Here is a 57391-nt window from a genome sequence, read left to right on the forward strand (position 1 = left end):
ACCAGCAAGGACCTGGCGCTGCGCGTGTTCGAGGCGCAGATCATGCTGGAGCAGGCCGCGTCGTTCCTGTGGTGGCTCGACCAGGATCAGCCGTGGCCCGACGGTCTGCGCGACGCGGTCGCGGCGCTGCAGATCTGTCTGACCAACAATCCCACCGACGAACAACTCCGGCAGGCCCGACGGATGGGTGCGGCGGCAGCGGACAAGGCAGACTTGTCGACCTCTGCCGGCGTCGCGACGGTGACCGCTTACCGGGCGATGCAGGCACACTTGGCAATTCACCACATCACCACCAACGCCCGAGGTCTCAGTGACGCCGATATCGCCGCTGCCCGAGCCGACCACGAAGACGGGGACGACGGTGAGGAAGCGCCGACTGGACTGAACCCCAGCACCAAAGCCGCCATTCAAGTCGCCGTGGCGACAAGTGCGGCAACCGTTCTGGGCGAGGTCATCTCACCTGACCGGTGGTACTGGGCGGTGCTGACGGCATTCCTGGTGTTCACCGGCGTCACCACGCGCGGTGAGATTCTCACCCGCGCGGGTCACCGCATCGTCGGCACGGTGGTCGGGGTCGTGGCGGGCGTGGTGCTGGCCGCCGTCATCGGGCGGAACCCACCCGTGCAGATCATCGTCCTTCTGGTGTGCGTGTTTTTCGCGTTCTATCTGGTGACTGTCGCCTACTTCTGGTTGACGTTCTTCGTGACCGTGCTGGTGGCGATGCTGTACGGACTACTGGGCAACTTCAGCCTGCAGGTGCTGGAAGTGCGGATCGCAGAAACAGCCGCAGGAGGTCTGGTAGGCATCGCCTCGGCGTACTTCATCTTCTCGACCAAGACACGTGCCACTTTCGTCGACAAGGTCGACGACTATCTGGGCCAGATGGAGAAGGTCATCAACACCGCGGTGGCAGAGGTGCTGACGCCCGACGATGCCAGCGATCTCGTGGCGGATACCCGTCGGATGGACAATGCCTTGAAGGCTGCAATTGCTGCCGGTAAACCGCTTCAGATGGGCCCACTTTCGGAACAGCGGCATGGAGTTCGGCGGCTGATGCGCGGATTGCAGGTTGCCAACCGCTCCGCTCACGCGTTGGCTCGTGCGGGAGTTACCGCGTCACATGGCGGCGCGGTTCCCGAGGGTGCTGCCGACGCACTGGACCAAGCCGCGGCGCGGGCCTGTGCTGCGGTGACCCTGGTGCGGAAACTGGTCGCCGGTGACGATCTTGATCATGTGGAAAAGCGAAGTGAGATAGCCGCTTTCGATATCGGGATGCCGGAGATGCGGCCAGGCCCGGTGCGCGCGGCGGTTCGGGCGCTGAACATGCTGGACCGGGCGCTCACCGAAGTCACCACCCGGGTATGACGCTGACAGTCCGAAGAGAGCGGGCCAGAAGGTTGAATCCCTGACCCGCGCTGCGAAACCGCGAATCAGCTCGCCAGCTCCGACGCCGCCTGGTTCACCCGGTACAGCCGCCAGTTCGGCTGATTGTCACCGTTGTTCGGTATCTCCAATTCGAGGGTTGCCACGTTCGCGCCGGTGTCGTACAGCGTCGGGTAACGCAAATTGAGAGCATCGACTGTCCCGCGTCCGACCCGGGGCACGGCCAACAGATACTTGATTCCGTTCTTGACCGGTTCGTCGAGATCTGTGACGAAATCCAAATCTGACGGTACGACAAAGGTTTTTGGGTGATGCGATGCGGCGACGATGGCAAAGCCGTACTCGGTGTCGACGATCACCGACCCCTCGGGCAGGGCCAAACCATCGAGGTAATGTGCGATCTCGCGCTCTGTCGAGAAGCTGGCGGCGATGCTGCGCTCGGTGGCCGCGCGATCGCTGACGCTGTCCGGTTGTGGTGACAGCACGGCGCCGAGTGCGTATTCCTGAGGCGCGTACCTCGGTTGGCGCATTCCCCAAAGGGTGACCGGTACCGATATCGCCAACACGGCGACAACGCCGACTGGAACCGCGCGCGGGTGCCGACTGGTGGACGGTCTTGGATGCGGAAGCGCCGGCGCGTACTTGCCCCGGCGCTTCACGGCGGCTCCGGTCTTGTCGGGCACGGCGAGCATCGACAAACAGGCGGTGAACGGAATTGCGACGATATAGAACCGCAGGAAGGGGAACGTCGAACCCATTGCGTAGCTGAGGGATTGGAATCCCAGTGCGGCGCCGTAGAGGGCGACCGGTGGCAAGATCGCGGTCCAGCTGGGGCACCGCCATCGCCGTGACACGGCGCAGGCTCCGACTGGGATGAGCGCGGGGGCCAGCAGCATGGTGCAGGTCGCCGCGAACTCGAGCCCATGACCGAACGTCGGCTTGCTCTGACCGGACTGCGCGAGGATCGCGGTATTGCCGTACTGCGAGGTGAACTGGGCGAAGGCCTCGCCGGTGATCAGCCAGCTGATCGCCGCCCACCCCATGAACGCGACGACGCCCGGCCCGCTGACCATCAGAAAATCCAACATCGCTCGTCGCATGCGCGGAGCTGGGCGCGCTCGCAGATAGGTGGTTGTTCCGACCAACACGCCGGCCGCGGCGATGCACGCCAATGCGTCGTAGCGGGTCAGGTACGCCAGACCCATCGCGATACCCCCAGCAGTCACCAAGTGGTGGACGTCATCGTCGCGCATCCACAGGATGAGTCGCCTGACCGCCCATGAGATGAAGAAGATGAACGGCGCCTCGCTCATGCCGTTGCTGCCGTAGAACAGGATCATCGGATTGAACGCGAACAGCAGGGTGATGGCCAGTACATACGGACGCGCCAGTCCGCGGTCGATGCCCATGCCGAGGATTTGGACGGCCGCGCCGGCCATGAATACTGCCGATATCAGGGAACCGGAGAATGCCCGTTCGGTGAGTTCGGGCCAGAGTCGGCCAAGCCCGATTGCCGGAATTTGTAGCAAGGCCGAAAGCGGAGTGAAGATGAAGCCGATCGCTGCCAGGTGTGGATCGCGACTGAAGAGCACGGCCTGCGCGGCGGAAACCCGTGACAACGCGTCCCCGAGGATGAAGCCGTGCCGGACCTGCAGCCAATATCCGGCTGCTGAATAAGTGGCGAATGTGGTGCAGAAGAGGAACACCTTGAGGCTGCGATCGGACAGTCGCCGAGTCATGACGTTTCCGCCGACGCTGCTGCGTGCCCAGGCGGGGATGAGAGTCCGTGAAATGTCTTCTCCCAGTACGACGGACTACGGACCAGCTGATACAGCCCCTTGGCGGCGGCGACACTCATCATCGCCCAGAACACCGGGACCGTCAGTGCGGCCCACAGCAGATCGGCGCGGTCATCCTCGCGCAGCGCGATCAAGTTCATGTACAGGGTGGCCCCATTACCGAGGATCAATGCGACGAGGGCGGGAAAGTAGACGTACCAAGGGAAGATGTCCTCGACCAGGGCGGGCTGGCCGAGGAACCACAGGACGGTGATGAGCCAGAAGACGAGGTTCAGGACAGCCACAATCGGGGTGCCGCCCAACACGAGGTTGAACCGCAAGAAGCTGCGCGGCCCGATGGTTCGTAATAACCGAATAGGTCGTCGCACCTGCACCAGCCACGTCTGCAGATAGCCCTTGTACCAACGGGAACGCTGGCGAATCCAGTTGATGGCGTCGCTATTGGCTTCCTCGAGGGTGCTCGAATCGATCACCGCAGTGTGGTATCCGCTTGCGGCGATACGCAATCCGAGGTCAGCGTCTTCGGTGACGTTGTGCGGATCCCATGCGCCGATCTCGTCGAGTACGGCACGGCGTAGATGATTTGACGTGCCGCCCAAAGGAATTGGCGATGTAGACACCATCATCCCGGGCAGCAGGTAGCCGAACCACAGTGCGTACTCGGCAGTGAACCATGCGGTGAGCATGTTCTGGTGGCCGTTGTGATAGGCCAATTTGGCCTGCACACAGGCGACGTTGTCCGGCAGCTGCTGAAAGGCTGCTGCCACGCGTCGCAGCTGAAGCGGTTCCGGCATGTCTTCGGCGTCGTAGATGGTGATGATGTCGCCACTGGAGAAGTGCAGGCCGTAGTTGCAGGCTTTGGGTTTGGTACGTGGTTCGGCCGGTGGGACCAGGACAATGGTGATCGCGCTGGAATCAGCACAGCCCTGGGCTGCCGCAATGGTCGCCTCATCGTCGGCCTCCAGGAGTAGTAGCACTTGGAGTTTGTGGTGCGGGTACTCCAGTGCCGCCATCGCCCCGATGAGATCACCCACCACCTCCGGTTCGTGGTAGGCGGGGACGAGGATGGTGTACTGCGGCAATTCCTCGTCTGGCAGCGCCCGGGCTTCTGCGTCACTGATCACGATTGCGCGGGATGCCAAGCCTTCTCGGAAGATCAGGACTCGGTCCGCCATCGTCAGCAGGTAGGTGACCGTGCAGATGGCGACCAACGCCACGGTCGTCGGCAGCGGCTGCCAGAGTGCGCAGCCGAGAACGATCGTCAGACAGGTCCAGATCAGCAGCCGCTGCCACGGCACCAAAGAAACCGATGCCGAACGAATCGGATCATCTTCGCGCAAGCCGTTGATCGCGCGTCTCAGTGCGTACGCACGCTCGGTCGGGTCGTTGACGTCTGGAACTTGTCTGTTCGTGCCCGGCCTCATGGGATTTTTGCCGCCGTTCCAAACTGGGCGGCGACGAGTTTGCGGCCGAACTCGGTGAGCAGCGTGGCGTCTTTGAAGTTCGAATTGCGTTCGTCGAGTACGGCGTTCCCCCTGATCAGCATGGTGAACAGGGTTCCCATCGCAGCCAGCAATGTGGTGGATGGCTCCGGGAAACGTGCGTCAGGATCGTGGTTGTCGACGGCGAAGATCGAGATGCGTTGCCCGACACGTGAATCGCCCCACGCGAAGCGCATCGAAGTCCACGTGATGAGCCGCTTTTCATCGACGATGCTCTGCAGCTGACCGGTCACGCCATACCCGAGGTCGACCATCCGCGGCTGGCTCATGCGTGCCTGCGAGAGCCCGTAGAGCACACGGGCCGGATAGACGTCGAAGGCAAATGGCCGCCGGCTGACCAGGCTGTAGACGACGAGCGTACGTGGGCGCCCCAACTTGTCGAAGCGAGTGTCACCGGTCGCTGCGGTCATCTGCTGGCGGACGAGTACAGAGTTGTCGCCGTAGAACCGGTGTACCCACGGAAAGGTGCGGACATCTGTTGTGCGCCAGTCCGGCGGCGTGGTGAGCGGTCGACCGATCACGAGTTGCGTTGCAGCACTGCGAGATATGATCGTGGAGTTGGCCTGCGGAGGCAACGGGATGAACGCCAGTAACAACGCCGCGGCCACCACCAGGATCGCTGCGCCCCACACTTGATTCGATGCCACGGGCGCGACCGCGCGGTCGAAGATTTGCTTGGGCATGCCACGACGTCCGCTGAAGAACATGAAGATGCTTGCGCCCGCTATTGCGGTGAGCGCTGGGATCAGTTGATAGGCAAGTAATGGGGCGTGAGGTAGTTGCGCAGCCATTGCGCTCAAGACGGCCAGGCCGATCAGCCATGACACCAGCGATCCGATGAATCCCCGGCGAAACGTCCGTCCGACCGCGATGCCGGTCCCGACGCCGGAAACAACCAGTGTCGCGGCGCCGGACGCAAAGCGCCCGCCGCCCAGAATGACAACCAGTAGGTAGTAGGGCAGCGGGAACACCATGAACAGCATCGCCCACACCCATCCGAACCGAGATACCGGCCGAAGACCGAAGAGGAGCACAGCCGAACTGAGGACGAACAGCCACATCGCCACCAAGTCGAGACGCAGTAGATAGAAGAAGAGGTTGAAACGGGGGAGCAGCACCCACTCGACGAGAACCGCCAGCACCAGTCCCATTGTTCCGACGATGATGTCCGTTTGGCGATCGTGGATGGGTAGTTCACCGCGGCGACGACGGGATACGCCGGTTGCCACCAGAATTGCGACGAGAGGTACGGTCCAGACAAAGCCGACCAGGCCTTGCCTGCGGGTGCTGCTGACCAGCACGGCAACGCTGTCGTAGTACGCAACACCGGTGCAGATCGCGATGATCGCCCAGCGCAAGATCAATCGGAAAGTGGGAGGCCGTGAACGCCACCACAGCACCAGCTTAGGGCTCGTCGGGGCGACGCGTACCTCGGTGCCGTCCGTGTTTGTGGCAGTGGAAGTCATGGCGCACGGCGCCTTCTCCGACGGCGCCGGACGACGACAGTGCCGCCGACCAGGATCAGGGTGACCACCACGGCATCGAGAACCCACCATGGGTGGAGTCGACTCTGGGCGACCAGTGCGTCGGTGATTCGCACATCCTTGGTGCCCACCACGACAGGGTCCCGGTCAGCCATCCCGATGAGGACGCCGCCGGACACCCGTGACCACCGCGACACGTCGGCGTTGATCCACCCCAGCAGGTCGTCCAGCTGGTCGGGCGCGTTATTCGACGTAGCGATGAGCAGCATGCGATCACCGTCGTACTTGGTCTGGAGCGTCGCGAATTTCTGTGCCGGATCCAGTGTCAGCGTGCCGTCGGCCGGCGTCCCGTCGACGTGCTGGACGGTGATGTGATCGGCTGAGCCGACTGAGACGGGCAAGGTTATGCGTCCGTCTGACCACCCGTTGGCGCTGATCAGGATCGCCGGTGCGGGTGAGGAGATTGCCTCGGCCACCGAAGTCGCCGTGATGTCGAACGGCAGCGCGCTCAATCGCTGCAGGGCCACCACGATCGCCGCTGCCCGTCGTGTGTCATCAAATCCACCGTCGAAGCCGATCTCCATCCGTGGCATCAGGGTCTGGGGTACTGCCTGAAAGCCGCCCGGCACTGGAGGTTTCGCCGCACTGCTCTCGATTTGGCTATCGCCGTTGACTGTCAACGTGATCGGCTGGAATTCGCCACAGCGCCCGGTGTTCCCGGAGATATCCACCGTGACAACAAGATCGGTGTAGCGCACGAGCAAATCGTCGGGGACGTCGACCCAGCGATCGAATGATCCCGACTTGTCCGCCGGCCATCGATCGACCACCTGACCTCCGACAGACACCATCATCTGGCCGGCGACAGATGGCGGCAGAGGGGTATGTGATCCGCGCAGTTGCACTCGCACGCCGTGGACCGCTCGACCAAAGCGCGTCTGGTCCAACCCGATCGACACCTGCGGCGCCAGCGCGGTGGCGCGCAGGCCTGCCTGGCCCAGATCGCGCAAGGTGGTCACCTTCGGCGGTAGCAACGGGCTCGGCCGGAGCGGGCCCACAACGGCTTTGGAGCTCACGGCGAGCCGACCCAATTCACTCGACAGGAGTCGTGCCTGGTCCAACAATCGGTCCGCTGGGCCCGACACGACCAGGAAGGGCACCCCGGCCTCGCCTTCCAGCATCACGCCCGCGTTCGGAGACTCCCGGACGACGATCTGGCGCTGTAATGGGCCGGACGGCTCGGGTGGCGTATCGCGGCCGTCCGGCAGCGCCGTCACAGTGACCTTCGGATACTGCTTCCCATAGTGGGCGACGACAGCTTGCGCCATCCGCATCGTCGTCTCCGACTCCGCTCTGGTCGGATTGCGCGGCAGGAAAAGGATCAATTCCGTGAGCACCGGCGGCAGGAAGTCCGCAACCGCTCGAGGCGGTAACTCCTGACCGAGGTAGCGGATATGCGCCGCGACGAGCCGCAGCGGATTCGACGGGTCGAGGCAGTAACCCTGGTTGGCGGTGAGGTAACTGTGCAACGTCACCGTCAGCGCATTGTCAGCTATTTTCGCGTCTCTCAGCGGAATCGAGATGGGTCCGCCGCTCCCCGGTATATCCACCCGGGACAGGACTCGTTCATCCTGCACTGCGGTGACAGTTGCGGCGGACACGTTCACCGGCATCTCGACAACCGCGTCCAACCCGTCGACGGCCATGCCCTTCGGCACCGGAATCGTCAGAGAGATGACACCCTGGTCGCCATAGAAGAGCAGCGTAGGTTCGGACCCGAGCGCGGCCAGACTCAAATTGGGAGCTGCAGCAACCTGTCCGCCATCGCCGGGCGCCGACTGCGCGACCGGCAGCCAGCAAACAATTGCCAGCACCAGCAACATCGCCGCGACTATGCGCGATATGCGGCGTTGCGCTGCCCTCATGCCCAACGAGTATGCGCCGGACGGGCGGATAAATTGCCGGATCCGACAATTTTGGCGACTTTCCACAAGGGGCTCAAACGGTGCCCGGGGTCAGGCATGCGAAGCCGGCGCGCCCAAGTCTTCGCAAGTGACTTTCGGCCCTGCACGCGGTGACTGCCGACCGCAGTCGCGGGGTCGGCGAGCCGCATAGCTTCGCTTTACCCGCACACTGAGGAGGAGCGCCATGAGCCACGAAATGACAATGCGTCTGATTGTCTTCGGAATTGTGGGGGTGCTTTTCCTGGTCGGCTTCGCAATGGGCGTAGACAGCGGTGGTGATCGGTCGGAGTGAATGCGCCGGCCGCGTTTGCTGCGCTGAAGGTCAGTGCAACCCGTTCTTGATCGCCGTGGCCTGTTTCTGGGCGACGTCGAGAATGAAGTCGGGTGGCGGGTCGGCGCCGGGGGGGCCGTCGAACTGCAGGGTGACGAACGCCTTCCCTTCGGTGAACAGCACGACGGTCACCGATTTCGTTTTATCGGGTGAACTACCCGACGTCGAGATACCGCCGGTGCCAACCTCGATCGGCGCGGGCGTCCCACCCACCACGTTGGTACCGAGCGTCGCCTTCGCGGCCTCGAGCGCGGCGGTGGCGGCGGCGGGATCCGGCAGAACCAGGATCGTGTCGCCGACGACATGAGTGCTGTCGGCGTTCTTGAATGACGTTGCGATGCCGGGCTTCCCGTTCGGGTCCGGTATCGGCGGAGTCGCAACGAACTCCTCGGGTGCGACCAGGTCGGTGCCCTTGATCAGCAGCGCCGAGTAGTCGACGGGCTGGGCCGGCGCGGAGCTGGTCGCCGACATGCTCGTGCTCGACGATGCCGAAGCCGATGCCGATGTCGCAGACGATTTCGACGCGGCGGGCGGTGCGGAATCCTTGCTGCAGCCGGTGATCGACATGATCACCGCCGCGCTGACCGCGACCGCACCGCTGGCCACCCTCATGTGAGTGCTCATTGGCACCGACTCCTTTCCGGCCGCAGCCATCAGTTCAACGGACCTTCCGGCATCGGTGCGTCGCAGCGTGCGCGGAAGTCGGCCGCCGGCTGACGCACACCCTGGATATCAGCCTTCACCTGAGGGTTCGCATCCATGTAGGCGGTGATCTCGGTGCGCATCTGGTCCCGCGTCTTGCCCTTGAGGCCGGTGAAGAACGCGTTCACGTCGGGGTGGCTGAACAGGTAGGCCGAGGTGGCCGCGTTCACCCCGGACATCACATTGGCGAGATCGCCGGCAGTGCAGTCCGGCGCATCGGCGATGGCAGTCGTGGCCGTGCCGATGAACGCCGTACCGGCGATCAGACCGGCACCGATGATGTTGCGGATTCTCATGTGGGGTAGCTCCTCAAGGTTGATGAAATTACAAGGGGATCAGCGACGCGGGCCGACGCCACCGCCACCGCCACCGCCACCGCCACCGCCCGGCGGGCGGATCGGGCGGATCGGGACATTGATATCGATGCCCCAACTGTCGTCGCAGTACCAGGGGTCGGCGCAGTAGGACGGGTACGCCGGTCCGGCGGAGGGAGGTGTGGGTCCGCCGCCGCGAACATCGCCCTGAGCGCACACGGTGGCGTATCCGGCGCTGGTGCAATCGGCGGATGCCGGCGCGGCCGCATTGAGGCCGAAGGGCACGAAAGTGAGCGCCAGACCCAAACTCAGGGAGCCCTGCTTCAGTCGCATGGTCTTCTTCCTTCGGACGGCTGCTCCGCGGTGACCGGCACTCCGTCGGTGCGCGGAACCGGTGTTGGCTGAGCATAATTCGGCGTTGCCGCCAAGGGAGCTGTTGGGCGAATATTGTGGTGTTCAGTCTCGGTTAACAGTTCGTACGATTCGCTGGACGACCGTGCACAATCGCCGCCCGAGGCATGGCTGCGGTGGTACCGTCCGTCTCTGTCGAGTATGCGTGACGAAGAGGTCAATATGAGCGAGAACGGCCAGGATTGGACCAAGCCGGCTGCCATGGCGATCCCCAGGGAGGGCTACTTCACGGAAGAGCGGGGCCGCTACGGTCCGGTGTTCCCGAAGACCCCTGCCTGCTATGGCTTCTCGATCATCGCGAAGGTGAAAGAAGGCCGCGAGGAAGCGGTCAGGGCCTACGGCAAAACCATCGAGGAGACCATCAAGGCCAGTCCGGAGGCGCTCGCACCGCTGCGGTTGCACTACCTGCGCTGGAACCTGTTCGATGTCGGATCAGGCCTGCACTTTCAGTACATGGGCATCTTCGATACCGACTTCGACAAGTACACCGAGGACGCGGTGGCGCTGTTCAGCGCCACCGGCATCACCACGGTGTTCACCAACCTCGAAGGGTTCCCGGAGGATTGGCAGACCAACGCAGAGGCCTTCGTCAAGTTCGTCCGCGACCACCAGCAACCGAGTTTCCTGGAGTACGGCGAGTACCCCTACGTGACGGCGGATGAGATCAAGAAGGCCTTGCGCCTCAAGGCAGCGTTCTCGACGATGCTCGATCAAATGCAGTAATGCTCGAGTTCGACGATATCCAGCACATCCTGCTGACACGAACCCCAGCTCTCACCGGGCGCTATGAGTACCTGACATTCGACACGCCGGAAAGCGGCCGCGCCTGGTTGTCGGTACTGCAGGACAAGGTGCAGTCGGCGACCGCCGCCACAGCCACGATGGACGAGTCCGATCGCTGGGTCACGCTGGCGTTCACCTGGAATGGCTTGCGCGCGTTGGGTGTGCCGGAGGAGTCGTTGGCGACCTTCCCCGACGCGTTCCGGGAAGGGATGGCTGCGCGCTCCGACATTCTGGGGGACGTCGGGCCTGCCGCCCCGGAACATTGGGTGGGCGGATTGGCCGGCGACGACCTGCACGCCATCGCAATCCTGTTCTCCCGCAACGACGAACAGAACACCAGATCCATCGCGGCGCACGATGACCTGCTCGCGCGGACCGAGGGTGTGCGGAGTCTGTCGCACCTCGATCTCAACGCCACGCCGCCGTTCAACTATGCCCACGACCACTTCGGCTTCCGGGACCGTCTTTCGCAGCCGGTGATGAAGGGGTCAGGCGAGGAGCCGACGCCGGGTTCGGGCGACCCGTTGGAGCCCGGGGAGTTCATCCTGGGGTATGACGACGAGAACGGTCCGGTGGTAAATCTGCCTCAGCCCGAGGTACTTTCGCGCAACGGCAGCTACCTGGCGTATCGCAGGCTGCAAGAGCACGTCGGCGTGTTCCGGGACTACCTGCGGGAGAACTCGGACAGCACCGAAGGCGAAGAATTGCTGGCCGCGAAGTTCATGGGCCGATGGCGCAGTGGTGCGCCACTGGTGTTGGCGCCGGACAGCGACGACCCGGAGTTGGGTGCGGATCCGATGCGCAACAACGACTTCAACTACAAGGAGGAAGATCCGTTCGGATACGCGTGTCCGCTCGGTGCGCACGCACGGCGGCTGAATCCCCGCGACACCGCGCACTACATGAACCGTCGCCGGATGATTCGGCGCGGCGCGACGTACGGTCCGGCATTGCCGGAGGGCGCACCGGACGACGGCGCCGACCGCGGCATCGCGGCCTTCATCATCTGTGCGGATCTGGTGCGCCAGTTCGAGTTTGCGCAGAACGTCTGGATCAACGACAAGGCCTTCCATGAGCTCGGCAACGAACACGATCCGATCTGCGGCACGCAGGACGGCACCTTGGACTTCACTGTCCCGAAACGGCCGATTCGCAAGGTGCGCAAGGGACTTCCGGCGTTCACGACAATGAAGGGCGGAGCCTATTTCTTCCTGCCGGGCATCGGCGGTATCCGCTACCTGGCGTCGCTGGGGAACTGACTGCGCGTCAGCGGGCGCATAGTTGAGGTGGTGAGTGCCTACCGGGAGGTTGGGTTCACCGACATCGCACTCGTGCAGATCGGCGGAGACTCCCAGGACGCCTTCTTCGACGCGGCGGCCCCGGCGTTATTGGCGGTACCACGCGCCGACGCCGCCTGAGCGGGCGTCGGACCGTCGGAGCGCGGCACGGTCGCACGGTGACGCGGAGGACACGCGCGCGGCGCGCCATAGTGTGCGACATGTGATGCAGACGTGGCCGAAATGTGACGCGTGTAGACCAGTGTGATGAGAGTGACTTGAGGGCAGTCAGGTCACTCGGTTCGTGGTTGGGAGCGTCCAATGTCTACAGCTCACAAGGTGGAGCGCGTCGTCGCGCAGATCACCGCCGCCGTCACTCGCCGTTCGTCTGACGACCAGGCCTATCGCGCTGAGATGGAGCGCCTGGTAACTCAGCAGGAACTCGCCCTGCTGAGCAAGTAGTGCTCGCGCTCGTCAGCGGAACACGCTGAGCAGCGTCCGGCACAAGAATGGCAGGTTCGACAGCGGAATGAACTGCACCAGGGTGCGGCACACGTTGGGTGCCTGAGCCTGCCCTACCGCGCTTCCGCATACCGGCCAGGCGCCAATGCCCTGCGTACGCATGACGTTTCGCGCTACCCGGATCTGTTCTCCGCGACTGGCTGCGGACGGTGAGCCGATGCCGCCGTTGGCGGCCCAGGTGCCCGGACTGAACTGGAGTCCGCCGTAGTAGCCGTTACCGGTGTTGGCCGACCAGTTGCCGCCCGACTCGCATTGGGCGATGGCATCCCAGTTGGGTTCGGCGTTGGCCTCGGAGATCGTCAGGGACAGTTGGGAGATCACGAGCACGCCGGATATGGCGACCGCACGAACAAATAGGTGCCCGCTCATACCGACCTCGATCCTGTCGCGCGAACAGGCGTAATGCCGGTCCGCAAATGGTTCGCAATTGACGCATGGTGCTGTCTATACAGACGTTAAACCTGATAATCACCTGTGCTAATGGGGTAATTGTTATTCTTCGAGTAATTTTAGTGTTTCTGCATATTTCTGATGCAGAAGAAACCACATTGACTGTTGTTGTCTAGCGTGTCGCCGCAGGTCAGTGAGCTGTTACATAGCTAGTGTTTACCGTGTGGTTATAGGCACGGAAGTGGCCTGTGATTCTTTTGTTATTATTGATTCAGTCGGGCTTAGTGATGCAATTGTTATTAAAGTGATCAAAGTTGTAAAAGAACATTAGAGTTCCCTATGTGGCACCTGTGACTGGTGTGACTAGAGTGAATTAGATCGGCCGCCTCCGGCATCGGCGGCTCTGGCATCGCCATTGATCAGCGCGCAGACTTGTCATAGGCCGAAATTCGGTGTGGCCGACGAATGCAGGGCAAGCGATGACGAACGTAGCGATGAGGGCGACGCAACGGCGAATGGTCGGCGGGCTACTGGCGACATGTGCCGGTCTCGGAGGTGGCTTCCTGCTGGCGCCGGCCGCGGCCGCCGATCCGCCGGCCACCTGCCAGAGCCGGCACGTCGACGGTGTCGAGGAGGACGTCTGCGTGGGCATTCCGGGTCAGGCCGGCGGCGCCAACCCGCGTGACTTGTATCCGGGCGTTGTGCCCGAGCTGTATTTCGGCATCGGGCTGGGGCTTTAGAAGCTAACGAGCCTCATGCGGTCAGCACAGCCGGCGCACAGCTAACGCGGCCATCATCGAATTCTGTGACGATGACGCTGCTGGCCGACGCCCCGCCCAATCCGGCGCTCCCGCCGTTACCGCCTGTCGTCGCTCCCAACCACCACGGCATATCTCTGCTCGAGGGCTGGGTGCCGGTCACCATCCAGGTGGTCGCCGCGGTCGTGTTGGTGTTCGCCATCGGATGGCGGGTCCGTCGGTGGCGGTTGGTGTGGCTGCCGGTGTGTGTCGCGATCGGCGTCGCAACCGCTCTGGGCGCGAACTGGTACATCAATTCCGAAGGTCTGGCGGGCAACCCCGCGCCGGATTCGCTGTGGGTCTGGATCGGTCTGTCCGCGCTCGCGCTCGGCGCACTGGTGCTGGGTTGGCGTGGCGCGCAATGGTGGCGCCGCGCGGTCTCGGTGCTCGCCGTGCCGTTGTGCGTGCTGAGCGCGGGTGTGGCACTCAACGACTGGGTCGGCTACTTCATGACGGTGCAGGCCGCGTGGAATGAGCTGACCGCCGGCCCGCTGACCGACGAGACCGAGATGTCCAGCGTCACCTCGATGAAGGCGGCCGGTGTGGTCCCGTCGCATGGCGCGGTGGTCCACGTAGACATCCCGGACACCGCCTCGGGCTTCAAGCACCGCAGTGAAGTCGTTTACCTGCCGCCGGCATGGTTCGCGCACGATGCCCCTGCGCTGCCCACCGTCATGATGATTGCCGGCGAGTTCAACACCCCTGCGGACTGGCTGCGCATCGGCAACGTCGCGAGCATGTTCGACAACGTCGCCGCCACCCACGGCGGGTATACCCCGGTGTTCGTCTTCGTCGACGCGGGTGGTTCGTTCAACAACGACACCGAGTGCGTCAACGGTCCGCGCGGCAACGTCGCCGACCACCTCACCAAAGACGTTCCCCCGTACCTGGAGTCGACCTTCGGTGTCAGCGCCAAACCGGCAAACTGGGGTGTCGTCGGCTGGTCCATGGGCGGCACCTGCGCCGTTGACCTCACGGTCATGCACCCCGAGCAGTTCGGCACCTTCATCGACATCGCCGGCGACATGGGCCCCAACGCGGGGACCAAGGAGCAGACCATCGCTCGGCTCTATGGCGGCAGTGAAGCGCAGTGGGCCACCTTCGACCCCCGCACGGTGATGACCAAACACGGTCCTTATCAAGGTGTTTCAGGCTGGTTCGCCGTGTCGTCGGATGCTCCGACCCAGTGGAAGGGGAAATCCCGCCCCGACGCCGTCGGCCTGGGCGGCCGCGATGGTGCCGGCAACCCCGGGGACCAGACGGAGGCCGCGAAGACGCTGTGTGCGCTGGGCAAACAGCTGGGCATCGACTGCGCCATCGGTACCCAACCCGGTAAACACGACTGGCCGTTCGCGGTTACGGCGTTCCAGAAGAGCCTGCCGTGGCTGGCCGGCCAACTGGGTACGCCGGGGATTCCGAAGAGCGGGTTCCCGGCGGGATCGGCGGCCCCCGCGGCACCAAGTGGCGCGGCCACATCGCTCGCAGCTGGGCCGCCCCCGGGGAAGTAGCGCGCTGCTGTAACGCTGAGCCGGTCTAAGTAGATGGACTCGGTGAGATCGTTGCGACACAGCAGGGAGTCGAAGCGCGATGGGTACGCAAACCGATAAATCCGATTACCAGCAGACACGCCGTCAGGGACGGTTCGTCGGAATGGTCGCCGCCGGTGTGGCGACGACATTGACGGCGCTCACCGTGGGCACGGCGCCGGTGTCCGCCAAACCGGGCAGTGATTCAGACAGTCCGAGCACCACCACTGTGGTGCCCAAGCCGCCCAGGCAGGATTCTCCCTCGGCGCAGGACGGCTCGGGCTCCGGAAGCGGCTACGGGCAGGACGGCGGCCAGCGCGGACGCAAGCAGCGGGATCAGACGGACGCCGAGGCGCCGAGCCGCTCCGCTCCTGCAGACGTTCCGGCGGTCCAGCCCAAGCCCCCGGCCGACCCGCCTGCGGCATCGGTCGCTCCGGTGGTGACCGCGCCGGAGAAGACACCTCAGGCGCCGACTGCTACGCCGACCGCCGAGACGCCCGTCGTTGCGGCGCCGCCGTCGCACACCGCTGATGCCACCGCGCCGACCACCAAGGTCACCAAGGCGCAGGACGACCCTGCGGATCCCGCCACGCCGGCGCGTCCGACGACCGCTGTCGCCGAGCCGGTGCCCTCGGGCACCGCGGCTCCGTCGGCCACTTCGGTGACGGCGAGCCCGACCACGGCGCTCGCGGAGCGTCCGTCGGCGGCCGGTGCCGAGAAGCCGGACAAGTCGACGGCCCCCACCGACGAGGCTGTGGCAGAGGGCAAGCCGCTCGCGGGCCTGGAAGGCCAACTCGGCGAGCACACGACCGTCGAGGCCGGTCCCGGTCGGGCCGATAGTTCCGCGACGGCGTCGGCCACGGTGACGGCCGGCTCGTCGAAGTCGGCCTCGCCGTCGACCTCGGCAGTCCGTGAGGCGCGGCAGATCGAGCTGCTCAAGCCCGAGACGCTGACTGCGCCGGTCGAGGACGTCGCCGCGGCAAAGGCGGCCGCGGCGGTCGACGTGAAGCTGCCGGAGCCGGCGCCGGTGCACGACGTGGCGGATCTCGCCAAGGTCGTCAACGTCGCCAACTTCCAGCACGACACCCGGGCCGACTGGGACCGTCGTGACAACCGGCCGGACTGGGACCGTCGCGACGACCGGCCGATGGGCCGGGACTGGGACAACCGAGTGCGGCAGTGGCGGCCCGACTGGGTGCAGTACGACGACTACTACCGTCCGGTGCTGTTCAACCCGTACCGCGACCCGGTCCGGGTGGTGTACGTCTACCGGAATGCGCCGCGCATCCTGTACATCCCGCCGCTGCAGCGCATCGTCATGGAGGTCGCTGACCTCGCGGCGTACAGCTTCACCGCGGTCGTGGTGAACGCCGTCAACACGGCCGTCAACGTGGCGGTGGGTAGCTTCTTCGGCGGCGGCTACTACCCGGGCGTCGGCGTGCCGCTGCCGCCGCCGCCTCCGCCGGTGCTGAGCTACGCGAATGTGCCTGTGCAGGTTCGCTACTCGGATGCGGTCTACCAGCCGTTCCGGGTGCAGCGCATTGTCGATGCGGGTGATGACGCCCAGTACGGCGAGCGCCGGGTGCTGCTCGACGGCGTCACTCCGGCCTGGGGTCAGTGGACCCAAAGCCCCAGTGGTGAACGCCAATTCGAGGTGCACCGGACGCAGCAGTTCCCGGGTCTCGACGAGCCGCGTGAGGCACCGCTGCCCGGTGACTACAACATGCAACTCGTCAACGATCAGAAGGGGCTGGCGAACCCGAACAAGGCGCTGACCATCGCCGCGGTGACCTGCGGCCTGCTGAGCCTGGGTGCCGTCGGTCTGAGCGTCTACATCGGGCGCCGGCGCCGCGAGGTGGTCTGACGTTCGTCGAGGGTTCTCGACACCGCGGGATCCGGACTCCGTAAGGTGAGCCTGTAACACCGTTACGGAACACCGGATCAGCAGAGGTGCACAGTTGCGAACCGTATTGATCGACGCCCCCGGCAACGTCTACGTCGACATCGTGCCCGACCCTGCGCTGCCCGGGCCGGACGGGGCCGTCGTCCAGATCACCACGGCGGCCATCTGTGGATCGGACCTGCACTTCTACGAAGGTGACTACCCGCTCGCGGCGCCGGTGGCGCTCGGCCACGAGGCCATCGGCACCGTGGTCGAGGTTGGCCCTGAGGTGCGTACCGTCAAAGTCGGTGACGCGGTGTTGATTTCGTCGGTGGCGGGTTGCGGCCACTGCGTCGGCTGCGACAGCAAGGATCCGATCACCTGCGTGTCCGGCCCGCAGATCTTCGGTTCCGGCGTGCTCGGCGGCGCGCAGGCCGAACTGCTCGCCGTACCGTCCGCGGATTTCCAGTTGCACCGGTTGCCAAGCGATCTCAGCGTCGAGGCGGCGCTGCTACTCACCGACAACCTCGCCACGGGCTGGGCCGCGGCGAGGCGCGCCGACATTCCACCGGGCGGCACCGTCGTCGTCGTCGGTCTGGGTGCGGTCGGCCTGTGTGCGGTGCGCTGCGCCATCGCACACGGCGCGGGCCAGGTATTCGCCGTCGACCCGGTCGAGGGTCGCCGTGAGATGGCTGCCCGCAGTGGCGCCACCGCGATCACCCCGGAACAGATCGGCGCCGTCCATGAGGCGACGGGCGGCAGGGGAGCGGCCTCGGTGATCGACGCGGTCGGCAACGACACCACCATGAACGCGGCGCTGACCACCGTGCGCGCGGGCGGCACGGTGTCCGTGGTCGGCGTACACGACCTCAATCCGTTCCCGTTCCCGGCGACGTTGTCGCTCATCCGTAGCATCACCCTGCGCATGACCACGGCGCCGGTGCAACAAACCTGGCCGGCGTTGATCCCCCTACTGCAGTCGGGCCGGCTCGATGTCGACGGCATCTTCACTCATGCCATGTCGCTCGACGATGCGCCGAAGGCCTACGCCGCCGTCGCGGCGCGGACCGCGGACTGCATCAAGGTCACGCTGACCCCGTAGCGATGATGGCCAATCAGGAGACCCTGGACCTCGCGTTGCCGCGCCTGCGGATGCAAGCGCTGGCATGGGGGCCACCCGATGGACGATTGATGTTGTGTCTGCACGGTTTTCCGGACAGCGCACACAGCTGGCGGCGGGTTGCCCCGCTGTTGGCGGAGGCGGGCTACCGCGTGGTGGCGCCCTTCATGCGCGGCTATGCACCGAGCGGGGTGCCGGCCGACGGCAACTATCACGTGGGCGCGCTGGTGTCCGACGTGCTGGATCTCTACGACGCATTGGGTGGTGGACCCGACGCGGTGCTGGTTGGTCACGACTGGGGCGCCTTCGCCGCCAATGCCGTTGCCGCGTATCCGAATTCGCCGTTCGGTTCGGTGGTGTCGATGTCCGTGCCGCCGCTGGCGGCGATGAGCGAGGCCCGGTTCGGTGTGGCCCGCACCGTCCGGATGGGCCTGATCCAGCTCCGGATGAGTTGGTACATCATGTATTTTCAGCTCCCCGGCCTGCCGGAACGTACCCTGCACCGGGTCATTCCGCGGCTCTGGCAGGACTGGTCGCCGGCCGGTACCGACGTCGCCGAGGACGTCGCCAACACCCTCGCCGCACTCCCGACCCCCGAACGTCGGGCAGCCGCGGTCGGCTACTACCGGGCGCTGGTTCGCCCGGGTGACGTCAACGGACCGTACGCCGAGTTCGAACGCTACCTGTGGGAGCTGCCGTGCGTCCCGATTCTCTACCTGCACGGTACCGATGACGGCGCCATGCAGATGGGGTACACCGAACAGCTGTCGCAGGCCTTGCCGGCCGGATCGGTGGTCCAAACCATCGGTGGCGCAGGACATTTCCTTCAGGTCGACCGCCCGGCCGAGGTGATCGCGGCAATTCTGGATTACGTCGGACCACGGTAGCGAGGAACCTCTGGATGTCTGAATACGGAAGTCGGTAACCATGCGCGTCCAACTCCAGATCGACGGAGCGCCCCATCGGGCGGCCGACCATGCCCGCGAACTGGCCGGGCTCGGCGCCGACGGGGTGTTCACCTTCGAAGGCCCGCACGACGTGTTCCTGCCGCTGGTTGCCGCGGCCGGCGTCGCCGACCTGGACCTGATGACCAACGTCGCGATCGCGGGCCCGCGCAGCCCGCTGCATCTCGCGCACGCCGCCTACGACCTGCAGGTCTACAGCGGGGGAAGGTTCCGGCTGGGTCTGGGCTCGCAGATCAAGGTGCACATCGAAAAGCGTTACGGCGCGCAATGGGCCAAGCCCGCCGAACGCATGGCCGAGACCGTCACCGCGATCAAGGCCATCTTCGACTGCTGGGAGGGCAAGGCGCCGTTGAATTTTCGCGGCAAGCACTTCACCCACACCCTGATGCCGCCGAACTTCAACCCCGGCCCGAACCCGTTCGGGCCGCCCGCTGTGCTCATGGGCGCGTTGGGTCCGATCATGACCCGCACGGCCGCGCAGGTCGCCGACGGGCTGTTGGTGATGCCGTTCCACAGTGCCCGACATTTCGCGGACCGGACGCTGGCGGCAGTAGGGGAGGGGTTGCAGCGGGCCGGGCGTGTGCCGGGCGATCTGCAGATCATTGCTCAGGCCATGGTGGCGGTGGGACGGACCGAGGAGGACCTGACCGCCGCGATCAATGGCGTCGCCACGCTGATCGCGTTCTACGGCTCCACGCCCGCTTATCTGCCGGTGCTGGAAACCGAGGGCTGGGCCGATCTCCAGCCCGCGCTCAATGCCATGTCCAAGGTCGGTGACTTCGCCAGCATGCGGGCGCTGATCAGCGACGACATGGTCCGGACCATCGGCATTGTCGGCACCCCGGAGGAGTGTGCCGCCGAGATCGGCCGGCGGTTCGGCGGACACGTCGACGAAATCTGTTGCTACTTCCCGGGTTACGAACAGCGCCCCGAGGACGTGCAGGACATGGTCACCGCACTGCACGCGCAGTGATTTGTGCACGATTTTCCGCGGGAGGCGCGGGAAACCGTGCACAAATCGCTAGGGAGACTGCGCCCAATCCCAGACGGACAGGTCGCCCTTGGGGTAGTTCATGCAGACGTCGGTGGCCTTGGCGACGACGCCCTTGTTGTTGAAGAAGATTTTGGCCCAGTTGCCCCAGTGGGTGGCCACCTGCTCGTAGTAGACGTTGGTGGCGGTGTCTTCGGAGTACTGGCGACGGCCGACGGGATCGAGCGAGAAGAACCAGTGGATGCGGTCCTGGGCCATCTGCTGGATGTCGGCCGGACGGTTGTGCATGTCGATCATGTAGCGCGAGTAGTAGACCGGGCTGGTGTCGCGGGCGGCGGCCAGGTACTGCTCGGCGTCACAGGTGGTGACGATGATGCGGTGGGGGATCGGGTAATCGTCGCTGGCATCGGCCGCGGCCGGTCCGGCGAGGGTCGTCGCGACCGCGCCCAGGGCTGCGACCGCCATGCCGGCACGCTTCAGACCACGCATGATCTCGACCATAGTCCTTACTCCTGTTTCCTAGATACCAGTGCTGCTGGAGGCTGTTTGCAGTTCGCCGGTCTGCTTGGGCTGCGGCCACGGCTCGGGCACCGGACGCTGACGCACGCGTTGCGGCCACCAGAACCACTTGCCCATGAGGGCGGCGATGGCCGGCGTCATCAGAGATCGGATGATCAACGTGTCGAACAACAGACCCAGACCGATGGTTGTTCCCACCTGACCGACCACGTGCAGCTCGCTGACCGCCATGGACATCATGGTGAAGGCGAACACCAGGCCGGCCGAGGTGACGACGGAGCCGGTGCCGCCCATGGACCGGATGATGCCGGTGTTGAGCCCGGCATGGATCTCTTCTTTGAACCGGGCGACGAGCAGCAGGTTGTAGTCCGCGCCCACGGCCAGCAGGATGATGACCGCCATCGCGATGACCATCCAGTGCAGGTTGAGCCCGATCAGGTGCTGCCACAACAGAACCGACAGGCCGAACGATGCGCCGAGGGACAACACCACGGTGCCCACGATGACCGCAGCGGCCACCACGGATCGCGTGATGATCAGCATGATCGCGAAAATCAGTGCGAGGGCGGAGATTCCGGCGATCAGGAGGTCGTAGTCAGCGCCTTCCTGCAGGTCCTTGAAGGTGGCTGCGGTGCCGCCGAGGTAGATCTTGGAGCCCTCCAAGGGAGTGCCCTTGATGGCCTCCTTGGCGGCGTTCTTGATGGCGTCGATGTGCGAGATGCCTTCGGCGCTCATCGGTTCGCCCTCGTGCGAGATGATGATCCGCACCGCCTTGCCGTCGGGCGAGATGAAGTTCTTCATGCCGCGCTTGAATTCGGCGTTGTCGAAGACTTCGGGCGGCAGGTAGAACGAGTCGTCGTTGCGGGAGTTGTCGAACGCCTCGCCCATTGCGCTGGCGTTGTCCTGCTGCGCCTGCATCTGATCCTGCAGACCCTTCTGGGTCTGGTACATGGTCAGCATGTACTGCTTCATGCGCGACATCGTCGAGATCATCTCGGGCATGAGCGCGACCATCTGAGGCATCAGCTTGTCGAGCTTCAGCATGTCCGGCATCAGGTTCTGGATGTCGTCGGTCATGGTGTCGATGCCGTCGAGGGTGTCGAAGATCGAGCGCATGGACCAGCAGACCGGGATGTCGTAGCAGTGCGGTTCCCAGTACAGGTAGTTGCGGATCGGCCGGAAGAAGTCGTCGAAGTCCGAGATGTGGTTACGCAGGTCGGCCACGTCCAGCGTCATGTTGACCATCTTGCCGACCATGCTGTGCGTGACGGCCGCCATCTGGGTGGTGATGCCCTGCATCTTCTTCATCGTGTCGATGTTGGTCTGCATGTCGTTGGCCTGCTTGAGCATGTTGGCCATCGAGTCCTGCGCGTACTTCTCGTTCATCTTCTGCGAGGTGCCGCTCATGCTCATCAGGAACGGGATCGAGGTGTGCTCGATCGGCTTTCCTTCAGGGCGCGTGATGGTCTGCGACCGGGAAATCCCGGGGACCTTGAAGATGGCCTTGGCAATCTTGTCGATCACCAGGAAGTCGGCGGAGTTGCGCAGGTCGTGGTCGCTCTCGATGAGCATCAACTCGGGGTTCATCCGCGCCGCGGAGAAGTGCCGGTCCGCCGCCGCATAGCCCTCGTTGGCGGGGATGTCGGCGGGCAGGTAGAGCCGGTCGTTATAGGCGGGCTGGTAGCCCGGCAGCGTGAGCAGGCCGACCAGTGACAGGGCGATGGTGCCGACCAGGATGGGGGCCGGCCAACGGACCACGACGGCACCGATCTTGCGCCAGCCGCGAACCCGCATTGCGCGCTTGGGCTCGAGCGTCTTGCGGAACCGGCTGGCCACCGAAATCACCGCGGGGCCGAGCGTCAGGGCGGCGAACACCACGGTCACCATGCCGATGGCGAGCGGCACGCCCAGCGACACGAAGTACGGCATGCGGGTGAAGTGCAGGCAGAACGTGGCGCCCGCGACGGTCAGGCCGGAACCCAGCACGACGTGGGCGGTGCCCTCGAACATGGTGTAGTACGCGTCTTCACGGGATTCGCCCGCGCCGCGCGCTTCCTGGTACCGGCCGATCAGGAAGATCGCATAGTCGGTGGCTGCCGCGATGGCCAGGGTGACCAGCAGGTTGGTGGCGAAGGTCGACAGGCCGATGATGTCGTAGAAGCCCAGCGCCGCGACGACGCCCTGCGCTGCCGACAGCTCGAGCACCACCATCATCAGGGTCAGCAGCACCGTGATGAATGACCGGTACACCAGCAGCAGGGTGACGATGATGACCAGGAACGTGACGCCCTCGATCATCTTGACGCTGCGGTCGCCGGCGATGTGCTGATCGGCGGCCAGCGCTGCCGGACCGGTCACGTAGACCTTCAAGTCGGGCGGCGTCTTGATGCCCTTGATGATGTCCTGCGCGGCCTGAACGGATTCGTTGGCCAGCGCCTCACCTTGGTTACCGCGCAGGTAGACCTGCACGTAGGCGGCCTTACCGTCGTTGCTCTGGGAGCCGGCCGCGGTCAGCGGGTCGCTCCAGAAGTCCTGGATGTGCTCGACGTGCCCGGTGTCGGCCTCGAGCTTCTTGATCATCTCGTCGTAGTAGGCGTGTGCCTCGGCGCCGAGGTGTTGATCGCTCTCCAGCACGATCATCACCGAGCTGTTCGACTTGAACTCCTGGAAAACCTCACCGACGTGCTTCGTCGCGATCACCGACGCCGCCTGATCGGGCGACATCGAGACCGAGCGCATCTTGCCGACCTCGTCCAGCGACGGGACGGCGCTGCCGAGGAAGATGATGACGCCGATCCAGAACAGGATCACCGGGATCGCGAACTTGCGGATCAGGCGGGCGATGCGCGACCGGTGGGGTGGCTGCCCGGCTTTGGGGATGACCGCTGTCGGTTCATCGGCAGTGTTGTTCACGGGGTGGCTCATGCAGATTTCACCAGGCAGAAGGTCTGGGCGTGCACGCCCGTGGAGGTGCGGGTGTCTTTCAGTTCGTCGTCGACGTGGACGGTGCAGGTGATGGAGTCACCGTCGCCCTGGGCGACGATGTTCGGCGACGCTGCCGGTGCGGTTGTGGACAGGACGAGTTTCCAGGGGAGCATGGCGTGGTCGACGCGCTGCGGCTTGGCGTCCAGGTCGAGGTAGTTGATGTCGGCGTAGGCGCCGGGTTCGCCGGTGATTTCGTAGGTGACGACCTTGGGCTTGAACGGTTTGGCGTCGTCGGCGAAGTTGCGTGGGGTGACGATGACGGGGTTCTGGCCGAAGTAGCCGCGCACGCGATGCACAGTGAAGCCGGCGACGAGGGCGACGGCGACGATGAGCAGCGGGATCCACGCCTTCTTGAGCGCATTGCCGATCATGCTGCGTACACCATGGTCGACCGCACTATCTACTCCCCGCTTCCCGGACCCTGACCGCGACAGGTTAGGTCATTTAAGTGTTAGATTAGACCAGTTAAGTTAATCATGGGAAACCTCCGCTGTGGGTGGCCCGTACCACCGTAGCCGGTTACCCGCAGCAGATCGAACCAAATGCACAGCAGGTCAATGGGATTGAACAGGCGGCGACGACTGTTCGAGGGAGCAGGGGCAGATGGCAACCAGCACGAATAGACTCCGTCACATGAAGGCACGCACTCTGGCCGGGGTAGCCGGTTCAATCGCCGCAGCCGCCCTTGCTGTCGGGATGGCCGTCCCCGCGCAGGCCGACCCGGACACCGATTTCGCCAACCAGCTGCACACCTACGGGATCTACGGTCCCAAGGACTACAACGCCTGGATCGGCAAGATCACCTGCCAGCGGCTCGACAACAACGTCGACCACAGCGCCACCGACTCGGCGGCGTTCCTGAAGAAGAACCTGCCCCGCAACAGCAGCTCGGAGCAGCAGGTCTACCAGTTCCTGAACGCGTCGTTCGACACGTACTGCCCGGACAAGCACGGCCTGCTGGTCGCGCTCGCCCAGTAGTTCCGGGCGTCGGCCCTGACGGTGCGCTAGTGCACCGTCAGCGCCGAGACATCCCAGATGTCGTCGCAGTACTCGGTGATCGCACGGTCCGACGAGAACTTCCCGCTGCGTGCGGTGTTCAGGATCGACATCCGCGTCCACCCCGCGGTGTTGTGCCACGCGGCGTCGACCCGGTCCTGGCAGGCGACGTACGACGCGTAGTCGGCGAGCACCAGGAACGGGTCGTCGAATCGCAGTGAATCGACCAACGGCCGGAAGACGTCCGTGTCACCGGCGGAGAAGGTGCCGTCGGCAATCAGGTCCAACGCGGCCCGCAGTTCCGCGCCCCCGTCGATGTCGCGCTCGATGTAGTCGCCCGGGCGGTAGCCGGCGGCCTTCACCTTTTCGACCTCACCTTCGGTCAAGCCGAACAGGAAGAAATTCTCCGCGCCCACCTCGTCGCGCATCTCGACGTTCGCGCCGTCCAGCGTGCCGATGGTCAGTGCGCCGTTGAGCATGAACTTCATGTTCCCGGTGCCCGAAGCTTCCTTGCCGGCCGTGGAGATCTGCTCGGACAGGTCGGCGGCCGGATAGATCAGGTGCGCGTTCTGCACGTTGAAGTTCGGCACGAACGCGACCTTCATGAACCGGCTCACCACCGGGTCGGCGTTCACCGTCTCGGCCACCGCGTTGATGAGCTTGATGATGCGCTTGGCCATGAAGTAGCCGGGCGCGGCCTTACCGCCGAACACGAACGCGCGCGGGGCGATCTGCAGGTCGGGGTTCTGCTTGAGCCGGTGGTAGAGCGTGGCGATGTGCAGCACGTTGAGGTGCTGCCGCTTGTATTCGTGGATTCGCTTGACCTGAATGTCGAAGAGCCAGTCCGGGTTGAGCTCGACACCGGTGTTGGTCTGGATATAGTCCGCCAGCCGGGCCTTGTTGGCCCGCTTGACCGCGCGCCACTTCGCGCCGAAGGCGGCGTCGTCGGCGAACGGCTCCAGTTCGCGGAGCTTGCTCAGATCCGTCAGCCAGCCCGGGCCGACGGTCGTGTCGAGCAGGGCCCGCAACCCCGGATTGGCGAGGGCCAGGAACCGGCGCGGCGTGACACCGTTGGTCTTGTTGCTGAATCGTTCCGGCCACAGCTCGTAGAAGTCCTTCAGCACGCTGGACTTCAGCAATTCGCTGTGCAGCGCGGCGACACCGTTCACGGCGTGGCTGCCGACCGTCGCCAAATGCGCCATCCGCACGCTCTTGCCGTTGTCCTCGCCGATGAGTGACATGCGGCGCAACCGCTCGGTGTCCCCTGGGAACTTCGCGGCGACCTCGTCGAGGAACCGGCGGTTGATCTCGTAGATGATCTCCAGATGGCGGGGCAGCGACTCTTGGAACATGGCCAGCGGCCAGGTTTCGAGCGCCTCGGGTAGCAGTGTGTGGTTGGTGTAGCCGAGGGTCGCGACGGTGATGCGCCAGGCCTCGTCCCACGCCAGTCCGCGAGTGTCGACCAGGAGCCGCATGAGTTCGGCGACGGCGATCGACGGGTGGGTGTCGTTGAGCTGCAGGGCGAACTGCTCGGGCAGCGCGGCAACGGGCAAGCCCGCCAGATCCTCCAAGATGTGCAGGATGTCCTGCAGCGAGCACGACACGAAGAAGTACTGCTGCAGCAAGCGCAGTCGCTTGCCGGCCTCCGGCTCGTCATTGGGGTAGAGCACCTTGGTGACGGTTTCGGAGCTCACCTCGTTCTCGACTGCGCGGTAGTAGTCGCCACTGTTGAATGCGTCCAGGGCGAAGGATTCGATCGCCCGTGCGCTCCACAACGTGAGGGTGTTGCAGGTGTTGACGCCGTAGCCCTGGATCGGGGTGTCGAACGAGATGCCCTTGAGCACCTGCCGGGGAATCCAGCGCACCCGGTAGTCGCCGCCGTCGTCCAGGTAGGCCTCGGTGTACCCGCCCCACTGCACCGGGTAATTCACGTCCGGCTTGGCGATCTCCCACGGATTTCCGTTGACCAGCCAGTTGTCGGTCTTCTCGACCTGCCAGCCGTTCTGGATTTCCTGCTTGAAGATGCCGAACTCGTACCGGATGCCGTAACCGATGGCCGGACGCTCCAGCGTGGCGAGCGAATCCAGGTAGCACGCCGCCAGGCGGCCGAGCCCGCCGTTGCCCAGACCGGGCTCCTGCTCGCACGCCAGCACCTCGTCGAGGTCATGACCGAGGGCGGCCAGGGCCTCGCGGGCCTGCCGCTCGATGCCGAGGTTCAGCAGATTGTTGCCCAACTGCGGACCCATCAGAAACTCGGCCGACAGATAGCAGGTCACCTTGCGGGACAGGTCCAGGAACGCCTGGGTGCTCGCCATCCACCGTTCCTGCATGCGGTCGCGCACCGCCAGAGACAGTGCCCGGTAGTAGTGCTCGGGCGTCAGCACCGACGCCGGCCGGCCGATGGAGTAGAGCAGGTGGTCCTCGACCGCCTGGCGCAGTTCGTCGGTGTGCAGCCCGGCCCGGATGTCCCGGTCGTCAGCGGCGTCGAAGTGGGTCATTCACGGATTGAACCGCCCCGGTACGTCTGCCACGTGAACACCGGTTGACGGTTCGCCGTAGACCGTCAGGCCGGGCCCTTGCCGTTGTCGACGCGGTACACCGAGCCGTGGATCGCGGCGGCGTCGTCGCTGGCCAGGAAGGCGATGACGTTGGCCACATCGCGCGGTTCCATGAAGCCGCGCGGCGCGGCGATGCGCATGATCAGGTCCCAGTCGGCGTTCTCCGGCGCGGCGAACTCGGTGACCTGCGCGGTGAGCATGCCGCCCGGACACACCGCGTTGACGCGCAGTTTTTCCTTGGTGTACTCGACGGCCAGCGCGCGCGTCAGACCGATCAGCCCGTGCTTGGCGGCGCAGTAGCCGGCCGAGTAGATCTCGCCTTCGACACCGGCGATCGAGGAGACGTTGACGATGTTGCCGCCGTTTTCCAGCAGTTGCGGTAGCGCTGCGCGCGTGAGGTAGAACGGGCCGTTCAGATTCACCGCGAGGTCGCGGTCCCAGTCGTCGTCGGTCATTGTCGCCGTGTGCCGCATCACGTGGAAACCGGCGACATTGACCAGGATGTCCAGTCGGCCGAACTTGGCGATGCAGTCGTCGACCGCCTGCCGGCAGGCGTCGGCTGTGCTGATGTCCACCGCGGAGAACGCGCCGTCCGACTTCTGGCCGTAGGCATCGGCGAACACCTCCGTCATCCGTTCGGCGTCGCGCGCGATGCCGAAGACCGATGCGCCGCGTTCGGCGAAAACCTTGACCGTGGCCGCGCCCAGGCCGGCCGAGGCGCCGGTGATCAACGCAACTTTCCCGCTGAATGAACTCATACGGTGACTTTCTCACGCTGCGGGCGAGTCGCCTGCGATACTCGGGCGGTGAAAATGAAACGTGTTCTCGCTATGGTTTCGAGTTTCGGTTTCGCCACAGCGGGCGCACTCTTCTCGGCAGCTGCGCCGGCACATGCTGACATCCGGCTGCCCGAGGGCATCTACACGTTCATCCAGGAGGGCACGCCGGTCGGCGTGTGGACCATCTGGCCCGTCTGCACCCCGACTGTGGGCGATCTGCGCAACAACATGGAACTGCCCGTGGCGTGCCTGCTGCACATCGCACCTGACCAGTACGGCGCCATTTATGGCGGTGACGCCCGCCAGACCGGCGGCGAGGGGCACTGGGCGTTCACCCAGACGGACCTCGCGGGATTCACCTGCCCGGACGGCAGCAAGTCCAAGGTCGTCGAGACCTATGAGTTCGACGACGTGAACTGGACCGGTACCCGGACCACGTTGAACTCCGACCAGTGCGGTGTGCAGGCGGCGATGAACAAGAAATCCTTCCGTCTGGAATACCAGAAGCCACTGCCGATTCCGGTACAGCAGTACCCGCTGTACTGCGACCCGAACGACGGCCTCAAGCGCTGCCGCTGACGGTCGGTGAGACCGGACCCGGCTCCCCGGCGACCGCTGCCGCGGCCTCGTCGATGATGGCGCGCATCGCGCGTTCGGCACCGGCTGAATCGCGCAGCCGCACGGCGCGGGCCACCTCGTCGTGCAGCGCGATGGCCGCCGGATTGGGGGAGTCGGGCATCATGCCGTGGTGGGTGCGTCCGGCCAGGACCTCGGACACCACCGCGTTCAGCGCGCGGAACATCTCGTTGCCGCTGGCCTCCAGGAGGGTCTGATGAAAGACCTTGTCCGCCTGTAGATATGCGGTGAGGTCGCCGTCGCGCCCGTGCACCGCCATGTCCGACACGGCGGCGGCCATGATGCGGCACTGGTGCGGGTTCGCGCGCTCGGCGGCGAGTGCGGCCGCTACGGGTTCGAAGCCGCGGCGCAACTCCGACAACGACATCAGCTGCGCGGCGCGATCGCCGGAGTCGAGGCGCCAGCGAATCAATCTGGGGTCGAACACATTCCAATTGGCGGCGGGCTGAATGGTGATGCCGACCCGGCGGCGCGAGGCGACCATGCCCATCGATTCCAGGACCCGGATGACTTCCCGCACCACACTGCGGGAGACGCCATGTTCTGCGCTCACTCCTTCGAGGGTGATCACCGTGCCGGGGGCGTACGTTCCGGACACCACCGCGGTCCCCAGCGCGCTCAGCACGTTGTCATGCAGCGCGCTGACGTTTGAGGACGTAGACACAGATAACATCCTGTCATAACTCATCTGAATTGGTTTAGAAATGATTTTTAGCGCACAACTATTGCAATAGTCAGACTTTTAGGTCACGCTGTGTGAGTCAAACCACAGCAAGGGGCGGGTGCAGAAGATGCCATCACCCATCGTCGTCATGGGCGTTTCAGGATCCGGCAAATCCACTGTCGGCGCGGCTCTCGCGCAGCGGCTCCGCGTGCCGTTCGCTGATGCCGACGACTTCCATCCCGCCGCCAACATCGCGAAAATGGCGGCGGGTCATCCACTTAACGACGACGATCGCCGACCCTGGCTCGAGACCATCGGCCAGTGGCTCGCGGAGCACTGCGGCGACGGCGGCGTGATGAGCTGTTCGGCCCTGAAATACCAGTACCGCGTCCAGCTGCGGAGCCACTGCCCGGGCACGAGGTTCCTGCACCTGTTCGGCACTCCCGAGGTCATCGGTGCCCGGCAGGCCAGCCGGCCCGGCCACTTCATGCCGGCGTCGCTGTTGGCCTCACAGTTCGACACCCTGGAACCGCTGCGAGCCGATGAAGGCGGCGTCGTCATCGACGTTGCGCAGAGCATCGATTCGATCGTCGACGAATACATTTCGCGCACCGGAGGCGACCACCGGGGCGAGCGGAGCGACGGGGAGAACATCTGATGGGCGCCGCCGCCACATTGCTGGCCGATGCACCCAAGCTCGTCGAGCCCGTCGCGTCGGGCCCCCAGCTGATCCTGGCGTTCGTGGCCGGCATCAGCGTCATCGTCGTCCTCATCACGCTGGTCAAACTGCACCCGTTCCTGTCTCTGATCTTCGGCGGCCTGACGGTGGGTCTGACGGCCGGAGAGAACCTCACCGCCGTCCTCACGTCGTTCTCCGACGGATTCGGCGCCACGGCGGCCGGCGTCGGCATCCTGATCGCGCTCGGTGCGATGTTCGCCAAACTGCTCGCCGACTCGGGTGGGGCCGACGAGATCGTCGACACCATCGTCGGGGCCGCGTCGCCCCGCGCGCTGCCCTGGGCCATGGCGTTGGTGGGCGCGATCATCGGGCTGCCGATGTTCTTCGAGATCGGCCTTGTCCTGCTGATGCCGGTCATCTACCTGGTGGCCCGACGTTCGCAACAGTCGCTGATCACCATCGGCATCCCGGCGCTGGCGGGCCTGTCGGCCATGCACGGTTTCGTGCCACCGCATCCCGGGCCGTTGACCGCTGTCGGGCTGCTCAACGCGGACCTCGGCGTCACGCTCGGCCTCGGCGTTCTCGTCGCGGTCCCGACCGTCGTGGTCGCGGGCCCGCTGTTCGGCCGGCTGGCCGGTAAGTGGGTCGTCGTCGCGGCTCCGGACACCTTCGCCACCGATCCGGAAACCCTTCGGGCACATGGCAAACGGCCCCGCTTCAGCGTCACGCTGGGCTCGGTGCTCCTGCCGGTCGCGCTGATGCTGGGCAAGGCCCTGGTCGACATCTTCATCGACGACAAGACCCAGTGGTTCCGCCGGACCTTCGACGCCGTCGGCACGCCGCTGGTGGCGCTGCTCATCGCCGTCGTCGTCGGCACGGTCACCCTCGGCCGGGGTGCGGGGATGGATCGCAGCGCTATCACCACGTGCATCGAGTCGAGCCTGCCTCCGGTCGCGGGCATCTTCCTGATCGTCGCCGCCGGCGGCGGGTTCAAGCAGGTACTGGTGGACACCGGGATCGGCACGATGCTGGCGCGCTGGGCCGAAGGCGTGCACATCTCGGTGCTCGTGCTGGCATGGGTGCTCGCGGTCCTGATCCGATTGGCCACCGGGTCGGCCACCGTCGCCACCATCACCGCGTCGTCGTTGGTGCTGGGCCTGGTTCAGGAACTGGGGACGGGCGAGCTGTCGCTCGTGGTGCTGGCCGTCGGCGCCGGCTCACTGTTCTTCTCGCACGTGAACGACGCGGGCTTCTGGTTGGTCAAGGAATACTTCACACTCAGCGTCGGGCAGACGATCAAAACCTGGTCGATCATGGAGACCGTGCTTTCGGTGGTCGGCCTGGCCATGGTGCTGATCCTGGATGTCTTCGTCTAGGCGTCAGCGCGGCTGTTTCTGAACGACGATGTGTGCCACCGGAATCGGCATGGGTTGGGGCGCGGTGGACAGCAGGTCGATCAGCGCGGCCTCCAGGGCGTCGGCGAGCTGACGGCGTCGCCCCGGGGCGGCCGGGTCCAGCCCGTCAAGCAGGGAGTCGAACACCGCGGCCTTGGTGAAGCCGACCCAGCTCTTCGCGAAAGCCAATGCATCACGGTCATTCTGGTACTGAAGCCAGAAACGGTCCGGTTCGTCGGCGACCGTAAGGTGGGTGATCTGCAGTCGCTCGAAGCGCCCCGACGGGGCGAACGGCGACCGGAAGTCGGCAATACTCCGGCCCGCGATGGGCAGGTGCATTCGCCGCAGTTCGTCGGCGGTGACGAGCCGTTGGGCGTGTAAGTCGGCCAGCGCGTGCATGAGCCCGTCGAACAGTGGCTCGAGGCCCAGGCGCCCGTCGTCGTGCTGGCCCATCGTCGTGATCACCAGGCAGCCACCCGGACTCAACTCGCGGCCGCGGAATGCGATGAATTCGTGCCAGTCGTGCGCCGCTTGCCGGGCGCACGCGGCGCGCACCTGCGCGTCGCCGCTATAGGACGCCTGGACGTGATCGTGAATCTCGGCCGGCATGCGGCTGAGCCAGTGAATGGCCCATGCCGACCATCCCACGTGCACACTGTCCGACGGCAGAATCTGGCTGAGATACGACCGTCCCACCGCCGATGCGAACGTGGCCCGGTCGGCGCGCAGGTAGCTGAACGGGTCGTCGCGCAACGTCCGGAAAAGGGTGCTGAAATCGTTGTCGGGGATATCGGTGTGCGTCACCATGATGGGGTGCTCGGGCCGCACGCGTTTGCGCAGCGCGGCGATACCGGCGCCGATCGGGAGCAGGCCACCCAGGGCATTGCCGCAGCCGTACTCGGCGATCACCACCGGACGTGGTGCCGCCGGCAGCGGGACCACGGCCGCAGCCTGCTCGAAAAGCTTTGTCGCCGTGCGGAGTCCGGCGGTCTGCAGGCGCGAGCTCCCGAGCGGGTCGGGCTGCACCACCACACTGGACTCGGGCATGTCTCACGGTAGCGCCATGAGCTGTGTGGCGCGCTTCGAACGCGGGCCGGATCAGTGGCCGCTGCCCGATTGGCAGCTCAGCTGCCGCGGGCCACCCATTCGTCGTAGTTGACCAGCTCGCCGCCGATGGTGGTGGTGTCACCGTGCCCGGTGTAGACGACCGTGTCGCCGGGTAGTTTGCCGAGCTTCTCGGAGATCGACGCCAGGATGGTCGGGAAGTCCGAGTACGAACGGCCGGTCGCGCCCGGCCCGCCGTGGAACAGAGTGTCGCCGGAGATCACCGCGCCGAGCTCGGGGATATGCCAGCACACCGAGCCGGGGGAGTGCCCGGGCGTGTGGATCGCCTTGATCTGCAGGCCGCCGACGGTGAGCACCTGGTCGTCGCCCACGGTGTGAAAAGGGTTGTCCGGGTGGACAACCCGCCACAGCATCTCGTCGGCCGGGTGCAGCAACACCGGCGCGTCGAGCGCCGCGGACAGCTCCGGAGCGACGGTGATGTGATCGTTGTGGCCGTGGGTGCAGACCACCGCGACAACGTTGCGGCCGGCGACGGCATCGATGATGGGTGCGGCGGTGTGGGCGGCATCGAATACCACGACGTCGCCGGATGCACCGCCGTCGCCAACAATCCAAATGTTGTTGTCGACGTCCCAGGTGCCGCCGTCCAGGCTGAACGTGCCGCTGGTGACAACCCGCGCGATGGCAGTCACTTCAGGACCACCACCGAGCGAAGCACCTCGCCGCTGTGCATCTTGCCGAAGGCGTCCTCGATCTGGTCCAGCCCGATGCGTTCGCTGACGAACTTCTCCAGCGGCAGCCGGCCCTGCAGGTACAGGCTGATCAGGGTCGGGAAGTCGCGCTCGGGCAGGCAGTCGCCGTACCAGGACGACTTGAGGGCGCCGCCGCGGGAGAAGAAGTCCACCAGCGGCATTTCCAGGGTCATGTCGGGTGTCGGGACACCAACGAGGACAACGGTTCCCGCGAGGTCGCGGGCGTAGAACGCCTGCTTCCAGGTCTCGGGCCGGCCGACCGCGTCGATCACCACGTCGGCACCGAAGCCGTCGGTCAGGTCCACGATGGTCTCGACCGGGTCGAGGTCGCGGGCGTTGATGGTGTGGGTGGCGCCGAACTCGCGGGCCCAGTGCAGCTTCTTGTTGTCGGTGTCGACGGCGATGATCCGCTTGGCGCCCACCAGCGCCGCGCCGGCGATGGCTGCGTCACCGACACCGCCGCAGCCGATGACCGCCACGGTGTCGTCGCGCGTGACGTTGCCGGTGTTGATGGCGGCGCCGATGCCGGCCATCACGCCGCAGCCCAGCAGGCCGGCGACGGCCGGGTCGGCTTCGGAATCGACCTTGGTGCACTGGCGCTCGTGCACGAGGGTTTTGTCGGCGAAGGCGCCGATGCCCAGTGCGGGGGTCAGTTCGGTGCCGTCGGTCAGCGTCATTTTCTGGGTGGCGTTGAACGTGTCGAAGCACAGGTGCGGCCGGCCGCGCTTGCAGGCCCGGCACTCGCCGCAGACGGCCCGCCAGTTGAGGATCACGAAATCGCCTGGGGCGACGTGGGTTACGCCGTCGCCGACCGACTCGACCGTGCCGGCGGCCTCGTGGCCCAGCAGGAACGGGTACTCGTCGTTGATGCCGCCCTCGCGGTAGGTGAGGTCGGTGTGGCACACGCCGCAGGCGATGATGTCGACCACGACCTCGCCCGGTCCGGGGTCGGGGATGACGATGTCGACCAACTCGATGGGCTGCTTCTTGGCCCGGGAAATCACACCACGCACTGTCTGACTCATGGCTATAACCTAATGCCTCGGAGCAGAGCCGGAATTGTGTCCATACAAATGTCTGATCGACGGCGTTTCGGCCGTCGCCCATCGGCAGCGTGACCTATGACAGTGTCGTGCATGTGACCGCACTCGAGCTGTTGGATTCCTGGCCGGTACCGCATGCCGCGGCCGCGGTGGTGTCGCCGGCGGGCCCGGTCGCCGCACACGGACCCGTCGACCGCGCGTTCCGGCTTGCTTCGGTGACCAAGCCGCTGGTGGCACGTGCCGCGCAGATCGCCGTCGAGGAGGGCGTCGTCGAACTGGACACCCCGGCCGGCCCACCTGGATCGACGGTGCGACACCTGCTGGCACACACCTCGGGGCTGGCGATGCAGACCCCCGACGTCATCGCCACACCGGGGAGCCGGCGCATCTACTCCAACGCCGGGTTCGCGGTGCTGGCGCAGGTGCTCGAACACGAGTCCGGCATCGAGTTCGGTCAGTACCTGCGTGAAGCGGTGTTCGAGCCGCTCGGCATGGCCGATTCCGACCTGCCGGGTGGGGCCGACACCGCCGGGTACGGCGCCTGGTCGACGGTGACCGACCTCGCCGCCTTCACCCGTGAGCTGCTGCGTCCGACTCTGGTCTCGACGCCCATGCACGCCGACGCGATCTCGGTGCAGTTCCCGGGGCTGGACGGGGTCCTGCCCGGGTTCGGCCCGCAGCGGCCCAACGACTGGGGTCTGGGTTTCGAGATTCGGGACGGCAAGAGCCCGCACTGGACGGCCGCGACCAATTCGGGGCGCACGTTCGGCCACTTCGGCCAATCGGGCACGTTCCTCTGGGTCGATCCGGAAGCGGATCTGGCGCTGGTCGTGCTGACCGACCGCGACTTCGGGGACTGGACGCATGCGGTGTGGCCGGACGTGTCGGCCGCGGTCCTGCGCGAGTTCCGTTCCTAGCGGCGGCCTTTGGCAGCCGGCTTAGTGGACGACGCCGATCATGCTGTCGATCCAGCCGCGGGCGAAAAATAGCAGGAACCCGACGGCCACCACCCACAGCAGCGGGCTGATCTCTTTGATGCGGCCCGACGCCGCGTGCAGCACCGCCCAGGCGATGAAGCCGACGCCGATGCCGTTGGCGATCGAGTAGGACAGCGGCATGACGGCCACCGTCAGCACGACGGGCAGGGCGACCGAGAAGTCGGAGAAATCGATCTCGCGCAGGACAGAGACCATCAGGGTGCCGACGATCACCAGCGCGGCCGCCGCGACCTCGGTGGGCACGATCTCCGTCAGCGGCGTCACGAACATTGCGGCCAAGAACAATCCACCGGTCACCAGGCTGGCCAGGCCGGTGCGGGCACCTTCGCCGATGCCGGTGCCCGATTCGATGAACACCGTGTTGGACGATGCCGACACCGCGCCGCCGACCACCGCGCCCGTGCCCTCGATCACCAGGGCGGACTGCAGCCGCGGGAAGTTGCCGTGTTCGTCGGCCAGGCCGGCCTGCCGGGACAGGCCGGTCATGGTGCCCATGGCGTCGAAGAAGTTGGTGAACAGCAGGGTGAACACCAGCATGAGTGCGGCGATCGCGCCGATCCGCCCGAAGCTGCCGAAGTCGACCTGGCCGATCAGCGACAGGTTGGGCACCGCGAACGGGGAGCCGGACAACGTCGGGACAGACAGGCTCCAGCCGCCGGGTTTTTGCGTTGCCGAGCCGAGGTGCCAGATGGCTTCAACTGCAGCGGCGACCACAGTTCCGCTGATGAGGCCGATCAGGATGCCGCCGCGCACCTTGCGGGCCACGAGGACGCCCGAGGTCAGCAGGGTGAACACGAAGACCAGAGTCGGGATGGCGCGAACCGAGCCGGTGCCGCCGGCGCCCAGACCCAGCGGAGGCGACGGATGGCCCGTCGACGCGACGAAGCCGGCGTCGACCAGACCGATGAACATGATGAACAACCCGATGCCGGCGGTGATGGCCAGTTTCAGCGGCATGGGTACGGCGTCGAAGATCATGCGCCGCAGGCCCGTGACCGCCATCGCGACGATGATGAGGCCTTCGATCACGACCAGCCCCATGGCCTCCGGCCAGGTCAGGACACCCACCACAGAGCTGGCCAGGAACGAGTTGATGCCCAGGCCGGCGGCGAACGCGAAGGGTAGGCGGGCCACGACGCTGAAAAGGACGGTCATGGCGCCGGCTGCCAGTGACGTCACCGCGGAGACCTGGCTGAACGCGAGCTTGTGTCCGGCGATATCTGCCGTGCTCGACAGGATGATCGGGTTCAGCACGATGATGTACGCCATCGCGATGAAGGTCACCACTCCGCCGCGCAGTTCGGCGGCCACGGTCGAGCCGCGCGCGGAGATCTCGAAGAACCGGTCCAGGGCAGTCACCGTTAGAAGATAGATGCGAGCTGGTGCTCCGCGCGACGGCGGGTTTGTGCTCGATTCTGAGGCTGCCCTGAGAGATTGTGCGACAGACTAGCGCAACAGGTGTCTCACGGGGCACAATAGACACGCACTAAACAACTGCAACATTTCGGCATCACCAGGTCGTTGGGGAAGACGTCCCTCGTGGAGCTGAAGGAGCAGATGATGCGTGCGTCGAACCAACTCGCCGACGCGACGACGGGCGTGGTGTATATCCATGCCTCTCCCGCGGCGGTATGCCCGCACGTGGAGTGGGCACTTTCGTCGACCCTGTCGGCGCGGGCGAACCTCAAGTGGACGCCCCAACCCGCCATGCCCGGTCAGTTGCGTGCCATTACCAACTGGACGGGGCCCGTGGGCACCGGAGCCCAACTTGCCAGCGCCTTGCGCTCGTGGTCGGTGCTGCGCTTCGAGGTGACCGAGGACCCGAGTACCGGTGTCGACGGCCACCGCTGGTGCCACACCCCGACCCTGGGCCTGTGGAGCGGTTCGATGAGCGCCAACGGTGACACCATGGTCGGCGAGCAGCGCCTGCGCACCCTGATGGCTTCCGGCGCCGACACGCTCGCCGCCGAACTCGACACGGTGCTCGGCACCGCCTGGGACGAGGCTCTGGAGCCGTATCGTGGCGGCGGCGCCGAGGTCGGCGAGGTCAGCTGGCTGAACCGGGGCGTCGGCTAGAACTCCGCCGAGCCGGCTTAGGGGCCACCTCCCGCTTGCGGGGGCTCTATTGCACGCGTTGTCTTGATTCTCGGGCACGAGTTGGCCACTCGGCGTTCGGCACCACGTCAAGCGCAATGCCGGTTCGCCCTGATCCCGAACACGGGCTGGCGGGTGCGACCGTGATCGAAGTCGGCATCCCACGGCAGCACCCCGTGCGCGTCAGCCCAGACCAATTGGCGTGCCGAGTAGCCGTATCCCTGGATGGCGCTGGCCATTCCCATATGGGCCGGGGGACAGTCAACTTCGACGATCTCGACGAAGGGCGGACCCTCGGTTGCCAGGTGGACTCCCGGTGGAGGCACCCCATCGACTATCGCCCGCTCCGCGACGTGGTTGAGCAGTTGGGCTGCGGAGGCCGGTACCACGCCAGTGATGAGCAACTCGGGTAGTCCGAATCCGTGTAGCCCGATGGTGTAGGCGAACGATCTGAGACCGTCCTCCACGTATTGAATCGCCCATCCGCGGCGATCGATCTTGCCGCGGATGTAGGCAATCCAGTCGGCCACGGTGGCTTCCGGGTGGTCGCATTTCCAGCACATGGGTGCCCCCTGTCGTCGGTGGTCCCAGGATGCACCTGGGGTACGACACCGTTCGGGTCAGCTGATCCGGTAGTGCTCCACCTCGGGCTCGCCCAGCATCTTCGTCAGCGTCCCGCGGTCGAACGGCCACAGGTCGATGGTGCCGCCCTCGCTGAAGTACCAGGAATTGCAGCCGGTGTTCCACACCGTCGGCTCCATGGCTTCGACCGCCGCGGCATTGAATTCGTCGGTGGCCTGCTCGGTGACCTCGACCTCGTTGATCTCGCCGCGCTCGAACCGCTTGAGCCACTTGACGATGTACCGCGCGGTGAGTTCCGCGGTGTACTGCAGTGAGATGGACCCCGTGGGCGAGTTCGGGCCGAGCACGGTGAACAGATTCGGGAAGCCGGGGATCGCGGTCATCCGGTAGGCGCGAGGGCCTTTGACCCAGGCGTCGTCCAGGGTGACGCCGTCGCGGCCAACCACCTGCATCGGGCGCATGTAATTGTGCGCCTGAAAGCCGGTGGCCAGCACGGCGATATCGATCCTGTGATGTTCACCCGCTGTGGTGCGGATGCCCGTGGGGGTGAACTCGCCGATGCGATCGGTGACCAATTCGGCGTTGGGAGCCGTGATCGCCCGATAGTACGTTCCCGACAGCACTTGACGCTTGCACAGCGGCTGGTAATCCGGGGTGAGCTCGGCGCGCAGCTTCGGGTCGCGGATCTGGGCCCGCAGACTAAGCCTGGCGTACTGCTGCACCAGCTTGCGGCGCCACGTCGGCTTGGTCACGATGTCGACCAGGACGCTCGATCCCCAGAGTGGAATACGTTCGGCGACAACCTGATACAGCTTCGGCATGGCCTGCAGCAGCGCGGTGATGGCGCCCAGCTGCGGCAGCTTCATCGGTGCCCACAGCATCCACTGTGGTGACCGGGCGAAGTGCAGCAGCTTGCCGGCCGTGGGCTGCAGTGCCGAAACCACCTGCACCCCGGTGGATCCGGTGCCGATCACGGCGATGCGCTTGCCCTCGGTCTCGAGTTCGGGTTCCCACCGCGCGGTGTGCACCAGGGAGCCCTCGAAGGTGTCCATGCCCGGGATATCCGGGGTGAAGGGGTGGTGCAGTACGCCGGTGGCACAGATGACGAAATCCGCCGTCAGCGTTTCATCCGCGGTCGTGACGGTCCAGGTGTGGTGGTCCTGGTCGTAGTGCAACGCTGTGACTTCGGTGTTGAGCCGCAGGTGGTCGTCGAGCCCGAACCGCTCGACGACGTCGCGGTGATACTCCTGAATCTCCTTGCCGCCGGCCCAGATATGACTCCAGTCGGGCTTGGGTGCGAAGGCGAACTGGTAGATGTGCGACGGTACGTCACACGTCAGTCCGGGGTAACGGTTCCAGTGCCAGACCCCACCGACGTCCGAACCCTTCTCCAGGATGGTGAAGTTGGTGAACCCGGCTTGTTGGAAGGTGTAGGCCGAGGCGATGCCGGCCACGCCGGCGCCGATGATGACGATGCGCGGATCACGTTTGCTCATCAGGACTCCCAAGCTCGGCGCACCGTGTTCGGTGCGGTGGTCATGGCGGATTCGAAGGCAGCGCGCCGCCGGCTGCGCAGCATGAAGTTGGCACCCAGTCCGGCCAGATCGGCGGCGTCCGGCTGGATCACGACGACTTCGATGCCGCGGGCGCGCGCGGTGGCGATCTCGGCGTCCAGCACCGTGGACATCGGGCGGCGCAGGAGCCGGTGTTCGAGGATGCCGCCCAGACCCGGTGCACGAACGCCGCTTTCGGAGGCCATCGGGGTGATGACGTAGATGAGATCGGCATCGTCATGGCTGATGAGGTCGACCGACGCCGTGGAGGCGGCGCCGCCGTCGACGAACTTGCGACCGCTTATGGTGACCGGGGGCATCCAGCCGGGCACACCCCACGATGCCCGGAGTGCCTCGCCTGCAGTGGCTTTCGGTGCGCCGGGCGCGCCGAAGGCCACCCGCTCGCCGCGCTGGTAGTCGAAGGCCACCATGCGGGCTCCCGGGTGGTCCACCCAACCGGACTGGTTGGCGAATCCGGAGGCCAAGCGCTGCAACCAGTCTGCGTTGGCTCGGCCGGTCGGAGCGATACCGGTGACCGCGGCCAATCCGCTCTGGCTGCGCAACAGTGCGGGGTTCAGCAGTCGGGGTGATGGCAGTGGCGGCAGGCTGGGCGGCGTCGCCTCGATGTGCCGGCTCAGACGCTCGTCGGTGCTGGTGCCGCGGTGCATCGCCACCAGGTCGTCGACGGACGCGCCGCCACCGAGCATCGTGACGATCTCGGCGCCCGCCGAGGTGCCTTGCAACACATCGGCTTCTCGCGGGTCCCAACCCGTCTGCTCCTGCAGCGCGTGGAGGGCCGCGACGATCCACGCACCGCCGACGGTCCCGCCGCAGCCGATGACCAGCGCTCGTTTCACGCCTGCACCTCTGAATCCGGCTCCGCGGCATGCTCTTTCGATTGCCGCTCGATCCGCTCCAGGTAGGCCGACCGGCCGACGGGGTCCATGGCGTCGAGAGCCCGCCGATCGTCGACGATCGACCGCGCCGCACGTTGGACGAATTCCGGGACCAGCGCGTCGACCAATGCCCAGCCGTGCGCCACCCATTCGGGTACCGAGGTACGAGCGGCTTTGGTGCGCAACGTCTTCAACACCGCCTGGGCCACCTCTTCGGGGTCCACCGTCGGCATGCCGCCGCCGAGCTGCACGCCTGAGGAGAGTTCGGTGCGGACCGCTGACGGCAGCACCGCGCATACGGTGACGCCGGTCCCGGCGTATTCGGCCCGCGCCGCCAGCGAGGCGCCGACTGCGGCGAACTTGCTGGCGTTGTAGGTGACCATGCCCGGAACGGGGATCATGCCGGCCATCGACGCGACGTTCACCACGTGGCCGCTGCCGCGAGTGATCATGACGGGGATCACCGCCCGCATGCCGTTCAGCACCCCACGAACGTTGACGTCGAGGATCAGATCGGTCGTGGCCTCGGCTTCGGTCTCGAAAGCACCGAGCGGCATGACGCCGGCGTTGTTCACCAGGACGTCGATGTGGCCGGACTCCTCGAGCACCTGCGCGACGAACTGATCCCACGACTCGCGCCGGGTGACATCGAGCCGCGCGCTGCGACAGCGGGGGATCTTGCGGGCCGTCTGCTCGGCAATGTCGACGTCGACATCGCCGATCCAGACGTTGGCCCCGTGCTGTGAGAAGAGTTCGGCAGTCTTGGCGCCGATACCCCGGGCGCCTCCGGTGACGACGACGATCGCGCCGTCGAGTGGGATTGAGCGTCGTGCTAGCTGCATCGATAGCCTCGAATCTGCTGGTAGAAGCCTTGCTGGCTCATTCGAATACTCACGGTATCCGAATTCTCTCAGTAAAGCCAGTACTCCGGGTATCGCAAACCACTAATATCAACGCATGCCGCGATTGACCAGGGTGCAACGTCAGGAGCAGACGCGCGCCGAGATACTCACCGCGGCGAAGGCGCGGTTTCTCCAGCACGGATATGCGTCGACCAGCCTCGAGGACATCGCGGACGACGCCGGTTACAGCAAGGGCGCGGTGTATTCGAACTTCGGCAGCAAGCCGATCCTGTGCCGGGAGGTGCTCGAGGCCATCCACCGCGAGAAATTCTCCGAGATGTCCGAGCTGGCGATGTCGGATGCCGATGTGCCGAGCCGCGTCGAGGCGGTGAACGCCTGGCTGGAACGGACCGCCGGTGACGTCGGCTGGACGATGCTCGAACTCGAATTCGTGGTGCTGTCGCGAAACGATCCCGAGCTGGGGCAGATGATCACGGATCTGCGCAACGAAGCAGCCCAGATGGTCGTCGAGGTATTGCGTTCGCTGTCAGACGATCTGGGACTTGCCGAAGAACAATTGGTTGCGCTCGGCGTGATGGACAGCTTGGAAGACATCGGCAACCTGTTTCTCAGTGCCGGCATCGGACTGGGCATCCAACGCGCCATCGATCCGACTCTGCCGGCGCGGCCGGTCACCGGTGCCATCACCCGGTTGATGAATCTGCTTGCCCTCCTTGCGGCTACGCAAGACTGAACGTCAGAACCCTCGGCCTCGAGCTGCCGGGCCACCGGTCCCGAGCTACGGAACCAGGACCCGCAGTGCCCCCGGTGCCGCAGATACCGTCACCGGCAGCGGGCACATGAATTCGCCGTCGGCATAAGCATTTATCCCGGGACAGTCGATGGTGATGGTGCGCGCGCGGACCGTCTTGACCTCGTCGCGGTTGACGTGGGTGCCTTTGAACACGGTGGGGAACAACCGGATCAACTTCGTCCGGGACGCCGAGGCGGCCATCGTCACGTCCAGCAGTCCGTCGTGCCGATCGGCGCCCGGGCAGATCAGCATGCCGCCGCCGTAGCTTCGGGTGTTGCCGAACGCGGCGAACGTCAGCTGTGTTTCGTCCACCGGCCCGCCGTCGAAACTCACGCGGAAGGGCAGCAGGCGCAGCTGTGACAGCTCGGCGAGCATCGCCATGTTGTAGCGCATTCGCCCGCGCGGCCACGTCATCCGATTCGCGCGGTCGGTGACCAGTGAGTCGAAGCCGGCGGCCATCACCGTGCCGAACCACATGACGGTGCCGTCTGCGGCCTCGATGCGCCCGAGGTCGATGGTCTCGGTGCGTCCGGCGGCAACGATGTCGGCGGCCGCCTCCGGATCGTCCCGCGAAATGCCGAACTCGCGGGCATGGTCGTTGCCGGTACCGGCCGGGATGATCCCCAGCGGCACATCGGTCTGCGCAAGCGCCTGCAGCGCAAGGGAAATCATGCCGTCGCCGCCGGCGATCACCACCGCATCGGTGCCGTGCTCCAGCGCTTCGTCGAGCAAGCGGCGCGCGTGGGCAGCGTCGGAACCGATGAGCTCGACGACGTCGACGCCGCGGCGCTGCAGCCGCACCACGGCGCGTTGGGCCGCCGCGGAGCCCCGTCCCTGACCGGATGCCGGGTTGGTCAGGAGCGTGACTCGCCGGGGTGTGCTCATGGGATCAGCTTGCCCGGGTTGAGGATTCCGCCCGGATCGAGCACCTTCTTCACGGCGCGCAGGACCTCGACGCCCAGCTCGCCCACCTCGGCCGTCATCCACGGCTTGTGATCGGCGCCGACCGCGTGGTGGTGCGTGATGGTGGCACCGCAGCGCACCATCGCCTCGGACGCAGCGGTTTTCGCCGCCCGCCACTGCTCTATGGGGTTGCCACGCTGGCCTGCCACGACGGTGAAGTACAGCGAGGCGCCGGTGGGGTAGACGTGCGAGATGTGGCACATCACCAAAGCCGGTGTGCCGGTTTCCTGTAGCGACGTGGTCAGCGCCTCGGTGACGGCCGCCTTCAGCGCCGGCACGTTGGACCACGTCGTCGCGGTTTCCAGGGTCTCGCACAAGGCGCCGGCTGTCAGCAGCGAGTCACGCAGGTACGGCGCACCGAACCGGCCGTGCTGCCATGCGCGCGCCGGGGCCTCGCCGAGTGATGTGCCGCCCTGGGCGGCCAGCAGCGCACGGGTTTCGTCGTGACGGCTTTCGGTATGTGCGGCAGAGCCTTCGAACAGCGTGATCGCCAGGCAGCCACCGGTGATGGTCTGTTCGCCGATGCTCTCGGTGGTGGCCAGGTTGATGCCGGTCTCGACCTCGTCGGACAGCCGGATGACCGTCGGGCCGGTGCCGGTCTGCACGACCGCACGCAAAGCTGCTGCGCCCGTGGCGAAGTCGGGGAAGGACCAGGCCTCGTAGCGGGTGGTCTCGGGTACCGGATGCACGCGGACCCGGACCCGGGTGATCACGCCGAAGGTGCCCTCCGAACCGACGATCAGCTGGCGCAGGTCGGGACCGGCGGCCGATGCCGGGGCCCGGCCCAGGTCCAGCACGCCGGCCGGGGTGACGACGGTCAGGCCGCGCACCATGTCGTCGAACCGGCTGTAGCCGGCGGAGTTCTGCCCTGACGACCGCGTTGCGGCGAACCCGCCGATGGTGGCGAATTCGAAGCTCTGCGGGAAGTGTCCGAGGGAAAAGCCTTCCGCACCAAGGAGTTCCTCGGCCTGCGGGCCGGTGACGCCGGCCTCGAGCTCGGCTTCGCCGGACTCCTTGTCGAGGGAGACCAGCCGGTCCAGGCGGCGCAGGTCGAGCGACACAACGGCATTGAAGCCGTCACGGACCGGGTCGAGGCCGCCGACGACGCTGGTGCCGCCGCCGAACGGGACGACCGCGATACGGTGCTCGGTGCAGTACCGCAGAATCTGGGCGACCTCGTCGTCGGTGCCGGGCAACAGGACGGCGTCCGGCGCATCCTGCTCGCCGGTATCTTTGCGGCGCAACAGATCCAGTGTCGACTTGCCGCCCGCCCGCAGCAGGCGGTCGTGATCGTCGGTGCGGCAGAACTCATCGCCGACGATGCCGGCCAGTGCGGCCCGGTCGGCGTCGGTCAGGGTGGAGGGGCGCAACGTGACCTGATCGGCCTCGAGTTCGTCGGCCGGCGTGGCGTCGATGCCGAGGGCCGCGGTCAGCAGGCCGCGGATGCCGTCGGACAGGGGCTTGGCTGCAGCGGGGTCACCCCAGGCGTTCCACTTCATCGGCGGTTCGAGGTGGTCACGTGTTGCGCTCATGCGTTACAGTATTACATATGATGTCAATCAGTAACGATGAAGCTCGGGATTCCATGGATGCCCGAATCATCGACGCTGCGGCCGATTGCGTGATCGCCTTCGGGGTGGATCGGGTGACGTTGGCCGAGATCGCGCGGCGGGCCGGGGTCAGCCGGCCGACGGTCTACCGGCGCTGGCCCGACACCCAGGCGATCCTTGCGACGCTGCTGACGGCACGAATCACCAACTCGCTCAACGAAGTCACCGTCAGCGGCACTGACCGCGAGGCGATTGTCAAGCGGATGGTCGGGATGGCGGAGCGGCTGCGCGACGACGAGGTCATCATGTCCGTGCTGAGCAGCGCGCCTGCTCTGGCGATGGTCTACATCGCCCAGCGAATGGGTACCAGCCAGCAGATTCTGCTGGAAGTGCTCGCCGGTGCACTGGCCACAGCGCAAGCCGATGGCAGCGTCCGCCCTGGTGACCCCAAGCAACTCGCCGCCATGTGCCTGCTGATCGTCCAGTCGGCCATCCAGTCCGCGCAGATGGTCGCGCCCGTCCTCGACGTCGCCGCGCTGGACATCGAACTCGCTCACTCGCTGAACGGATACCTGAAGCCATGAACAGCACCCCTGATACGGCCCGCCGCAGTGCTCCTGATGCGGCCCGCCGCAGTGCTCCTGATGCGGCCCGCCGCAGTGCCCTCACCGCGGCCCGCCGGACCACGGAACTGACGGCCTTGGCCGACGGCGACGCGGTCGACATCGTCGTCATCGGCGGCGGTATCACCGGGGTGGGTATCGCCCTGGACGCCGCCAGCCGCGGGCTGTCGACCGTCCTGGTGGAGAAACACGACCTGGCCTTCGGGACGAGCCGGTGGAGTTCGAAACTCGTGCACGGCGGTCTGCGCTACCTGGCCACCGGCAACGTCGGCATCGCCCGGCGCAGCGCCATCGAACGCGGCATCCTGATGAGTCGCAACGCCCCGCATCTCGTCCACGCCATGCCGCAGCTGGTGCCGCTGCTACCCGAGATGAACCGGGCCTCAAGGGCTTTGGTGCGCACCGGTTTCATCGCGGGCGACGGCCTGCGCCGGCTGGCCGGCACCTCGGCATCGGTCCTCCCGTGTTCGGGCCGCGTCAGCGCCGCCCGGGCCGCCGAATTGGTGCCCGCCGTCCGGCGCGGCGGACTAGACGGTGCGTTGCTCGCCTACGACGGTCAGCTGATCGATGATGCCCGTCTGGTCACCGCCGTGGCGCGGACCGCGGCCCAGCACGGCGCCCGCATCCTCACCCGCGTGGCCGCGTCCGACGCCACCGGCACCTCGGTTCGGCTGACCGATCAATTCACCGGGGAGTCCTTCGACCTGACAGCTCGTGCGGTGATCAACGCCGCCGGCGTGTGGGCCGGCGAGCTCGACGGCGCGATCAAGCTGCGGCCCAGCCGGGGCACCCACCTGGTGTTCGACGCCGCGGCGTTCGGCAATCCGACTGCGGCCCTGACGGTTCCGATCCCTGGCGCGCTCAACCGGTTCATCTTCGCCATGCCCGAACAGCTCGGCCGCGTCTACCTCGGCCTCACCGACGAGGACGCACCCGGCCCTATTCCCGATGTGCCGCAACCGACTCCGGCGGAGGTCAAGTTCCTGCTGGACACCGTGAACACCGCATTGGCCACGACGCTCGGTCCCGACGACGTGCGCGGGGCCTACGCCGGGCTGCGCCCGCTGATCGATACCGGCGAAGGCAGCACCGCCGACGTGTCCCGCGATCACGCGGTGGTCGAATCGGACAACGGCGTGCTCAGCGTCATCGGCGGCAAGCTCACCGAATACCGGTACATGGCAGAGGATGTGCTGAATCGAGCGGTGGCGCAACGGGGTCTGGCGGCGGGGGAGTGCCGCACCCGAAACCTGCCGCTGGTCGGGGCTCCGGAGAACCCGGTATCGGCCGACCAGGTTGCGGCATTGCCGGAGTCGTTGGTGGCGCGCTACGGTGCGGAGGCGTCGAACGTGTTCGCCGCTGCCACGTGTGACCGTCCCGCCGAACCGGTGGCCGACGGAATCGACGTCACCCGAGCGGAATTCGAATACGCCGTGACCCACGAAGGTGCGCTCACCGCCGACGACATCCTGGATCGTCGCACGCGGATCGGATTGGTGGCAGCAGACCGCGAGCGCGCCGCGGCCGTCGCGGCGGAGCTCATTTAGCCGCGGGCAACCAGCAGGTCGCGGATGGCCGAGTGGGTGTGCCGCTGCCATAGCGCTTGCGCGGGCACCAACAGCGAAGGAAGTAGATCGAGGACGACCACCCGGCCGTCCAGCATCCGGCCGGCGGGGTGGGTCACGAACGCTGCTGACCCGGTGGTCAACGGGGCCACCACGGTGGCCGCACCCTGCACTCGGCTGACGACGTAGTCCGGTTCGAAACCCGCACGCCGGCAGGCTCCCAGTAAGAGGTCGCTGTAGTACGACGATCCGGGCGGCGCCCACAGGGTGATCAGTTCGCCGGCCAGATCGGCGATATCGACGACGGGCTGCTGAGCCAAGCGGTGATCGGTACGCACGGCGACTCGAACCGGGTGATAGCCGATGACAGCGGTCGCGAGTTCATCACTGGAACCACGCCACGGCGTAGTGCGAGCTGTATCGATCCGTCGAGGATTGCGGGTGATAGCTGATCGGGAAACATCTGGCGGAAGGTGAACGACTGGCCGGGAAAGGCATCGATCGCCGGCTCCAGTAATTCGTAGACCTCGACGCTGCTCAGCGCCGGTGTATGGCCGACGACGTAGGCCTTGCTTGTGGCGGTTGCGGTTCGCTGCACGTGGTCGGCGACGGTATGTGCGGCCGCGAGCAGGGCCGGCCCTCTTGACGCAGTTGCGCGCCCGCCGTCGTCATCGTGATCCTGCGACCGTCACGTTTGAAAGCGTTACGCCCAGCTCCTTTTCGAGCTGGCGGATGGAACTGCTCAGGGCCTGCTGACTGAGATGCAGCTGATCCGCGGCGCGGGTGAATCCGCCGGCATCGGCAACCGCGAGAAAGTGCTGCAGCCGGCGCAGGTCGGGGTACGGCCTGGTCATGCGTCCACCCTATCCACAAGTATTGCTTGTGGATAGAGAGAAAATTTGCGTTTCTACTTGTGTCTCACCGCGGCTAGCGTGGACGTCATGAGCAATCTCGAGGGGAAGTCAGCAATCGTCGCCGCCGGAGCCAAGAACCTGGGCGGCCTGATCAGCACCACGCTCGGCGCGCGGGGCGTCAACGTCGCGGTGCACTACAACAGCGCGGCCACCGAGGCCGACGCCGACCGGACCATCGCGGCGATCGAGTCCTCCGGTGCCAAGGCCATCAAGGTTCAGGGCGACCTGACCGTACCGGGCCACGTGGACAAGCTGTTCGATGCGGCAGTCGGAGCTTTCGGCGGCGTGGACATCGCCATCAACACCGTTGGCAAGGTGCTACGCAAGCCGATCGTGGAAACCACTGAGGCCGAATATGATTCGATGTTCGACATCAACGCCAAGGCGGCGTACTTCTTCCTGCAGCAGGCTGGGCGCCGGCTCAACGACGGCGGGTCGGTGATCTCCATCGTGACCTCTCTGCTCGCCGCGTTCACCGACGGGTACAGCACCTACGCCGGGGCGAAGAGCCCCGTCGAGCACTTCACGCGGGCTGCGGCCAAGGAGTTCGCAGCACGGGGGATCAGCGTCAACAACGTCGGCCCCGGGCCCATGGACACGCCGTTCTTCTACGGTCAGGAAACCCCCGAGCGGGTGGTGTTTCACAAGTCGCAGGCCATGGGGAACCGGCTGACCCTCATCGAGGACATCGTCCCGCTGGTGGTGTTCCTCGCCGACGAGGGCCATTGGGTGACCGGCCAGACCATCTTCGCCAACGGCGGCTACACCACGCGGTAGCGGAGAACTCAGCGGCGCCAGAACAGGTGGTGGACGACGCCGCTGGGACTGGGCACCACGTCGCAGTGGTAGCGGTCGAGCAGCTCGTCGGGGGACTCCCACAGTCGTGAGCCCTCGCCGAGCGTCACGCTGGGCGAGACCGCCACGTGCATGGTGTCGATGAGGCCGGCGTCGAGGAATGCCCGGACGGTCTTGGCGCCGCCGCCGATGCGAATGTCCTTGCCCTGCGCGGCTTCTCGGGCCTGCGCCAGCACCTCGGCCGGAGCGGCGTCGACGAAATGAAATGTGGTGTCGGACAAGGTGAACGACGGCCGCAGGTGGTGCGTCATCACGAAGACCGGGGTGTGGAAGGGCGGGTTGTCGCCCCACCAGCCCTGCCAGTCGAGGCGGGCCGGCCCGCGATACGGGCTGAACTTGTTGGCGCCCATGATCTCTGCGCCGATGTTGTTGGCGAAATCGCGCACCAGGTAGTCGTCGAGACCGCGGCTGCCGCCCGGATCGGTGCGGTTGGGCCAGCTGGCGGTGGCGCCGGCCCACGAGCCGACCATCACCGCCGGATCGGCGTGGCCGAACGGCCGCTCGAAGCTCTGGCCCGCCCCGGCGCCGAAGCCGTCGGCTGACACGCAGAAGTTCTGTACTTTCACCAGCTGGGTCACGGTTGCTCTCCTCTGTTGGGTTCAGAGGATAGACCCGCAGCGCCGTCGAAACTCATCGCCCGGCGAGTGCAAATGGTCCCCGACACGCTGTGGTGTCGGGGACCATCTGCGTCTGGTCGCGGGGGATTACAGCGCGATGTTCTTGTGGCGACCGCGGCGGGCCGGGGCCTCGGCGAGGGCCTGGGTGATCTTCGACCGGGTGTGGGCCGGGTCGATCTTCTCGTCGACCACGCCGATCTCGATGGCCGAGTCGACACCACCTGCGATGCGCTCGTGCTCAAGGGCCAGCTCTTCATGCAGGGCCTCGCGCTCGGCAGCGTCCTCGACAGCGGCCAGCTTGCGCTTGTGCAGGATGCCGACGGCGGCCTTGGCGCCCATGACGGCGACCTCGGCGTCCGGCCAGGCGAACACCTTCGACGCGCCGAGCGAGCGCGAGTTCATGGCGATGTACGCACCGCCGTAGATCTTGCGGGTCACCAGCGTGACGCGGGGGACCTCGGCTTCACCGAACGCGTGCAGCAGCTTGGCGCCGCGACGCACCACGCCGCCCCATTCCTGGTCGACACCGGGCAGGTAGCCGGGCACGTCGACCAGGACGACCAGCGGGATGCCGAAGGCGTCGCACAGGCGCACGAAACGTGCTGCCTTCTCGGCGCTTTCGGAGTTCAGGCAGCCGCCCAGACGCAGCGGGTTGTTGGCGATGATGCCGACAGAGCGACCGGCGAGACGGCCCAGGCCGACCACGATGGACGGCGCCCACTTGGCTTGGAACTCTTCGAACGGGACGCCCGCGTCGAGCAGAGCCTCGACGATCGGGTGCACGTCATAGGCCCGCCGCGCCGACTCGGGCATGAGGGCGCGGATGTCGGTGTCGCCGGCCTCGGCTTTGGTGCGGTCGAAATGACCCTGCTGGCAGAACAATCCGACCAGGCGACGGCCGCGCTCGTAGCAGTCGAGTTCGTCGTCGGCGACGATGTGGCACACGCCGGACTTCTTGTGGTGGGTGTCGGGGCCACCGAGCGAGACCATGTCGACATCCTCACCGGTGACGCTGCGGACGACGTCCGGGCCCGTGACGAAGACGCGGCCCTCGGGGGCCATGACGATGACGTCGGTCAGCGCGGGGCCGTAGGCGGCACCACCGGCGGCGAAGCCGACGACCAGCGAGATCTGGGGGATGTAGCCCGAGGCCCGGATCATGGCCTCGAAGACCTGGCCGACGGCGTGCAGCGCACGCACGCCCTCTGCCAGGCGGGCGCCACCGGAGTGCCAGATGCCCACGATGGGGGCCTGCTCGTCGATCGCGGTGTCGTAGGCGCGGACGATGTGCGCACAACCGTCGACGCCCATGGCGCCACCCATGACGGTGCCGTCGGTGGCGAACGCGATGGTGTGCACGCCGTTGACGGTGCCGGCGGCGGCCAGCACGCCCGATTTGTCGCGCTCGTGCAGCGGCTTGACGCTGCCCGGGTCGAAGAAGGTCTGCAGGCGCAGCAGCGGGTCGCGGGGATCAAGTGATTCGGCGGCCGTCGCCTCGGGTGCCAGGGTCGTCATTTTCTAATCTCCTTGATGTCGCATCCGGGGGACTGCGCTGGATGTTTTTTTGGGGTTGCTCAGTACCGGCCGAAGGCGAGTGCGACGTTGTGACCGCCGAACCCGAACGAGTTGTTGATGGCGTACTTGTAGTCGCCCTGTCGCGGAGCCTTGGAGACCACATCCAGATCGATCTCCGGATCCAGGTTCTCCAGGTTCAGTGTGGGCGGAACCACGCCGTCGCGCAGTGCGAGCACGGTGAGGATGGACTCCACCGCGCCGACCGCACCTACCGAGTGGCCGAGCGCCGACTTGGGGGCGTACACCGCGGGCCGGTGGCCCTTCATGGCGTTGTTGATGGCCACGCCCTCGGCGACATCACCGACACTGGTGCCGGTGGCGTGGGCGTTGACGTGGTCGATGTCAGTGGGAACGAGCCCTGCCAGTTGTATGGCCCGGGTCATCGCGTAGCCGGCCTGCTCACCGTTGGGGTCGGGCGCCACGATGTGGTAGCCGTCCGAGGTCACGCTGGCGCCCATCAGCCGGGCCAGGATGTTGGCGCCGCGGGCCTTGGCGTGTTCCTCGGTCTCCAGCACCAGCATGGCGCCGCCCTCGCCGAACACGAAGCCGTTGCGGTCGCGGTCGAACGGGCGGCACGCGCCGGCCGGATTGTCGTTGGTATTGGACAGCACGATGCGCATCTGGGCGAACCCGGCGATCGGTACTGCCTCGATCTTGGTTTCCACGCCGCCGCAGATGGCGACGTCGGCCTCGCCCAGCACCAGCTGGCGCCAGGCGTTGGCGATGGCCTCTGAGCCGGAGGCACAGGCCGAGATCAGGGTGGTCACCCCGGCCTTGGCCTTGCGGTCCAGCCCGACGGCAGCCGCCGCACCGTTGGGCATGAACATCTGCACGACCAGCGGAGAGACGGCGCGCAGACCGCGTTCGCGCATGCCGTCGTAGGCGAAGACGAGCTCCTCGGCCGAGCCGATACCAGTGCCGATCGACACCATGAGTCGCCGGGGATCAACGTCCGGCGAGCCTGCGTTTTCCCAGACTCGCCGGCCGATGACCGTCGACATTTTCTGCAGATATGACAGGCGACGCAGCTCTACGCGCGTCAGTTCACTTTCGAAATCCTCGTGTAGATGGCCGCCGATGCGGACTGGCAGGTCGTACTGCTCGATGAACGGATCATCGAGCAGACGGATCCCACTTTCACCGTCGAGGAGTTTCTGCCATGTGGTTTCAGCATCCGTTGCCAGCGAGGTCGTCATGGCCACACCAGTGACGACCACGTTGGGGAGACCATTCCCCGTGGACAACTTGTTTGCGGTTACCCCTGCCATTACTACTCCGATGTCCCTTCGACTTAATAACGCCCAAAGGCCAGGGCGACATTGTGTCCACCGAACCCGAACGAGTTGTTGATGGCGTACTTGAAGTCGCCATAACGAGGCTCGCCCGCAACCACATCGAGATCGATGTCAGGGTCCGGTGTTTCGTAGTTCAGCGTCGGCGGGATCACGCCGTCGCGCAACGCGAGCACCGTCAACACAGACTCCAGCGCACCGACCGCACCAATGGAGTGGCCGAGCGCCGACTTCGGTGCGTACACCGCGGCGTTCTGACATCCGGCAACCCGGATGGCATTGGCCTCGGCGGTGTCACCGATCGGAGTCGCCGTGCCGTGGGCATTGACGTGGTCAATGTCCTTGGCGTCCAGTCCGGCGGTCTCCAGTGCACGCTTCATCGCGGCACCGGCCCGCAAGCCGTTGTCGGCCGGAGCCACCATGTGGAACGCGTCCGAGGTGATGCCGGCGCCCATCAGCCGGGCCAGCGGCTTGGCGCCACGGGCCAGGGCGTGCTCTTCGGTCTCGATGATCATCAACGCGCCGGCCTCGCCGAACACGAAGCCGTCCCGATCCTTGTCGAACGGCCGGGAAGCGCGCTCGGGCTCGTCGTTGCGGGTCGACATGGCGCGCATCATCGAGAACGCCGCGATGGGCAGTGCCTCGATGGTGCCTTCCACACCGCCGACGACGGCGAAGTCCGCGTCCCCCATGACGATCTGACGCCAGCCGTGGGCGATGGCCTCAGAACCCGACGAACATGCCGACACCGGGTGATGACCCGGCGCGGGCGCCCAGCTCCAAGCCGGCGACCGCGGCCGCACCGTTGGGCATGATCATCTGAACGGCGAGCGGGCTGACCTTGCGGATGCCGCCCTCGTTCATCGCGTCGTAGGTTTCGACGATCTTCTCGCCGCCACCAAGACCCGTGCCGATCACGACCGAGAAACGATCGGGATCGACCTCGGGCACGCCCGCGTTCTGCCACAGCCGCCGCGCCAGCACGAGCGACAGGCGCTGCACGTAGGAATTGCGGCGCAGCTCGACACGGGTCAGCTGGCTCTCGATGTCATCGACCAAGTGGCCACCGATACGCACCGGAAGGTCCCACTTGGTGACGAAGTCGTCGGTCAACTCACGGATGCCGCTTTCGCCTGCCAGGAGACCCTTCCACGTGCTCTCGACATCAGCAGCGAGCGCCGTGGTTGCCTCCACGGCGGTCACCACAACGTTCGGGAAGCCTCCGTTAGCAGTGGAAGGCCTGGTCACTTGCTGAACTTATCGCGCAGCGCGGCAGCAGCCTCGGGGTTCTCTTCCTCGAGCTTCTGGATGTAGGCGACGACGTCACCAACGGTGCGCAGGCCGGCCAGGTCCTCGTCCGGGATCTTCACGCCGTACTTGTCCTCGGTCTGAACGGCGATCTCAACCATCGACAGCGAGTCGATGTCCAGGTCGTCGACGAAGGACTTCTCCGGGGTGACCTCAGACGGCTCGATGCCGGTGACCTCTTCGATGATCTCGGCGAGGCCGGCGATGATTTCTTCCTGGTTGGCAGCCACGGTGGCTCCTTCTTTTTGTTGTGTCGGCACACCGGATTTGGTGTGCCGGGTTGGTTGTTCGGCAAACAGCCCTGTCAGAACTCGGTGAGTCCGTCCAGGTCTGCGGGGGTCTTGATGGCGTAAGTCGGCACGCCCTTGACTTCACGCTTGGCGATACCGGTGAGGGTGCCGGCCGGCGGGAACTCGATGATGCCGGTCACTTCCTGACCGGCAAAGCGCTCGCGCAAGGTGGCCGAGCACAGGTCCCAGCGCACCGGGCGGGTCATCTGGGCGACCAGCTTGGTCATGGCGTCCGCGGCGTCGGCGACTGGCTGGCCGTCGGCGTTGGACAGCAGGGTGGTGGTCGGCTCGCTGGGGATCACGGTCGCCGCGGCAGCCGCGTACGGCTCCTGCGCCGAGCCCATGTAGTGCGTGTGGAAGGCACCGGCGGTGGCCAGCACTCGGACGCGGGCCTTGGCCGGCGGATCCTCGGCCAGCTTCTCCAGCGCCGCGACGGCGCCGGCGGCAACGATCTGGCCCGCCGCGTTGCGGTTGGCCGGGACCAGTTCCAGGGCTTCGAGACGGGCCAATACCTCGGCTTCGTCGCCACCGAGCACCGCGGCCATACCGGTGGGCTCCAGCGCGCAGGCCTTGGCCATCTCGGCGCCGCGGGTGGCGGCGAGCTTGATGGCCTCGTCGGCGGAGATGACGCCGGCGATGGCGTAGGCGGCGATCTCACCCACCGAGTGGCCGGCCACGATGAGCTGCGCATTGGTCAGCAGCCCAGTCTTTCCCCCGTCGCTGCGCTCGCCCAGACGCTTGGTCAGTTCTTCGTGTGCAAGCAGCGTGGCCGCGACGACCAGCGGCTGGGTCACCGCGGTGTCGGTGATCTCCTCGGCGGTAGCGGTGGTGCCGAGCTGGGCCAGATCGAGGCCGCTGATCTCCGACCAGGCGGCCAGACGGTCGGCGGCGCCGGACAGCTCCAACCAAGGGGTGAGCATCCCAGGCGTCTGAGATCCCTGCCCGGGGGCAAGCAGCGCAAGCACAGGTGTTTGGGGCACGGATTAAGAAAACACTGTGAAGCGGGATTTATGCCGTGTAAGAGATTATGAACCTCGTCTTAAAGTTTTGTGGAATGTCTACAAAAACGCACGTTATGCAACGTTGCCGAGACCTCGCTGCGATGTGGATCACTCTGCCGACGCGCTGGTTACCGCTGGGTAGGCCACATCCATACGCCCTGATCAGGTGGTTTGTGGATTGGGTTGAGGCGCCTGACGGTGCAGTCGACCGACCGTCGACGCCACGCGGAGCACATACGCATCCCTGGGCACCATCGGATCGCGGCCGGTGAAGTCGGCGATGCGGCGGAGTCGGTAGCGGACGGTGTTTGGATGAACGAACAATTTGCGGGCGCACGCTTCTGGCGGCGCCGCCGGCATCGATGTCGGCAACGAGCGTTTCAGAAAGCGCCGGGCCCGCGTCTGCCAGCGGTCGGACCACCTCTAACTCCAGGGCGGCGACGGCCGAGCGGTCGCCCAGCAGTGCACGTTCGGGTAGTAGCTCGCGGGCCGGGACGGGGCGTGGCGCTCCGGTCCAACCGCTCACCGCATTCATTCCTGCGATGGCTTCGGTGGCGCTGTAGTGCGCGGCCGCCAGCGTCGCGGCAATCGGCCCGATCACCACCGGGCCGTCGGCGAACACGGCCATCAACTCGCCCAGGAATCGGTCGGTGGGGGCGATGGGGCCGGACACGATGGCGACGAGCCAGGTGCCGTGCACGTCGGACAGCGCGACGCGGCCGTGGCGGGTGGCGACGTCATGCACGTCCTCGCTGGCCAGATCGGCGCGGTCGGGCCGAGGGAACCCGACCACGACGGTCGCGGGGGCAGTTGCGTCCCAGTTCAGCGCCGCGGCCTGCGACTGCAGGCTGGTGCCTACGTCGCCGCGCACCACGGCGTCGACGACGTTGGCCTCCATTCGGGTGTCCCAGGCGCCGCGGGCCTCGGCCTGGTCGGCATAGGCGCTGGCCGCCGCGAAGGCCAGGTCGCGGCTATACCGCAGGATGCCTGCGGTCAGTGCAGTCAGCTGCTCTTCGGTGCGGGCCAGGAGCGGCACGACTTCCTCGAAGAACTCCATCGTGGTCCGCACCATCTCCACCGACTGTCGCAGTGCGATCCGGCGCCGCAGGTCCTGGGGCACGACCTCGAAGGCCTCTGCGGTGTAGCTGACGTCGCTGTTCGGGTCCCGCATCCACTCGACGAAGTTGACCACGGCCGTCTGCACCACCAGGTGGACGCTGGCCCGCTGGGACGCTTCGAGCTCGGCGAAGAACGGCAGGCGCTCCTCCAACGCGTGCACCGCCTGGGTGGCCAACGTGCCGGAGTATTGCTTGAGGCGTCGCAGCACGGTCTCTGGCACGTTCTCCAGCACCTCGAGGGTGGTTTTGGGTGGAACGAACCGCTTATCAGTCACCTTGTCAGGCACCACTAAAAGCTACGCCTGATTTCTGGCGATTTCTGCCAACGAGCTACGCCGAGATGACGGTTTCTGACGTACATCGGGTGATTTTCGTCAGAAACCGTCCTGTCGGCGCATGTGGGGCGCCGGATATCGGGCTAAGCGCTGCCGGTGTCCGCGTACGAGACCTCGGCCGCCGCGACGTCGTCGATCCGGTACTGCTTGGCCGCCGCGACGGCCACCGACGGGTCGATCTCGCCGTCACGAGCCAGCGCCTCCAGCACCGCGACCACCACCGACTCGGCGTCGGTGTTGAAGTAGCGACGGGCCGCCGGGCGGGTGTCGGAGAAGCCGAACCCGTCGGTGCCAAGCGTCACGTAGGTGTTCGGCACCCACGGCCGGATTTGCTCGGGCACCGCGCGCATCCAGTCCGACACCGCGACCACGGGGCCCGCTGTGTTCGCGAGCTTGGCGGTCACGTACGGCACCGGTGCCTGCTGGTCCGGGTGCCGCAACGCGTGCCGGTCGATGGCCACGCCGTCGCGATTCAGCTCGCCCCAGCTGGTCACCGACCACACGTCGGCCGCGACGTCCCAGTCCGCGGACAGCATGTCCGCGGCCCGCAGCGCCGGGCATCGCGACACCCGAAGCCAGGATCTGCGCGGTGCTCGAGCGCTTGTCCGTCGCGGCGCGGTAGCGATACATGCCGCGCAGCACGCCTTCGGGATCGAAGTTCTCGGCTCGGCCGGCTGCACGTACGGCTCGTTGTAGATGGTGATGTAGAAGTAGATGTTCTCCGGGTTCTCGCCGAACATGCGGGCCAGACCGCTCTCGATGATGTACGCGATCTCGTACGCGAACGCCGGGTCGTATGCCACCACCGCGGGGTTGGTCGAGGCCAGCAGCAGCGAGTGGCCGTCCGCGTGCTGCAGGCCCTCGCCGGTGAGCGTCGTGCGCCCGGCCGTGGCGCCCAGCACGAAGCCGCGCCCCATCTGGTCGGCCGCCGCCCAGAACCCGTCGCCGGTGCGCTGGAACCCGAACATCGAATAGAAGATGTAGATCGGGATCATCGGCAGGTCGTGCGTGGCGTACGACGTCGACACCGCGGTGAACGACGCCGTCGACCCCGCCTCGTTGATGCCCTCGTGCAGGATCTGGCCGACTTCACTCTCCTTGTACGCCAACATCAAATCGGCGTCCACGGCGGTGTAAAGCTGGCCGTTGCGGTTGTAGATCTTGAGGCTCGGGAACCACGAGTCCATCCCGAACGTGCGGGCCTCGTCGGGAATGATCGGCACGATGCGCGGTCCGATGTTCTTGTCCCGCAACAGTTCTTTGAAGGTCCGTACCGTCGCCATGGTGGTGGCCACAGCCTGGTTGCCCGAACCCTTCTTGAGCGACTTGTAGACGTCGCGGCCCGGCAGCGGCAGCGGCTTGGACTTGGTGCGCCGCTCCGGCAGGAAGCCGC

51 protein-coding genes and 4 pseudogenes (2 of these 55 running past the window's edge) are annotated in these 57391 nt (G+C 66.0%); 22 read left to right on the top strand and 33 right to left on the bottom strand.

The window, feature by feature from the left end:
- Window positions 1-1365, top strand: partial view of an FUSC family protein gene (locus G6N59_RS24825; protein ID WP_138229690.1) — the 3' portion only. Its footprint begins 732 nt before the window's first position; the window shows 1365 of its 2097 coding nt (coding positions 733-2097); the start codon falls outside the window, past its left edge; its stop codon occupies window positions 1363-1365.
- Between the two features lie 65 nt (window positions 1366-1430).
- On the opposite strand, the gene G6N59_RS24830 is transcribed toward G6N59_RS24825, so the two are convergent.
- The 5 genes from G6N59_RS24830 to G6N59_RS24850 form a co-directional block, all read right to left on the bottom strand.
- Window positions 1431-3122: an ArnT family glycosyltransferase gene (locus G6N59_RS24830; RefSeq protein WP_138229569.1), complete on the bottom strand. Its 1692-nt coding sequence runs from the start codon at window positions 3120-3122 to the stop codon at window positions 1431-1433.
- A complete protein-coding gene (locus G6N59_RS24835) occupies window positions 3119-4606 on the bottom strand; it encodes a glycosyltransferase (protein WP_138229570.1) in 1488 nt (495 codons plus the stop codon). The genes G6N59_RS24830 and G6N59_RS24835 overlap by 4 nt, the downstream gene beginning before the upstream one ends.
- Window positions 4603-5667, bottom strand: coding sequence for a hypothetical protein (locus G6N59_RS24840; protein WP_163911698.1), 1065 nt, complete (start codon window positions 5665-5667; stop codon window positions 4603-4605). Before G6N59_RS24840 ends, G6N59_RS24835 begins: the two co-directional genes overlap by 4 nt.
- Before the next feature lie 479 nt (window positions 5668-6146).
- Window positions 6147-8159 carry a hypothetical protein gene (locus G6N59_RS24845; protein ID WP_163911701.1) on the bottom strand — a complete coding sequence of 671 codons (2013 nt, stop codon included), beginning with the start codon at window positions 8157-8159 and terminating at the stop codon, window positions 6147-6149.
- 295 nt (window positions 8160-8454) lie between these two features.
- Window positions 8455-8934, bottom strand: coding sequence for a hypothetical protein (locus tag G6N59_RS24850; RefSeq protein WP_234884144.1), 480 nt, complete (start codon window positions 8932-8934; stop codon window positions 8455-8457).
- On the opposite strand from G6N59_RS24850, the gene G6N59_RS31250 reads away from it, so the two are divergent.
- Window positions 8933-9079 (top strand): hypothetical protein, encoded by a 147-nt coding sequence (locus G6N59_RS31250; RefSeq protein WP_234884145.1) that lies wholly within the window; start codon window positions 8933-8935, stop codon window positions 9077-9079. The genes G6N59_RS24850 and G6N59_RS31250 overlap by 2 nt on opposite strands.
- A gap of 37 nt (window positions 9080-9116) precedes the next feature.
- Here G6N59_RS31250 and G6N59_RS24855 read toward each other — a convergent pair whose 3' ends face one another.
- On the bottom strand, window positions 9117-9461 hold the full coding sequence (locus G6N59_RS24855; RefSeq protein ID WP_138229573.1) for a heme-binding protein: 345 nt from the start codon (window positions 9459-9461) through the stop codon (window positions 9117-9119).
- A gap of 39 nt (window positions 9462-9500) precedes the next feature.
- Window positions 9501-9812, bottom strand: a complete 312-nt coding sequence (locus tag G6N59_RS24860) for a hypothetical protein (protein ID WP_138229574.1) — start codon at window positions 9810-9812, stop codon at window positions 9501-9503.
- Between the two features lie 240 nt (window positions 9813-10052).
- Here G6N59_RS24860 and G6N59_RS24865 point away from each other — a divergent pair, with 240 nt between their 5' ends.
- The 4 genes and pseudogenes from G6N59_RS24865 to G6N59_RS24880 all read left to right on the top strand — a co-directional run bounded on the left by G6N59_RS24865 (window position 10053) and on the right by G6N59_RS24880 (window position 12412).
- Window positions 10053-10613, top strand: a complete 561-nt coding sequence (locus G6N59_RS24865; protein ID WP_138229575.1) for a hypothetical protein — start codon at window positions 10053-10055, stop codon at window positions 10611-10613.
- Complete coding sequence (locus G6N59_RS24870; protein WP_138229576.1) at window positions 10613-11932, top strand: Dyp-type peroxidase; 1320 nt, start codon at window positions 10613-10615, stop codon at window positions 11930-11932. Before G6N59_RS24865 ends, G6N59_RS24870 begins: the two co-directional genes overlap by 1 nt.
- Before the next feature lie 18 nt (window positions 11933-11950).
- A pseudogene (locus G6N59_RS24875) lies at window positions 11951-12091 on the top strand (LLM class F420-dependent oxidoreductase); the annotation flags it as partial.
- A 180-nt stretch (window positions 12092-12271) separates the two neighbouring features.
- A complete protein-coding gene (locus G6N59_RS24880; RefSeq protein ID WP_163911704.1) occupies window positions 12272-12412 on the top strand; it encodes a hypothetical protein in 141 nt (46 codons plus the stop codon).
- Window positions 12413-12424: 12 nt separating this feature from the next.
- On the opposite strand, the gene G6N59_RS24885 is transcribed toward G6N59_RS24880, so the two are convergent.
- Window positions 12425-12841: a transglycosylase family protein gene (locus tag G6N59_RS24885; protein WP_138229577.1), complete on the bottom strand. Its 417-nt coding sequence runs from the start codon at window positions 12839-12841 to the stop codon at window positions 12425-12427.
- Between the two features lie 500 nt (window positions 12842-13341).
- Here G6N59_RS24885 and G6N59_RS24890 point away from each other — a divergent pair, with 500 nt between their 5' ends.
- From G6N59_RS24890 to G6N59_RS24915, 6 genes are all read left to right on the top strand, one after another.
- Window positions 13342-13602: a hypothetical protein gene (locus G6N59_RS24890; RefSeq protein WP_138229578.1), complete on the top strand. Its 261-nt coding sequence runs from the start codon at window positions 13342-13344 to the stop codon at window positions 13600-13602.
- Between the two features lie 71 nt (window positions 13603-13673).
- Entirely contained in the window at window positions 13674-15167 is a 1494-nt protein-coding gene (locus G6N59_RS24895) for an alpha/beta hydrolase (RefSeq protein WP_138229692.1), read from the top strand.
- Between the two features lie 79 nt (window positions 15168-15246).
- Entirely contained in the window at window positions 15247-17049 is a 1803-nt protein-coding gene (locus G6N59_RS24900; RefSeq protein ID WP_138229579.1) for a hypothetical protein, read from the top strand.
- A gap of 94 nt (window positions 17050-17143) precedes the next feature.
- Entirely contained in the window at window positions 17144-18169 is a 1026-nt protein-coding gene (locus G6N59_RS24905) for a zinc-binding dehydrogenase (RefSeq protein WP_138229580.1), read from the top strand.
- Between the two features lie 5 nt (window positions 18170-18174).
- On the top strand, window positions 18175-19074 hold the full coding sequence (locus G6N59_RS24910) for an alpha/beta fold hydrolase (RefSeq protein ID WP_138229581.1): 900 nt from the start codon (window positions 18175-18177) through the stop codon (window positions 19072-19074).
- Window positions 19075-19114: 40 nt separating this feature from the next.
- Window positions 19115-20125 (top strand): TIGR03617 family F420-dependent LLM class oxidoreductase, encoded by a 1011-nt coding sequence (locus G6N59_RS24915; RefSeq protein ID WP_138229582.1) that lies wholly within the window; start codon window positions 19115-19117, stop codon window positions 20123-20125.
- 48 nt (window positions 20126-20173) lie between these two features.
- Here the strand turns inward: G6N59_RS24915 and G6N59_RS24920 are convergent, their stop codons facing one another.
- The 3 genes from G6N59_RS24920 to G6N59_RS24930 are packed head-to-tail and all read right to left on the bottom strand — an operon-like array spanning window position 20174 to window position 24018.
- Entirely contained in the window at window positions 20174-20632 is a 459-nt protein-coding gene (locus G6N59_RS24920; RefSeq protein WP_170313191.1) for a DUF5078 domain-containing protein, read from the bottom strand.
- Between the two features lie 30 nt (window positions 20633-20662).
- Window positions 20663-23587: an MMPL/RND family transporter gene (locus G6N59_RS24925; RefSeq protein WP_138229583.1), complete on the bottom strand. Its 2925-nt coding sequence runs from the start codon at window positions 23585-23587 to the stop codon at window positions 20663-20665.
- Window positions 23584-24018: an MmpS family transport accessory protein gene (locus G6N59_RS24930; RefSeq protein WP_163911711.1), complete on the bottom strand. Its 435-nt coding sequence runs from the start codon at window positions 24016-24018 to the stop codon at window positions 23584-23586. Before G6N59_RS24930 ends, G6N59_RS24925 begins: the two co-directional genes overlap by 4 nt.
- A 262-nt stretch (window positions 24019-24280) precedes the next feature.
- Here G6N59_RS24930 and G6N59_RS24935 point away from each other — a divergent pair, with 262 nt between their 5' ends.
- Window positions 24281-24625, top strand: coding sequence for a DUF732 domain-containing protein (locus G6N59_RS24935; RefSeq protein ID WP_138229584.1), 345 nt, complete (start codon window positions 24281-24283; stop codon window positions 24623-24625).
- Window positions 24626-24651: 26 nt separating this feature from the next.
- Here the strand turns inward: G6N59_RS24935 and G6N59_RS24940 are convergent, their stop codons facing one another.
- Window positions 24652-27141: a glycogen/starch/alpha-glucan phosphorylase gene (locus G6N59_RS24940; protein ID WP_138229585.1), complete on the bottom strand. Its 2490-nt coding sequence runs from the start codon at window positions 27139-27141 to the stop codon at window positions 24652-24654.
- Between the two features lie 65 nt (window positions 27142-27206).
- Entirely contained in the window at window positions 27207-27959 is a 753-nt protein-coding gene (locus G6N59_RS24945; protein ID WP_138229586.1) for an SDR family NAD(P)-dependent oxidoreductase, read from the bottom strand.
- Window positions 27960-28031: 72 nt separating this feature from the next.
- On the opposite strand from G6N59_RS24945, the gene G6N59_RS24950 reads away from it, so the two are divergent.
- A complete protein-coding gene (locus G6N59_RS24950) occupies window positions 28032-28559 on the top strand; it encodes a hypothetical protein (protein WP_138229587.1) in 528 nt (175 codons plus the stop codon).
- Here the strand turns inward: G6N59_RS24950 and G6N59_RS24955 are convergent.
- On the bottom strand, window positions 28543-29280 hold the full coding sequence (locus G6N59_RS24955) for a FadR/GntR family transcriptional regulator (protein WP_407665783.1): 738 nt from the start codon (window positions 29278-29280) through the stop codon (window positions 28543-28545). The two genes, G6N59_RS24950 and G6N59_RS24955, sit on opposite strands and share 17 nt — an antisense overlap.
- A gap of 127 nt (window positions 29281-29407) precedes the next feature.
- On the opposite strand from G6N59_RS24955, the gene G6N59_RS24960 reads away from it, so the two are divergent.
- Both G6N59_RS24960 and G6N59_RS24965 read left to right on the top strand, forming a co-directional pair.
- Entirely contained in the window at window positions 29408-29938 is a 531-nt protein-coding gene (locus G6N59_RS24960; RefSeq protein ID WP_138229589.1) for a gluconokinase, read from the top strand.
- Complete coding sequence (locus G6N59_RS24965; protein WP_138229590.1) at window positions 29938-31335, top strand: GntP family permease; 1398 nt, start codon at window positions 29938-29940, stop codon at window positions 31333-31335. Before G6N59_RS24960 ends, G6N59_RS24965 begins: the two co-directional genes overlap by 1 nt.
- Before the next feature lie 3 nt (window positions 31336-31338).
- Here the strand turns inward: G6N59_RS24965 and G6N59_RS24970 are convergent, their stop codons facing one another.
- The 3 genes from G6N59_RS24970 to G6N59_RS24980 form a co-directional block, all read right to left on the bottom strand.
- Window positions 31339-32400, bottom strand: a complete 1062-nt coding sequence (locus G6N59_RS24970; RefSeq protein WP_138229591.1) for a class I SAM-dependent methyltransferase — start codon at window positions 32398-32400, stop codon at window positions 31339-31341.
- A 77-nt stretch (window positions 32401-32477) separates the two neighbouring features.
- On the bottom strand, window positions 32478-33110 hold the full coding sequence (locus G6N59_RS24975; RefSeq protein WP_138229592.1) for an MBL fold metallo-hydrolase: 633 nt from the start codon (window positions 33108-33110) through the stop codon (window positions 32478-32480).
- The gene (locus G6N59_RS24980; protein WP_138229593.1) at window positions 33107-34195 is read right to left on the bottom strand and encodes an S-(hydroxymethyl)mycothiol dehydrogenase; all 1089 of its coding nucleotides are present in this window, start codon (window positions 34193-34195) and stop codon (window positions 33107-33109) included. The genes G6N59_RS24975 and G6N59_RS24980 overlap by 4 nt, the downstream gene beginning before the upstream one ends.
- Before the next feature lie 113 nt (window positions 34196-34308).
- Between G6N59_RS24980 and G6N59_RS24985 the strand changes: the two genes are divergently transcribed.
- The gene (locus G6N59_RS24985; RefSeq protein ID WP_138229594.1) at window positions 34309-35130 is read left to right on the top strand and encodes a serine hydrolase domain-containing protein; all 822 of its coding nucleotides are present in this window, start codon (window positions 34309-34311) and stop codon (window positions 35128-35130) included.
- 21 nt (window positions 35131-35151) lie between these two features.
- Here the strand turns inward: G6N59_RS24985 and G6N59_RS24990 are convergent, their stop codons facing one another.
- Window positions 35152-36570, bottom strand: coding sequence for an NCS2 family permease (locus tag G6N59_RS24990; RefSeq protein ID WP_138229595.1), 1419 nt, complete (start codon window positions 36568-36570; stop codon window positions 35152-35154).
- A 201-nt stretch (window positions 36571-36771) separates the two neighbouring features.
- Here G6N59_RS24990 and G6N59_RS24995 point away from each other — a divergent pair, with 201 nt between their 5' ends.
- Window positions 36772-37287 carry a DUF3145 domain-containing protein gene (locus tag G6N59_RS24995; RefSeq protein WP_138229596.1) on the top strand — a complete coding sequence of 172 codons (516 nt, stop codon included), beginning with the start codon at window positions 36772-36774 and terminating at the stop codon, window positions 37285-37287.
- A 107-nt stretch (window positions 37288-37394) separates the two neighbouring features.
- Here the strand turns inward: G6N59_RS24995 and G6N59_RS25000 are convergent, their stop codons facing one another.
- From G6N59_RS25000 to G6N59_RS25015, 4 genes are all read right to left on the bottom strand, one after another.
- On the bottom strand, window positions 37395-37835 hold the full coding sequence (locus tag G6N59_RS25000) for a DUF4262 domain-containing protein (protein WP_234884147.1): 441 nt from the start codon (window positions 37833-37835) through the stop codon (window positions 37395-37397).
- Window positions 37836-37925: 90 nt separating this feature from the next.
- The gene (locus G6N59_RS25005) at window positions 37926-39383 is read right to left on the bottom strand and encodes a flavin-containing monooxygenase (RefSeq protein ID WP_138229597.1); all 1458 of its coding nucleotides are present in this window, start codon (window positions 39381-39383) and stop codon (window positions 37926-37928) included.
- Window positions 39383-40297, bottom strand: a complete 915-nt coding sequence (locus G6N59_RS25010; RefSeq protein WP_138229598.1) for a patatin-like phospholipase family protein — start codon at window positions 40295-40297, stop codon at window positions 39383-39385. The genes G6N59_RS25005 and G6N59_RS25010 overlap by 1 nt, the downstream gene beginning before the upstream one ends.
- On the bottom strand, window positions 40294-41178 hold the full coding sequence (locus G6N59_RS25015) for an SDR family oxidoreductase (RefSeq protein ID WP_138229599.1): 885 nt from the start codon (window positions 41176-41178) through the stop codon (window positions 40294-40296). Before G6N59_RS25015 ends, G6N59_RS25010 begins: the two co-directional genes overlap by 4 nt.
- 115 nt (window positions 41179-41293) lie before the next feature.
- Here G6N59_RS25015 and G6N59_RS25020 point away from each other — a divergent pair, with 115 nt between their 5' ends.
- Window positions 41294-41932 (top strand): TetR/AcrR family transcriptional regulator, encoded by a 639-nt coding sequence (locus tag G6N59_RS25020; RefSeq protein WP_170212371.1) that lies wholly within the window; start codon window positions 41294-41296, stop codon window positions 41930-41932.
- A 45-nt stretch (window positions 41933-41977) separates the two neighbouring features.
- On the opposite strand, the gene G6N59_RS25025 is transcribed toward G6N59_RS25020, so the two are convergent.
- The gene (locus G6N59_RS25025; RefSeq protein ID WP_138229600.1) at window positions 41978-42877 is read right to left on the bottom strand and encodes a diacylglycerol kinase; all 900 of its coding nucleotides are present in this window, start codon (window positions 42875-42877) and stop codon (window positions 41978-41980) included.
- Window positions 42874-44454, bottom strand: a complete 1581-nt coding sequence (locus G6N59_RS25030; protein WP_138229694.1) for an FAD-binding oxidoreductase — start codon at window positions 44452-44454, stop codon at window positions 42874-42876. The genes G6N59_RS25025 and G6N59_RS25030 overlap by 4 nt, the downstream gene beginning before the upstream one ends.
- A gap of 50 nt (window positions 44455-44504) precedes the next feature.
- Between G6N59_RS25030 and G6N59_RS25035 the strand changes: the two genes are divergently transcribed.
- Both G6N59_RS25035 and G6N59_RS25040 read left to right on the top strand, forming a co-directional pair.
- Complete coding sequence (locus G6N59_RS25035) at window positions 44505-45089, top strand: TetR/AcrR family transcriptional regulator (protein WP_138229601.1); 585 nt, start codon at window positions 44505-44507, stop codon at window positions 45087-45089.
- Window positions 45086-46675 (top strand): glycerol-3-phosphate dehydrogenase/oxidase, encoded by a 1590-nt coding sequence (locus G6N59_RS25040; RefSeq protein ID WP_138229602.1) that lies wholly within the window; start codon window positions 45086-45088, stop codon window positions 46673-46675. Before G6N59_RS25035 ends, G6N59_RS25040 begins: the two co-directional genes overlap by 4 nt.
- Here the strand turns inward: G6N59_RS25040 and G6N59_RS25045 are convergent.
- A pseudogene (locus tag G6N59_RS25045) lies at window positions 46672-47547 on the bottom strand (LysR family transcriptional regulator). The gene G6N59_RS25040 and the pseudogene G6N59_RS25045 overlap by 4 nt on opposite strands.
- An 87-nt stretch (window positions 47548-47634) precedes the next feature.
- On the opposite strand from G6N59_RS25045, the gene G6N59_RS25050 reads away from it, so the two are divergent.
- Window positions 47635-48384 carry an SDR family oxidoreductase gene (locus tag G6N59_RS25050; RefSeq protein WP_138229604.1) on the top strand — a complete coding sequence of 250 codons (750 nt, stop codon included), beginning with the start codon at window positions 47635-47637 and terminating at the stop codon, window positions 48382-48384.
- Between the two features lie 8 nt (window positions 48385-48392).
- On the opposite strand, the gene G6N59_RS25055 is transcribed toward G6N59_RS25050, so the two are convergent.
- The 8 genes and pseudogenes from G6N59_RS25055 to aceE all read right to left on the bottom strand — a co-directional run.
- Window positions 48393-49040 carry a dihydrofolate reductase family protein gene (locus G6N59_RS25055; RefSeq protein ID WP_138229605.1) on the bottom strand — a complete coding sequence of 216 codons (648 nt, stop codon included), beginning with the start codon at window positions 49038-49040 and terminating at the stop codon, window positions 48393-48395.
- A 126-nt stretch (window positions 49041-49166) separates the two neighbouring features.
- The gene (locus tag G6N59_RS25060; RefSeq protein WP_138229606.1) at window positions 49167-50594 is read right to left on the bottom strand and encodes an acyl-CoA carboxylase subunit beta; all 1428 of its coding nucleotides are present in this window, start codon (window positions 50592-50594) and stop codon (window positions 49167-49169) included.
- Between the two features lie 59 nt (window positions 50595-50653).
- A complete protein-coding gene (kasB, locus tag G6N59_RS25065) occupies window positions 50654-51922 on the bottom strand; it encodes a 3-oxoacyl-ACP synthase KasB (RefSeq protein WP_138229607.1) in 1269 nt (422 codons plus the stop codon).
- A gap of 23 nt (window positions 51923-51945) precedes the next feature.
- Window positions 51946-53194: pseudogene (gene kasA, locus G6N59_RS25070) on the bottom strand (3-oxoacyl-ACP synthase KasA).
- Window positions 53191-53484, bottom strand: coding sequence for a meromycolate extension acyl carrier protein AcpM (gene acpM / locus G6N59_RS25075; protein WP_073696103.1), 294 nt, complete (start codon window positions 53482-53484; stop codon window positions 53191-53193). Before acpM ends, kasA begins: the two are co-directional and overlap by 4 nt.
- A 74-nt stretch (window positions 53485-53558) precedes the next feature.
- Window positions 53559-54509 (bottom strand): ACP S-malonyltransferase, encoded by a 951-nt coding sequence (locus G6N59_RS25080; RefSeq protein ID WP_179970385.1) that lies wholly within the window; start codon window positions 54507-54509, stop codon window positions 53559-53561.
- A 198-nt stretch (window positions 54510-54707) separates the two neighbouring features.
- Window positions 54708-55938: pseudogene (locus G6N59_RS25085) on the bottom strand (PucR family transcriptional regulator).
- Window positions 55939-56081: 143 nt separating this feature from the next.
- On the bottom strand, window positions 56082-57391 hold the 3' portion of the coding sequence (gene aceE, locus G6N59_RS25090; RefSeq protein WP_235678697.1) for a pyruvate dehydrogenase (acetyl-transferring), homodimeric type. It continues 835 nt past the right edge of the window; 1310 of the gene's 2145 nt are visible here — the last part of the coding sequence; its start codon lies beyond the right edge, outside the window — the gene reads right to left on this strand; it ends in the stop codon at window positions 56082-56084.

Source organism: Mycolicibacterium aubagnense (assembly GCF_010730955.1).
Classification (GTDB): Bacteria; Actinomycetota; Actinomycetes; order Mycobacteriales; family Mycobacteriaceae; genus Mycobacterium; species Mycobacterium aubagnense.

Excerpts from the sequence above, each read along its gene's own strand:
- G6N59_RS24830 (WP_138229569.1), bottom strand. The coding sequence starts at position 3,122 with ATGACTCGGCGACTGTCCGATCGCAGCCTCAAGGTGTTCCTCTTCTGC.
- G6N59_RS24835 (WP_138229570.1), bottom strand. The coding sequence starts at position 4,606 with ATGAGGCCGGGCACGAACAGACAAGTTCCAGACGTCAACGACCCGACC.
- G6N59_RS24840 (WP_163911698.1), bottom strand. The coding sequence starts at position 5,667 with ATGCTGTTCATGGTGTTCCCGCTGCCCTACTACCTACTGGTTGTCATT.
- G6N59_RS31250 (WP_234884145.1), top strand. The coding sequence starts at position 8,933 with ATGCTCGTGCTCGACGATGCCGAAGCCGATGCCGATGTCGCAGACGAT.
- G6N59_RS24850 (WP_234884144.1), bottom strand. The coding sequence starts at position 8,934 with ATGTCGGCGACCAGCTCCGCGCCGGCCCAGCCCGTCGACTACTCGGCG.
- G6N59_RS24855 (WP_138229573.1), bottom strand. The coding sequence starts at position 9,461 with ATGAGAATCCGCAACATCATCGGTGCCGGTCTGATCGCCGGTACGGCG.
- G6N59_RS24860 (WP_138229574.1), bottom strand. The coding sequence starts at position 9,812 with ATGCGACTGAAGCAGGGCTCCCTGAGTTTGGGTCTGGCGCTCACTTTC.
- G6N59_RS24865 (WP_138229575.1), top strand. The coding sequence starts at position 10,053 with ATGAGCGAGAACGGCCAGGATTGGACCAAGCCGGCTGCCATGGCGATC.
- G6N59_RS24870 (WP_138229576.1), top strand. The coding sequence starts at position 10,613 with ATGCTCGAGTTCGACGATATCCAGCACATCCTGCTGACACGAACCCCA.
- G6N59_RS24880 (WP_163911704.1), top strand. The coding sequence starts at position 12,272 with ATGTCTACAGCTCACAAGGTGGAGCGCGTCGTCGCGCAGATCACCGCC.
- G6N59_RS24885 (WP_138229577.1), bottom strand. The coding sequence starts at position 12,841 with ATGAGCGGGCACCTATTTGTTCGTGCGGTCGCCATATCCGGCGTGCTC.
- G6N59_RS24890 (WP_138229578.1), top strand. The coding sequence starts at position 13,342 with ATGACGAACGTAGCGATGAGGGCGACGCAACGGCGAATGGTCGGCGGG.
- G6N59_RS24895 (WP_138229692.1), top strand. The coding sequence starts at position 13,674 with ATGACGCTGCTGGCCGACGCCCCGCCCAATCCGGCGCTCCCGCCGTTA.
- G6N59_RS24900 (WP_138229579.1), top strand. The coding sequence starts at position 15,247 with ATGGGTACGCAAACCGATAAATCCGATTACCAGCAGACACGCCGTCAG.
- G6N59_RS24910 (WP_138229581.1), top strand. The coding sequence starts at position 18,175 with ATGGCCAATCAGGAGACCCTGGACCTCGCGTTGCCGCGCCTGCGGATG.
- G6N59_RS24915 (WP_138229582.1), top strand. The coding sequence starts at position 19,115 with ATGCGCGTCCAACTCCAGATCGACGGAGCGCCCCATCGGGCGGCCGAC.
- G6N59_RS24920 (WP_170313191.1), bottom strand. The coding sequence starts at position 20,632 with ATGCGTGGTCTGAAGCGTGCCGGCATGGCGGTCGCAGCCCTGGGCGCG.
- G6N59_RS24925 (WP_138229583.1), bottom strand. The coding sequence starts at position 23,587 with ATGAGCCACCCCGTGAACAACACTGCCGATGAACCGACAGCGGTCATC.
- G6N59_RS24930 (WP_163911711.1), bottom strand. The coding sequence starts at position 24,018 with ATGATCGGCAATGCGCTCAAGAAGGCGTGGATCCCGCTGCTCATCGTC.
- G6N59_RS24935 (WP_138229584.1), top strand. The coding sequence starts at position 24,281 with ATGAAGGCACGCACTCTGGCCGGGGTAGCCGGTTCAATCGCCGCAGCC.
- G6N59_RS24940 (WP_138229585.1), bottom strand. The coding sequence starts at position 27,141 with ATGACCCACTTCGACGCCGCTGACGACCGGGACATCCGGGCCGGGCTG.
- G6N59_RS24945 (WP_138229586.1), bottom strand. The coding sequence starts at position 27,959 with ATGAGTTCATTCAGCGGGAAAGTTGCGTTGATCACCGGCGCCTCGGCC.
- G6N59_RS24950 (WP_138229587.1), top strand. The coding sequence starts at position 28,032 with ATGGTTTCGAGTTTCGGTTTCGCCACAGCGGGCGCACTCTTCTCGGCA.
- G6N59_RS24960 (WP_138229589.1), top strand. The coding sequence starts at position 29,408 with ATGCCATCACCCATCGTCGTCATGGGCGTTTCAGGATCCGGCAAATCC.
- G6N59_RS24965 (WP_138229590.1), top strand. The coding sequence starts at position 29,938 with ATGGGCGCCGCCGCCACATTGCTGGCCGATGCACCCAAGCTCGTCGAG.
- G6N59_RS24970 (WP_138229591.1), bottom strand. The coding sequence starts at position 32,400 with ATGCCCGAGTCCAGTGTGGTGGTGCAGCCCGACCCGCTCGGGAGCTCG.
- G6N59_RS24980 (WP_138229593.1), bottom strand. The coding sequence starts at position 34,195 with ATGAGTCAGACAGTGCGTGGTGTGATTTCCCGGGCCAAGAAGCAGCCC.
- G6N59_RS24995 (WP_138229596.1), top strand. The coding sequence starts at position 36,772 with ATGCGTGCGTCGAACCAACTCGCCGACGCGACGACGGGCGTGGTGTAT.
- G6N59_RS25005 (WP_138229597.1), bottom strand. The coding sequence starts at position 39,383 with ATGAGCAAACGTGATCCGCGCATCGTCATCATCGGCGCCGGCGTGGCC.
- G6N59_RS25015 (WP_138229599.1), bottom strand. The coding sequence starts at position 41,178 with ATGCAGCTAGCACGACGCTCAATCCCACTCGACGGCGCGATCGTCGTC.
- G6N59_RS25020 (WP_170212371.1), top strand. The coding sequence starts at position 41,294 with ATGCCGCGATTGACCAGGGTGCAACGTCAGGAGCAGACGCGCGCCGAG.
- G6N59_RS25025 (WP_138229600.1), bottom strand. The coding sequence starts at position 42,877 with ATGAGCACACCCCGGCGAGTCACGCTCCTGACCAACCCGGCATCCGGT.
- G6N59_RS25030 (WP_138229694.1), bottom strand. The coding sequence starts at position 44,454 with ATGAAGTGGAACGCCTGGGGTGACCCCGCTGCAGCCAAGCCCCTGTCC.
- G6N59_RS25035 (WP_138229601.1), top strand. The coding sequence starts at position 44,505 with ATGATGTCAATCAGTAACGATGAAGCTCGGGATTCCATGGATGCCCGA.
- G6N59_RS25040 (WP_138229602.1), top strand. The coding sequence starts at position 45,086 with ATGAACAGCACCCCTGATACGGCCCGCCGCAGTGCTCCTGATGCGGCC.
- G6N59_RS25050 (WP_138229604.1), top strand. The coding sequence starts at position 47,635 with ATGAGCAATCTCGAGGGGAAGTCAGCAATCGTCGCCGCCGGAGCCAAG.
- G6N59_RS25060 (WP_138229606.1), bottom strand. The coding sequence starts at position 50,594 with ATGACGACCCTGGCACCCGAGGCGACGGCCGCCGAATCACTTGATCCC.
- kasB (WP_138229607.1), bottom strand. The coding sequence starts at position 51,922 with ATGGCAGGGGTAACCGCAAACAAGTTGTCCACGGGGAATGGTCTCCCC.